The organism is Cellulosimicrobium sp. NPDC057127 (assembly GCF_042670945.1).
Classification (GTDB): Bacteria; Actinomycetota; Actinomycetes; order Actinomycetales; family Cellulomonadaceae; genus Cellulosimicrobium.
Map to the genome: position 1 here is coordinate 175,489 of NZ_JBHUUP010000003.1, position 56,690 is coordinate 232,178.

Sequence of the window (56,690 nt, forward strand, 5' to 3'; positions counted from 1 at the left end):
CCCTATTTACTATTCGTCAAAATAGCTCATAATACCTACTATTATAAATGTTCGAACATCAAAAAGTAATAGTATATACAAACAATTACTCCAATTGTACAGGCCATGTCTTGACCGTGCCGGCACGATGCCCGCGCGCCGCACGACGGCGACCGAACCGTAGGAGACCGCATGAAGACCATCGACGACCTGGGCGACCTGCGCGGCAAGCGCGTGCTGGTCCGCTCGGACTTCAACGTCCCGCTCGACGGGGCGACCATCACGGACGACGGCCGCATCCGGGCCGCCCTGCCCACGCTGAAGAAGCTCACCGACGCGGGCGCGAAGGTCGTCGTCACGGCGCACCTCGGCCGGCCGAAGGGCGAGCCCGACCCGAAGTACTCCCTCGCTCCCGTCGCCGCGCGACTCGGCGAGCTGCTCGGCGTGCCCGTGCACCTCGCGGAGGACGTCGTCGGGCCGTCCGCGCAGTCCACGGTCGAGGCCCTCGGGGAGGGCGAGGTCGCCCTGCTCGAGAACATCCGCTTCGACGCGCGCGAGACGTCGAAGGACGAGACGGAGCGCCAGGCGCTCGCCCGCGAGCTCGCCGGCTTCGCCGACGCGTTCGTCTCGGACGGGTTCGGCGTGGTCCACCGCAAGCAGGCGTCGGTCTACGACGTCGCGCAGGCGCTGCCCGCCGCGGTCGGTGAGCTCGTCCTCAAGGAGGTCGACTCGCTCAAGCGGGCGACCGAGGACCCCGAGCGTCCGTACGCGGTCGTGCTCGGCGGGTCGAAGGTCTCCGACAAGCTCGGGGTCATCGCGAACCTGCTCACCAAGGCCGACCGCCTCCTCATCGGCGGCGGCATGGTGTTCACGTTCCTCGCGGCGAAGGGTCACCAGGTCGGCAAGTCGCTGCTCGAGGCCGACCAGATCGACACCGTCAAGGGCTACCTCGCGGACGCCGAGAAGAACGGCGTGGAGATCGTCCTGCCGACGGACGTCGTCGTGGCGGAGGCCTTCGCGGCCGACTCGCCGCACGAGGTCGTCGCGGCGGACGCGATCCCCGAGGACAAGATCGGCCTCGACATCGGCCCCGCCTCGAGCGAGCTGTTCGCGAGCAAGATCGCGGACGCGCGGACCGTCGTCTGGAACGGCCCCATGGGCGTGTTCGAGTTCGACGCGTTCGCGGGCGGCACGCGCGCCGTCGCGCAGGCGCTCGTCGACGCGACCGCCGGGGGCGCGTTCACGATCGTCGGCGGCGGCGACTCCGCGGCCGCCGTGCGCATCCTCGGGTTCGACGAGGCCGGCTTCAGCCACATCTCCACCGGTGGCGGCGCCAGCCTCGAGTTCCTCGAGGGCAAGGACCTGCCGGGCATCTCGGTCCTCGAGGCCTGAGACCCGCACCGACCGAGCGCGCCGCCCCGTCACCGCGGGGCGGCGCGTCCCACGAAGAGAGAAGACGACACCGTGGCGAACCGCACCCCGCTCATGGCGGGCAACTGGAAGATGAACCTGGACCACCACCAGGCGACGCACACCGTGCAGAAGCTGGCGTGGACCCTCAAGGACGCCAAGCACGACTACTCGACCGTCGAGGTCGCCGTGCTCCCGCCGTTCACCGACCTGCGCTCCGTGCAGACCCTCGTGGACGCCGACAAGCTCGAGCTGCGCTTCGGCGCCCAGGACGTGTCCGCGCACGCCGAGGGCGCGTACACCGGGGAGATCTCCGCCTCGATGCTCGCCAAGCTCGGCGTCACGTACGTGGCGGTCGGGCACTCCGAGCGCCGTGAGTACCACGGGGAGTCCGACGCGCTGGTCAACGAGAAGATCGTGGCGGCCGTCGGCCAGGGTCTCGCGCCGATCCTCTGCGTGGGCGAAGGGCTGGACGTGCGCAAGGCGGGCGACCAGATCCGCCACACCCTCGCGCAGGTCGAGGGCGCGCTCGCGAACATCCCCGCCCCGCAGATCGCCGACCTCGTCATCGCGTACGAGCCCGTCTGGGCCATCGGCACCGGTGAGGTCGCCACGCCGGAGGACGCTCAGGAGGTGTGCGGAGCGATCCGTGGCGCGCTGGGCGACCTCTACGACGCCGACTTCGCCGCCTCCACCCGTGTGCTGTACGGCGGCTCGGTGAAGTCCTCGAACGTGGCCGCGATCATGGCGCAGCCCGACGTCGACGGCGCGCTCGTCGGCGGTGCGAGCCTCGACCCCGAGGAGTTCGCCAAGATCGTGCGCTACCAGGCGCACGCCGGCGCCTGACGCTCCGCAACCCTCCGCCCCTGCGGCCCGGTCGAGCGACCGGGCCGCAGGGGTTGGCCGCGGCGCCCCCGCGTCGCCTACTCTTGTCCCTTGTGCGGCAGGCCACGTCCCGTCGCACGACAACCGTGCGGTCGACCTCGATGCACCGTCGAGCCGGCCCTGAGCTTCAAGGACGTACTCGTGGACGCGCTGCGCATCATCCTCCAGGTCCTGCTGGTCCTCACCAGCGCCTTCCTCACCCTGCTCGTGCTCATGCACAAGGGCAAGGGCGGTGGGCTGTCCGACATGTTCGGCGGCGGGGTCTCGACCTCGGTGGGCAGCTCCGGCGTCGCCGAGCGCAACCTCAACCGCATCACGGTGACGTTCGCGGTCGTGTGGACCGTCGTCATCGTCCTGCTGGGACTGATCCAGAAGGTGAGCTGAGGCGCCGCCCCCTGCGGGGCGGTGTCCGACCGGCGCGAGGGGAAGCGCCGTCCGTAACGGACCGGGTGCCCGTCGGTGGCACGCAGGACGGGGGAGTGCACGTGGCAGGTGGAAACGCGATCCGTGGGTCGCGCGTGGGTGCAGGGCCTCTCGGGGAGACCGAGCGGGGCGAGGTGGCTCCGCGGTTCCGGGTGTCGTACTGGTGCGCGAACGGGCACGAGACGCGTCCGAGCTTCTCCTCCGAGGCGGACATCGAGGCGCCCGAGACGTGGGACTGCCCGCGGTGCGGGTTCCCCGCCGGTCGGGATCGTGAGCACCCGCCGTCGCCCGCACGGAACGAGCCCTACAAGACCCACCTGGCGTACGTGAAGGAGCGGCGCTCCGACGCGGACGGGGTGGCGATCCTCGACGAGGCCCTCGCAGCGCTGCGCGCGCGTCGCGGTCGCTGACCTCCGCCCACGACCGCGACGACGCTTCTCCGCTCTGGGAGACGCTTCTCAGCGCTGCGCGGCGGACCCGTCCGTCCCGGCGGCGGCCGCGTCGACGAGCCACAGCGTGCGCCCGGTCCCGGCGACCCCCGCGGCGGGCGTCGCGTGCACGTCCGCGCCGCCGAGAGCCGAAGCCACCGCGGGTGCCTTCTCCGCACCGGCCGCGACCACCCACACCTGACGGGCCTGGGCAAGAGCCTCGAACGTCAGTGTGACCCGCTCCGGCGGAGGCTTCGGCGAGCCGTGGACGCCGGCTGTCGGGACGCCGGTCACGTCCAGACCCGGGTGTCCCGGGAACAGGGACGCGACGTGCCCGTCGGGCCCCATCCCGAGGAGCAGCACGTCGAAGGGCGGCACGGTCGCGCCGGCGGGCGCGTACACGGCGAGCTCGCCGGCGTAGGTCGTCGCGGACTCCTCCGGAGTCGCCGCCGCGTCGGCCGCGGGCATCGGGTGCACGTTCGCGGCCGGGAGCGGGGACAGCGCGTCGAGCAGGGCCTCGCGGGCCTGCGTCTCGTTGCGCTCGCCGTCGCCCGCCGGCAGGAACCGCTCGTCGCCCCACCACAGGTGTACGCCGGTCCAGTCGATCGCGTCGCGCGCCGGGTGGCGCGAGAGCGCCGCGAGGCTCGCGACGCCGACCGTGCCACCGGTGAGGACCACGTGGACCGGGCGCCGCACCGACTGCGCGTCGAGGAGCTCCGTGACGAGCCGCGACGCCACGGCCTCGGCGAGCACCGTGGCGTCGGGGTGCACGACGACCTGCCGAGCGGCGGCGGTCACGCGTCCACCTTCGTGAGACCGCGCGTCAGCACGTTCCCGTAGACCTCGTCGGGGTCGAGGCGGCGCAGCTCCTCGATGAGGGACTCGCTGAGCGTCCGGATCGGCAGCGCGACGCGTCGGTCGGGCTTCCCGGGCTGGCTGATCGTGACGATCCGGCCGTCGGGGCGGTCGAGGACGATCGGGCCGCTGCGACGCTCGAGCGTGACGCGGGTGATCGCCTCGGCACCGTCCTTGCGGACGATCCTCGCCGGGCAGCGCAGCCGCTCGCCGAGCCAGGCCGCGAGGAGGTCGAGCGAGGTGTGCCGCGCCTGGCCCTCCACCACGACGTCGGTCACCGGGTCGAACGGCGGCTGGTCGAGCGCCGCGGCGATGAGACCACGCCACAGCGTGACCCGCGCCCACGCGAGGTCGGAGTCGCCCGGGCCGTACGTCGCGGCGAGGGACGCGAGCGTCGCCTCGGGGTCCTGTGCCGTGATGGAGTCGGTGATGCGGCGCTGCGCCATCCGGCCGACGGGGTGGTCGTCCGGCGCCGCCGGGGGCTGTCCCGGCCACCACACCACGATCGGGGCGTCGGGCAGGAGCAGCGGCATGACGAGCGTGTCGGTGTGCTCGAGCATCGGGCCGGAGGCGCGGAGCACGACCACCTCGGACGCGCCCGCGTCGCCACCGACGCGGATCTGGGCGTCCAGCCCCGTCGCGGACTCGCGCGACGCGGGGGCGACCACGACGACACGGCAGGGGTGCTCGCGGCTCGCGTCGTTCGCGGCCTCGATGGACGTCTCGACGTCCGCCTCCTCGGCCATGATCACGAGGGTCAGGACACGACCGAGGGCGATCGCGCCGCCCTCGTCACGGAGCCGGACGAGCCTCTTGTTGACGGCGTTCGTCGTGGTACCGGGCAGGTCGATGATCATCGCGGGGTCCTCCCCGGTCGGGTGCTGGAGGTGCGCAGGTCGGGTCGGGCGGGTCGGTCTCCGGCGTCGCGGGCAGCGGACCGACGGCGCGCCGTCACGGTCGCCGCCACGTGCGGCCGTCGCGCGCGAGCATCTCGTCGGCGGAGGCGGGCCCCCAGGTACCCGACCGGTACGGCTCGGGCGTGCCCTTGGCCGCCCAGTGCGCAGTGATCGGGTCGAGGATCTTCCAGGACAGCTCGACCTCCTCGCGCGTGGGGAACAGCGGCGGGTCGCCGAGCAGCACGTCGAGGATGAGACGCTCGTAGGCCTCGGGGGAGGACTCGGTGAACGAGTGCCCGTACCCGAAGTCCATCGTCACGTCGCGCACCTCCATGGCGGTGCCCGGCACCTTGGCGCCGAAGCGCATCGTCACGCCCTCGTCGGGCTGGACGCGGATGACGAGCGCGTTGTTGCCCAGCTCGGAGGCCTGCGAGCTCTCGAACGGCAGGTGCGGAGCCTTCTTGAACACGACCGCGACCTCGGTGACGCGGCGGCCCAGCCGCTTGCCGGTGCGCAGGTAGAACGGCACGCCCGCCCAGCGGCGGTTGTCGACGTCCACGCGCACCGCGGCGTACGTCTCGGTCGCCGAGTCCGCCGGGATCCCGTCCTCGTCGAGGAACCCGATGACCTCCTCGCCGCCCTGCCAGCCGGCGGTGTACTGGCCTCGCGCCGTGTGGCGCGACAGGTCGCGCGGCACGCGGACCGACGACAGCGCCTTGATCTTCTCGGCGCGCAGCGACGGCGCGTCGAAGGAGACCGGCTCCTCCATCGCCACGAGCGCGAGGAGCTGCAGCAGGTGGTTCTGGATGACGTCGCGCGCGGCGCCGATGCCGTCGTAGTAGCCGGCGCGCCCGCCGATGCCGATGTCCTCCGCCATCGTGATCTGGACGTGGTCGACGTAGTGCGCGTTCCAGATCGGCTCGAACATCTGGTTCGCGAAGCGCAGGGCGAGGAGGTTCTGGACCGTCTCCTTGCCGAGGTAGTGGTCGATGCGGAACACCGCGTCGGGCGGGAACACCTCGGACACGACGGCGTCGAGCTCGCGCGCGCTCTCGAGGTCGTGGCCGAACGGCTTCTCGATGACGACGCGTCGCCAGGCGTCGCCCTCGGACCTCGACAGGCCGGACTCGGCGAGCTGGCGGCACACGACCGGGAAGCCGCTCGGGGGCACGGACAGGTAGAAGGCGTGGTTGCCGCCGGTGCCGCGCTCGGCGTCGAGCGTCTCGACGGTCTCGCGCAGGCGCTCGAACGCGTCGTCGTCGTCGAACGTCCCCTGGACGAACCGGATCCCCTCGGCGAGCTGGCGCCAGGTGGCCTCGCGGAACGGGGTGCGCGCGTGCTCCTTGACGGCGTCGTGCACCACCTGGGCGAAGTCCTGGTCCTCCCAGTCGCGTCGCGCGAAGCCGGTGAGGGCGAAGCCGGGCGGGAGCAGGCCACGGTTCGCGAGGTCGTACACCGCGGGCATGAGCTTCTTGCGCGCGAGGTCCCCCGTCACGCCGAAGATGACGAGCCCGCACGGCCCGGCGATCCGGGGCAGCCGCAGGTCGGAGGGGTCGCGCAGGGGGTTGTGCTCTGCCGAGATCTTCGCCGGTCTCACCTGATGGCACCGTTCCGTTCGAGGGGGTGGGGAGTTCTGAGGCGTGCCGCGACGCGAGGAGCGCCGCGGCACGCCGGTGCGGGGCTGCCCGCGTGGCAGGACGGGCGTCAGCTGCGTCCGGCGACGTCGCGCAGACCGCCTGCGGTCGTCTCGAGGAGCTCGGTCCAGCTGTCCTCGAACTTGCGCACGCCCTCGCGCTCCAGCTCGTGGGTCACCTCGGTCATCGAGACGCCGAAGGACTCCACGGCCTCGATCGTGCGGCGAGCCGCGCCGATGCCGTCGACCACCGTGTCACCGGTGACGGTGCCGTGGTCGGCGAACGCCTGCAGCGTGCCCTCGGGCATCGTGTTCACGACGCCGTCCGTGACCAGCTCGGACACGTACATCGTGTCGGGGTACTCGGGGTTCTTCACCCCGGTGGACGCCCACAGCGGCCGCTGCGGGCGGGCGCCGGCGGCGGCGAGCGCGCGCCAGCGGTCGGTGCCCACGAACTCCTGGTACGCCTCGAAGGCGAGCCGGGCGTTGGCGATGGCCGCACGGCCGCGCAGGTCGAGCGCCTCGGGGGTGCCCACCTTCTCCAGCGCCGTGTCCACCGCGCTGTCGACGCGCGAGACGAAGAACGAGGCGACGGAGCCGATCGGGGCGAGCTCGTGGCCCGCGTCGCGGGCCTGCTCCAGCCCGGACGCGAACGCGTCCATCACCGCGCGGTAGCGCTCGAGGGAGAAGATGAGCGTCACGTTGACGCTGATGCCCTTCGCCAGCGTCTGCGTGATCGCCTCGAGCCCGGGGAGCGTGGCGGGGATCTTGATGTAGACGTTGGGCCGGTCGATCGTGCGCCACAGGCGCTCGGCGACCTCGACGGTGGCCGAGGCGTCCTGGTCCGCCAGGCGCGGGTCGACCTCGATGGACACGCGCCCGTCGACGCCGTCCGTCGCGTCGTAGACCGGACGCAGCAGGTCCGCGGCGGCGCGGACGTCGTCGGTCGTGATGGTCTCGACGGCGGCCTCGACGGCCTTCTCGTCCGTGCCGTGGCGTGCCAGGTCGGCCAGCTGCGCGTCGTACGCGTCGCCCTTCGCGAGGGCCGAGGCGAAGATCGTGGGGTTCGTCGTGACGCCGACGACGCCGCGCTCGGCGACGAGGTCGGCGAGGTTGCCGGTGCGCAGCCGTTCGCGCGACAGGTCGTCGAGCCAGATGGACACACCCGCCTGGCGGAGCTGCTCGATGGGGCCGGGGACGGTGGTCTGCGTCATCAGGGGTCCTCTCGTCGTGCCTCGAGATGGGCCGGGACGCGTCGGTCCCGGTGTGCGCGCTCGGGCGTCCCGTCGCGCCGCGGGCCGGGGTGGGGCACCGTACCGGGCCCCACCCCGGAATCTACGATCGGTCAGTCGACGTCGCCAGTGCCGCCCTCCGCGAGCTTCGCGGGGCCGCCGGGCGTGTCGCCGCCGCGGGCGGCGGCGATCGACTCGCGGGCCGCCGACGCGACGGCCTCGGCCGTGATGCCGAACTCCCGGTACAGCACCTTGTAGTCGGCGGACGCGCCGTAGTGCTCGATGCCGACGGTGCGGCCGGCGTCGCCGACGAGCTCGCGCCAGCCCTGCGCGACGCCCGCCTCGACGGACACGCGCGCCCGCACGGACGCCGGCAGGACCGACTCGCGGTACCCCTCGTCCTGGAGGTCGTACCACTCGCGGCTCGGCAGCGAGACGACGCGCGCCCGGACGCCGTCGGCGGCGAGGAGCTCGCGCGCCTCGACGGCGAGCTGGACCTCGGATCCGGTGCCGATGAGGATCACGTCGGGCGTGCCCTCGGTGTCGAGCAGCACGTAACCGCCCCGGGCGGTGCCCGACGCGTCGGCGTAGCCCTCGGTGCCGCGCGGGAACGTGGGCACGCCCTGGCGCGTGAGGATCAGGCCGGCGGGACGCTCGGTCGTCTCGAGGATGGTGCGCCACGCCCAGGCGACCTCGTTCGCGTCGGCCGGACGCACGACGTCGAGACCGGGGATGGCGCGCAGCGCCGCGAGGTGCTCGATCGGCTGGTGCGTCGGACCGTCCTCGCCCAGGCCGATCGAGTCGTGCGTCCACACGAACGTCGTCGGGATCTGCATGAGGGCCGCGAGACGCACGGCCGGGCGCATGTAGTCGGAGAACGTGAGGAACGTGCCGCCGTAGGCGCGCGTGCCGCCGTGGAGCACGATCCCGTTGAGGATCGAGCCCATCGCGTGCTCACGGATGCCGAAGTGCAGCGTGCGCCCGTACTCGTTGCCCGGGAACTTCTTCGTGGCGTGCTCCTGCGGCACGAACGACGGCTCGCCGTCCATGGTCGTGTTGTTCGACCCGGCGAGGTCGGCGGAACCGCCCCACAGCTCGGGGAGCACGTCCTTGAGCGCCGTGAGCACCTTGCCCGACGCCGCACGCGTCGCCACGGCCTTGCCCGCCTCGAACGTCGGCAGCGCGTCCTGCCACCCGGCCGCCAGCTCGCGGCGGGCGAGGCGGTCGAGGAGCTCCGCGCCCTGCGGGTTGGCGGTCTTCCACGCCTCGAAGGCGGTGTCCCACGCGCCGCGGCGGTCCGACTGGCGCTCGGCCACCGAGCGCGTGTGCGCGAGCACGTCGTCGTCGATCGCGAACGTCGCCTCGGGGTCCAGGCCGAGCTCGATCTTGAGGCCGCGCACCTCGTCGGCGCCCATGGCCGAGCCGTGGATGCCGCCGGTGTTCTGCTTGGTCGGGGAGGGCCAGCCGATGATCGTGCGCAGCGCGATGATCGACGGCTTGCCCGTCTCCGTGCGCGCGGACTCGAGCGCCGCCGCGAGGGCGTCGACGTCCTCGCCGTACCCGGTCCCGCCGTTCGTCCAGTCGACGCGCTGGGTGTGCCAGCCGTACGCCTCGTAGCGCGCGAGGACGTCCTCGGTGAACGCGATGTCGGTGTCGTCCTCGATGGAGATCTTGTTGTCGTCCCAGATCACCACGAGGTTGCCGAGCTGCTGGTGGCCGGCGAGCGACGACGCCTCGGAGGTCACGCCCTCCTGCAGGTCGCCGTCGGAGGCGATGACGTACACGTTGTGGTCGAACGGCGACTCGCCGGGCGCGGCGTTGGGGTCGAGGAGCCCGCGCTCGCGCCGGGCGGCGAACGCCATGCCGACGGCCGACGCCAGGCCCTGGCCGAGCGGGCCCGTGGTGATCTCCACGCCCCGGGTGTGCTTGTACTCCGGGTGGCCGGGGGTCTTCGAGCCCCACGTGCGCAGCGCCGCGAGGTCGTCCATCTCGAGGCCGTAGCCCGCGAGGAACAGCTGGAGGTACAGCGTGAGCGACGAGTGGCCGGCCGAGAGCACGAACCGGTCGCGGCCGACCCAGTGCTCGTCCGCCGGGTCGTGGCGCATGACCTTCTGGAAGAGCATGTACGCCGCGGGAGCCAACGAGATGGCGGTGCCGGGGTGGCCGTTGCCGACCTTCTCCACGGCGTCGGCGGCGAGCGCCTTGATCGACCTGACGGCCCGGTCGTCCAGGTCCGTCCAGTCCAGGGGCGTGTGAGCAGGGGACAACGCGTTCACCGAACCTCATTCCCGTCCGGAGCGCGCGGCCCCGGATCCTCGCGACATCTCGAAGCAGGCCGTCGGACGACCCCGGCGGGGCCGGCCGTCCGAGCGTGTCGCGCGTCCCCGTCGAGCGGGCGCAGCGGCACGGCCTGGCCTGCGCCGTCCAGCCTATACGCGTCGTGCCCGCGCGCCCGGCGGGTGCCCACGTGGTGGATCCCGGTCGGATCTCACACCGCCCGCGGGCGGGTGCGGACGGTGCGCGGGCAGGGGGCGACGTACGATGAGCAGCGGACGGACGGCGGTCCGCCCCAGCTCGCCCCCACCTCAGAACGGAACACCGAAGCGCGTGCACACCACGAGCCAGGCACCGATCGACGGCACCCGCGTCCCGTCGCGCTCCGCACCGACCTCCGGGTCGGCCGCCGCGGCGACGGCTCCTGCGTCGGCTCCCGGTGACCGCGCGGGCGCGGGGACGCGCGGGTGGAGGGCGCGGGTCGGCGCGTACGTCGCGCTGACGAAGCCGCGCATCATCGAGCTCCTGCTCGTCACGACGCTGCCGACGATGATCCTCGCCGAGGGCGGGATGCCCGGGCTGTGGCTCGTGCTCGCCACGCTCGTGGGCGGTGCGCTCGCGGCGGGGTCGGCGAACGCCTACAACTGCTACCTCGACCGTGACATCGACGAGGTCATGAACCGCACCAAGCGGCGCCCGCTCGTCACGGGAGAGGTCACACCGCGCGCGGCTCTCGTGTTCGCGACCGCCCTCGGCGTCGTGTCCCTCGTGTGGTTCGCGGTGCTGGTCAACGCGGTGGCGGCCTGGCTGACGTTCGCGGCCATCGCGATCTACGTCGTGGGTTACACGATGATCCTCAAGCGCCGCACACCGCAGAACATCGTCTGGGGCGGCATCGCGGGGTGCATGCCCGTCTTCATCGGCTGGTCCGCGGTCACCGGGTCGCTGAGCTGGGCGGCCGTGGCGCTGTTCCTCGTCATCTTCTTCTGGACTCCGCCGCACTACTGGCCGCTGTCGATGAAGTTCAAGCGCGACTACGCCACCGCGGGCGTGCCGATGCTCCCGGTCGTCGCGGACGACCGCCGGGTCGCGCGGGAGATGATCGTCTACGGGCTCGCGATGGTGGCGTCCTCGCTCGCGCTGTGGCCGCTGGCCGGCATGACCTGGTTCTACGGCGTGGTCGCGACCGCCCTGGGCGCCTGGTTCATGGTCTCGTGCGTGACGATGCTGCGCCGCGCCAAGGACCCCTCGCGCGGCAAGATCGGTGCGATGAAGGTGTTCCACGCGTCCATCACCTACCTCACCCTCCTGTTCGTCGCGGTCGCGGTCGACGTCTTCCTGCCCTGGTGAGCGCGGTGGCGGGACGGCGCCGGTGAGCGGTTCCACGGGGCCCACGACCAGCGTGCCCGGCGCCCTCGACCGCGCAGCGCGCGAGTACCTCGCGCACCTCGCCGTCGAGCGCGGGCTGTCCGCCAACACGGTCGCGGCCTACCGGCGCGACCTCACCCGCTACGTGGCGTTCCTCGCGGCGCGCGGCAACCACGCCGTGCGCGACGTCGCCCCCGACGACGTGTCCGCGTACGTCACCGCCCTGCGCACCGGGTCCGACGGCGGGGCGAGCCTCTCGCCGTCGTCCACGGCACGGTCCGTGGCCGCGGTGCGCGGGTGGCACCGGTTCTGCACGGCGGAGGGGCTCGCCGAGTCCGACGCGTCCGCGGACGCGCGCCCGCCGTCGCAGGGCAAGCGGCTGCCCAAGGCGATCTCCACCGACGAGGTCGAGCGCATCCTCGAGGCGGCGAGCGCGGGCGACGGTCCGGCGCCGCTGCGCGACCGAGCGCTGCTCGAGCTCGTGTACTCCACGGGTGCGCGCATCTCCGAGGCGGTGAGCCTCGACGTCGACGACCTCGACGTGACCGGCGGCGCGGTGCGCCTGCTCGGCAAGGGCGGCAAGGAGCGCGTCGTGCCGGTCGGGTCGTTCGCACGGCGCGCGCTCGACGCGTACCTGGTGCGCGGACGACCGGGCCTGGCCGCGAGCGGACGGGGCACCCCGGCCGTGTTCCTCAACACGCGCGGTGCGCGGCTGTCGCGGCAGAGCGCCTGGGCGGTGCTCCGCACGGCCGCCGAGCGGGCCGGCATCGACCGGCCGGAGCGCATCTCCCCGCACACCCTGCGCCACTCCTTCGCGACGCACCTCCTGGCGGGCGGCGCGGACGTGCGCGTCGTGCAGGAGCTGCTGGGTCACGCGTCGGTGACGACGACCCAGATCTACACCCTCGTGACGCCGGACACGCTGCGCGAGGTGTACACCGCCGCGCACCCTCGCGCGCTCGGCTGAGTCGCGCCACGCGGGGCCCGGAGGCGCGTGCCGCCGGGGGTCCTGCGATACCGTGGCGGACGTGAGCAGCCAGGCCGAGACACAGCACGAGACGGGCCCTGCGCCCGTCGACGTCCCGGTGACCTCGCCGGGCACCGCGGGGGAGGTCCGCACCGACGTCGTCGGTCGCCCCCTGCCCGAGTTCGCCGTGCCGGCCGCGCTCGCGACGCACGGGCCCGGCCGCATCATCGCGATGTGCAACCAGAAGGGCGGGGTCGGCAAGACGACGACCACGATCAACCTGGGTGCCGCGCTCGCGGAGTACGGGCGACGTGTGCTGCTGGTCGACTTCGACCCCCAGGGCGCCGCGTCGGTCGGCCTGGGGATCAACCCGCACGAGCTCGACCTGACCGTCTACAACCTGCTCATGGAGCGGGAGGTCGACATCCAGGACGTGCTCCAGCCCACCGAGGTCGACAACCTCGACGTGCTCCCGGCCAACATCGACCTCTCCGCGGCCGAGGTCCAGCTCGTCGGCGAGGTGGCCCGCGAGTCGGTGCTCTCGCGCGTCCTGCGGCCGGTCGTCGACGACTACGACGTGATCCTCGTCGACTGCCAGCCCTCGCTCGGGCTGCTGACCGTCAACGCGCTGACGGCCGCGCACGGCGTGCTCATCCCGCTCGAGTGCGAGTTCTTCGCGCTGCGCGGCGTCGCGCTGCTCGTCGAGACCATCGACAAGGTGCGCGACCGCCTCAACCCGCGCCTCGACGTGGACGGCATCCTCGCGACGATGTTCGACGCGCGGACCCTGCACTCGCGCGAGGTCGTGGCGCGCGTCCACGAGGCGTTCGGCGACAAGCTGCTGCAGACCGTCATCGGCCGCACGGTGAAGTTCCCCGACGCGTCCGTGGCCGCCGAGCCCATCACCGTGTACGCGCCGAACCACCCTGGCGCCCAGGCCTACCGGCAGCTCGCCCGGGAGCTGGTCGCCCGTGGCGACGCCGCCTGACGCGGCCGGGACGCCCGAGCACCGCGGCTTCGAGGTCCGGCTCGACAACTTCAACGGGCCGTTCGACCTCCTGCTGTCCCTCATCACCAAGCACCGGCTCGACATCACCGAGGTGGCGCTCGGCCGCGTGACGGACGACTTCATCGCCTACATCCGCGACGCCGAGCGCGCCGCCGAGGCGGCCCGCGCGGCCGGCGAGCCCCACCCCGGCTGGGACCTCGGCACGGCGAGCGAGTTCCTCGTCGTGGCGGCGACGCTGCTCGACCTCAAGGCGGCACGCCTCCTGCCGTCGGGCACCGTCGACGACGAGGACGACCTCGCGCTGCTCGAAGCGCGCGACCTGCTGTTCGTCCGGCTCCTGCAGTACCGCGCGTACAAGGACGTCGCGGGAGTGCTCGCGGAGCGGTTCGAGAACCAGGGACGCCGGTTCCCGCGCCTCGTGCAGCTCGAGCCGCACCTCGCGGCCCTGCTGCCCGAGCTCGTGTGGACGATGGGACCCGACCGGCTCGCGGCGCTCGCGGCCGGCGCCCTGGCGCCCAAGCCGCCGCCGCCCGGCGTCGACCTCGCGCACCTGCACGCGCCCGCGGTGAGCGTGCGCGAGCAGGCGGAGCTCGTGGCCGGGCACGTGCGGCGCCAGGGCGCGGCGACGTTCCGGGCGCTCGTCGCCGACGCGGGGGAGACGGTCGTGGTCGTCGCACGCTTCCTCGCGCTGCTCGAGCTGTTCCGCGAGGGCCTCGTGGGATTCGACCAGGTGACGCCGCTCGGAGAGCTCACCGTGCGCTGGGCGGGCGGCGACGACGAGGGCGTCCGCGGCGCCGGCAGCGGGTTCGACGAGCCCCGTCCGAGCGACGACGACGTCGAGAGCGCCGCGGCCCTGCCGTCCGGCGCGGAGGAGGAGGTCCCTGCGTGAACCAGCCCACGACGACGGCCGTCCCGGACGTGCACGACCTGCCCGGCGGCCTGCCCGCCGCGCTCGAGGCCGTGCTCATGGTCGTGGACGAGCCGGTGCCCGTGGTGGAGCTCGCCGCGGCGCTCGAGGTGCCGACCGACGAGGTGACCGCGGCCCTGCGGGCGCTCGCGGCCGAGTACCGGGGCGTCGACGGCGGGCGGCCGCGCGGGTTCGAGCTGCGCGAGGCGGGCGGCGGGTGGCGCGTGTACTCGGCGTCCGCGCACGCGGACGTCGTGAGCCGCTTCGTGCAGGCCGGGCAGACGGCCCGGCTCACGCAGGCGGCGTTGGAGACTCTCGCCGTCATCGCGTACCGTCAACCGGTCAGCCGCGGGCAGGTCTCCGCGGTGCGGGGCGTGAACGTCGACGGCGTGGTGCGCACGCTCGTCGCGCGCGGGCTCGTGGCCGAGGTCGGCCAGGACCCGCACACGGGCGCGGGCCTCTTCGGCACGACGGGGTACTTCCTCGAGCGGATGGGCTTCACGTCGCTCGACGAGCTACCGGCGCTCGCGCCGCACCTGCCGGGCATGGACGACCTCGAGGGCATCGACGGGCTCGCCGACCTGCGCGGAGGCCCGGGGCCCCGCCGGTCCCGTGACACGGACCGGCACACTCCCTCGGACGCCGCAGCGGCGCCCGAGGGCACGGACGAAGGACAGGGATGAGCACAGCAGACGGGCGGCGCGGCGGCAACGGTCCGCGACGGAGCGGGGACGGCCCGCGCCGGGGCGGCGACTCGCCGCGGGGACGTGGCGCGCAGCCGCGCGGTCGCGGCACGCAGCCGCGCGCCGGACGACCGCAGGGCGGGTCGCCGCGGCGCCGTCCCGCGCCCGCGCAGGAGCCGACGCACGACGTGCACGTCGAGGACGGCGTGCGCCTGCAGAAGGTGCTCGCGTCCGCCGGCCTCGGCTCGCGCCGCGCGTGCGAGGAGCTCATCGCGGCGGGGCGCGTGGAGGTCGACGGCGTCCGCGTGCGCGAGCTCGGCGTGCGGGTGGACCCGACCCGGGCCGTCGTGCACGTGGACGGCCTGCGTCTGCAGCTCGACACCTCGCGGGTGACGCTCGCGGTGAACAAGCCCCGCGGCGTGGTGTCGACGATGCACGACCCGGAGGGGCGCCCGTCGCTGGCGGACCTCGTCGCGGACCGGTCCGAGCGGCTGTTCCACGTGGGACGGCTCGACGCCGAGAGCGAGGGGCTGCTCCTGCTCACCAACGACGGCGAGCTCGCGAACCACCTCGCGCACCCGTCGCACGAGGTGGCGAAGACCTATCTCGTCACGGTGCGCGGCAAGGTGCCCGGGAACGTCGGGAACAAGTTCCTCCACGGCATCGAGCTCGAGGACGGCACCGTGCGCGCCGACGCCTACCGCGTCGTCGACCAGGTGCCCGATCAGACGATGGTCGAGGTCGTGCTGCACTCCGGACGCAACCGCGTCGTGCGCCGCATGTTCGAGGAGGTCGGGCACCCGGTGACGCGTCTCGTGCGGACCCGGATCGGGCCGATCGCGCTCGGGGACCTGCGCCCCGGCACCACGCGCGTGCTCGGCCGCACCGAGCTCGGCAGCCTCATGTCCGCCGTCGGGCTCTGACCCCTCCACCCCACCGACGGCCGGCCGCGTGGCCGGCGACGTCCCGCACGAAGGAGCACCACCCATGCCGGTCCGGGCGATCCGGGGCGCGACCCAGCTCGACGCCGACGAGCGCGACCACCTGTTCGCGCGCACGCGCGAGCTCGTGCAGGCCGTGCTCGACGCGAACGACGTCGACACCGCGGCCCTCATCTCGATCTTCTTCACGTGCACGCCCGACCTCGTGGCCGACTTCCCGGCGGCGGCGGCGCGCGAGATGGGGCTCGGCGACGTGCCGCTCATGTGCGCCACCGAGATCGCGGTGCCGGGCGCGCTGCCGCGCGTCGTGCGGCTCATGGCGCACGCGGACCTCGACGTCGCCCGTGCGGACGTGCAGCACGTCTACCTGCACGGCGCGACGGCGCTGCGCACGGACCTCGCGCAGTGAGCGCGGCCACGGGGGCGACGCCGCTGACGGTCGCGATCGACGGCCCGTCGGGGTCGGGCAAGTCCAGCGTCTCCAAGGGCGTGGCGCGCCGGCTCGGGCTGGCGTACCTCGACACGGGGGCGATGTACCGGGCGGCGACGTGGTGGTGCCTGCGCCGCGGCGAGGACCTGACGGACCAGACGGCGGTGGCGCACGCGGTCCGCGTCATGCCGCTCGTCATGGGGCTCGACCCGGCCGCGCCCTCCGTCCACGTGGACGGCGAGGACGTGGGGGAGGAGATCCGCACGACCGCGATCTCCACGGCCGTCAGTGCGGTCGCGACGAACCTCGACGTCCGCGCGGAGCTGCGCCGCCTCCAGCGCGCCGTCGTCGAGGCGGAGCGCGCACCCGGCGGGTTCTCCGCGGGACGCGGTGTCGTGGCCGAGGGGCGCGACATCACCACCGTGGTCGCCCCGGACGCGGACGTGCGCGTGCTCCTCACCGCGAGCGAGGAGGCGCGCCTCGCGCGCCGGTCGCTCGACGTGCACGGCACGGCCGACGCGGCGGCGGTCGAGGCGACGCGCGACCAGGTGCTGCGCCGCGACCGCGACGACTCGACCGTCTCGCAGTTCCAGGAGGCCGCCGACGGTGTCGTGACGGTCGACTCCTCCGAGCTCGACCTCGAGCAGACCGTCGAGGCCGTCCTCGCCGTCGTCGCGCACGTGACCGGGCGGGCGGTGACCCCGCGCCCTGCGCCGTGAGCGCGCCCGGCGCCGGTCCGTCGCCGACCGGCGCGCCGGACGTCCCGTCACCCGTCGGCCCGTCCTGGTCGCGGTGGGTCGGGCGGTTCCTCGCCCGTGTCGTCTGGGACACGCGTGTCCAGGGCGCCGACAACGTGCCGGTCGACGGACCGGTCGTCCTCGCGGCGAACCACACCGGCGTCGTCGACGGACCGGTGGTGCTCGGCGTCGCGCCGCGCCCGCTGCACGTGCTCGTCAAGGAGGAGATGTTCACCGGGCCGGTCGGGTGGGTGCTGCGCGCGGCGGGCCAGATCCCGGTCGACCGGCGCGGCGGCCGGCGCGCGCTCGCCGCGGGGCTCGGGGTGCTGCGGCGCGGCGGCGCCGTCGGTGTGTTCCCGGAGGGCAACCGAGGGCGGGGAGACGCCACGTCGGCGCGCGCCGGCGTGGCATGGCTCGCGCTCCAGGCGGGAGCGCCCGTCGTCCCGGTCGCGGTGCTCGGGACCCGGCGCACCGGCGAGAGCGTGAACCACGTGCCGGGACCGCGCCGACGCGTCGTCGTGCGGTTCGGCGAGCCCGTGGTGGTCGAGCGTGCGCCCGGCACGAGCGGCAAGCAGGCGCTCGAGCAGGCGAACGAGCGGGTGCGCACCGCGCTCGCCGGGCTCGTCGCCGACACGGTCGCGAGCACGGGACTCGCGCTGCCCCTGGACGGTCCCGCCGTCACGAGCCGGGCGGCGCCCCCTCGGCGCGACGGCGTGCCTGAGCAGGAGTAGGTTCCCGTAGCGCCGGGCCGTGGACGTCCCGGCGCCGTACCGCGCGACGACCCGGCACGGCCGCACGCGGACGCGGAGGGGACAGCCATGGCGGACAAGCCGAGGACGGTCGACGAGTACGTGGCCGCGCTCGCCCCGGACGCCCGGGAGGTGGTCGCGCACCTGCGCGAGGTCGCCCACGCGACGGTCGCGGGGCTCGAGGAGCGCATCAGCTACGGCATCCCGACGTTCACGCTCGACGGTCACTACCTCGTCTACCTCGCGGGCTGGGCGCACCACGTCTCGCTCTACCCCGTGCCCGACGTCGACGAGGACGACGCGCTCGCACGCCGTGTCGCGCGCTACCGCGACGGCAAGGGCACGCTGCGGTTCCCCCTCGCGGAACCGGTGCCGGACGACCTCGTGCGCGACGTCGTCGCGCGCCTCGCGGCCGAGCGCCGACGGGCCGTCGGCTGAGCGTTCGGCGCGTGGGCCTCGACCTGGGAGAATCGTCGCCATGACCACTCCCGACCAGGCCCAGCCCGGCACGCCCGACGACCTCGACGCCGCCGGGCCCGAGCACGACCCGCAGCTCGACCCCGCGGACTCCGCCGAGGACGAGGCCCGCGAGCGCGCGCTGCGCGCCGGCCTGGCGGACTACGAGCTCGAGGAGACCGACCTCGTCCTGCTCGATGCGGACGACGACGAGCTCGACGGTGTCGAGGTGGCCGAGATCCTGCCGGTTCTCGCGGTCGTCGGGCGTCCGAACGTCGGCAAGTCGACGCTCGTCAACCGCATCCTCGGGCGGCGCGAGGCCGTCGTGGAGGACAAGCCGGGTGTGACGCGCGACCGCGTGAGCTATCCCGCCGAGTGGTCGGGCCGTCGGTTCACCCTCGTGGACACGGGCGGCTGGGAGGTCGACGTCGCGGGCATCGAGTCGAAGGTCGCCGAGCAGGCCGAGGTGGCCGTCTCCCTCGCCGACGCGGTGCTGTTCGTCGTCGACGCGACGGTCGGCCCGACGGCGACGGACGAGCGCGTCGTGCGACTGCTGCGCTCCTCAGGCAAGCCCGTGGTGCTGTGCGCCAACAAGGTCGACGGCCCGTCTGGCGAGGCGGACGCCGCGGCGCTGTGGAGCCTCGGTCTCGGCGAGCCGATGCCCGTCTCCGCCCTGCACGGGCGCGGCACGGGCGACCTGCTCGACGCGGCCATGGCGGCGCTGCCGACCGTGTCCGCGCACGGCGAGGCGCGCCCCACCGGCCCGCGCCGCATCGCGCTCGTGGGGCGGCCGAACGTCGGCAAGTCGTCGCTGCTCAACAAGATCGCGGGCTCCGAGCGCGTGGTCGTCGACGAGACCGCTGGGACGACGCGCGACCCGGTCGACGAGCTCGTCGAGCTCAAGGGCGTGCCGTACGTGCTCGTCGACACGGCGGGCATCCGCCGTCGCGTGCACCAGACGAAGGGCGCCGACTTCTACGCGTCGCTGCGCACCCAGGCCGCGATCGAGAAGGCGGAGCTCGCGGTCGTGCTCGTCGACGCGTCCGTGCCGCTCACCGAGCAGGACACGCGCGTCATCTCCCAGGTGGTGGACGCCGGTCGCGCCCTCGTGATCGCGTACAACAAGTGGGACCTCATGGACGAGGACCGGCGCCCGTTCCTCGAGCGCGAGATCGAGAAGGACCTCGTGCAGGTGCAGTGGGCGCCCCGGGTGAACGTCTCGGCGCGCACCGGCTGGCACACCGACCGTCTGGTCCCGGCGATGGAGCGCGCGCTCGACGCGTGGGACACGCGCATCCCGACGGGGCGGCTCAACGCCTTCCTCGGCGAGCTCGTCGCGGCGCACCCGCACCCGCTGCGCGGCGGCAAGCAGCCCCGCATCCTCTTCGCGACGCAGGCGTCCACGCGCCCGCCGCGGTTCGTGATCTTCGCGACGGGGTTCCTCGAGGCGGGCTACCGCCGGTTCGTCGAGCGCCGCCTGCGCGAGACGTTCGGCTTCGAGGGCACGCCCATCGAGATCAGCGTGCGCGTCCGGGAGAAGCGCAAGCGGTGACGGGTGGCCCGACGGCGTCCCGCGAGCCCCGGCGCGGCATGTCTGCCCGGGGCCGCGTCGTGCGGCTCGGTGTCGTGCGGGACACCGCCGCCACGCGGCACCTCGTGACCTTCCTCGTCGTGACGGTGGCCACCGTGCTCCTCACGCGCTTCTTCCTCGCGGCGTCCGGCTACCCGCAGGTCGGCGGGGGAGACCTGCACGTCGCGCACGTGCTGTGGGGCGGGCTGGGCATGGCCCTCGGCGTCGTGGTGCTGCTGTCGTTCGTCGGGCCGGCGCTGCGCTCGCTCGGCGCCGTGCTCAGCGGCGTCGGCTTCGGGCTGTTCGTCGACGAGATCGGCAAGTTCGTCACGGCGGACAACGACTACTTCTACGAGCCGACGGCGGCGCTCATCTACGCGACCGTCGTCGTCCTCGTGCTCCTCGTCGAGGCGCTGCACGGCCGCCGTCGGCACCACGCGGGCGAGTACCTCGCCGTCGCGACGGACCGAGCCGTCGCCGGCGTCGCGGGCGGGTTCACCGATGCCGCGCGCGAGGAGGCCCGCACGCTCGCCGCGCTCGGGCGCGGCGAGCCGGCCGCCGAGCAGGTGGCGGCGCTGGTCGAGGCGGTGCCGCGCGACGACGTCGACGTGCCCGACCCGGTCCGCGCGCTCGTGCGCCGCGCGTCGGCGTGGTTCACCGCGGCGCTCGAGCAGCGGTGGGCGGCGGTCGTGGTCGTCGTCGCGGTGCTCGGCGTCGCCGCGGGGTCCGTGGCCGTCGCGGTGCGTGTCGTGACCCGGGACGTCGACGTGCCGACGTGGGTTGGGGTCGGGATGCTCCCCGGGGTCGCCGCGACCGTCGCGTGCGTCGTCGTCGGACTCGTCGCGGGTCGGGCGGACCGCCGAGCGAGCGCGGTGTGGGTGCGGCGGGGCGTCCTCGTCTCGCTCCTGCTCACGCAGCTGCTCGTGTTCCGCGCGGTCCAGTGGGTCGGCGTCGCCGGCCTCGCGGTCGACCTCCTCGTCCTGGCCGCGCTCGGGTCCGCGCTCGGGGGCGACGACGAGCGCCGCCAGGCACGGACCGCGCGCCCGGCGGGTCGACGGGGACCGGGATAGCCTGGCGAGCGAGGCGCCCCGCCTCTCGCGTGCAGCAGCCCGCGCGTGCCGCCGCACCGGCCGACGGCCGGTCCACCCCCGGGAGCCGCCATGAGAGCCGCCACGAAAGTCCTCGCCCTGTCTGCCGCGGCCGCCGGCGCCGCGACGTGGTGGACGCGCCGCCAGGGCGCCGACCACCCCGGCGGCGCGCCGGTGCTCGCCGTGACCGTGCACCGGCCCCCCGACGAGCTGGCGACGCAGCTCGCACAGCAGCGTCCCGCCCCGCTCGCCGAGCTCGGGGACGCCGTCCGCCTCACCACCACCCCGGCGCCCAAGGACTTCGGCACCGAGCTCCGACTGCGGGTCGAGCGGCCCGCCGACGTGGACGTCGACGACGCCCGGCAGGCGCTGCGGCTCACCAAGCAGCTCCTCGAGACGGGCACCGTCATGCCGCCCGACGCACCGCTGACCCGGCGGCGCACGCTCGCGTCGCTGCCGCTCGAGGCCGCGATCCGCGCGGCAGGCACGGAGGGACGGCTGTGAAGGCGCTGCAGTGGATGGGGGTGAACGACCTCGCCGTGAACGACGTGCCCGACCCCGGGCTGCTCGACGACCGTGACGTCGTCGTCAAGGTGCGCCGTACGGTCACGTGCGGCTCCGACCTGCACCTTCTCGGCGGGTACATCCCGTTCATGCGCTCCGGGGACGTGCTGGGCCACGAGTTCCTCGGGGAGGTCGTCGAGGCCGGGTCCGCGGTGACGAAGCACCGCGTCGGCGACCGCGTCGTCGTGTCCTCGTTCGTCGCGTGCGGGCAGTGCTGGTACTGCCGCCAGGAGCTGTACTCGCTGTGCGACAACGGCAACCGCAACCCCGCGATCACCGAGCACCTGTGGGGCTTCGCGCCGGGTGGGTGCTACGGCTACTCCCACGCCATGGGCGGGTACGAGGGGTCGCACGCCGAGTACGTGCGCGTGCCCTTCGCCGACGTCGGCGCGTTCACCGTGCCCGACGACGTGTCCGACGAGCGGGCCGTGTTCGCGTCCGACGCCGCGGCGACCGGCTGGATGGGTGCCGACCTCGGCGGCGTGCAGCCCGGCGACGTCGTCGCCGTGTGGGGCGCGGGCGGCGTCGGGCAGATGGCCGCGCGCGCCGCGATGCTGCTGGGTGCCGAGCGGGTCCTCGTCATCGACCCGCTCGAAGAGCGGCTGCGCATGACGCGCGAGTTCGTCGGCTGCGACACGCTCCAGGAGGGCACGGACGACGTCGGCGCAGCCCTGCTCGAGGCGACGGCCGGCCGCGGACCCGACGTGTGCATCGAGGCGGTCGGCATGGAGTCCGGGGGCGGGTCCGCCGTCGAGCAGGCGTACGACCGCGCGAAGCAGTACCTGCGCCTGCAGACCGACCGACCCACCGCGCTGCGGCACGCGATCTACCACTGCCGCAAGGGCGGCACCGTGTTCGTCCTCGGGGTGTTCGCGGCGCTCGCGGACAAGTTCCCGCTCGGCGCGGTGATGAACAAGGGCCTGACGCTGCGCGGGGCGCAGATGCACGGCCAGCGGTACATCCCGATGCTGCTGGAGCGCATGGCGCGCGGCGAGCTCGTCACCGAGCACCTCGCGACGCACGTCATGCCGCTCGACGACGCACCGCGCGGATACGACCTGTTCAAGTCGAAGGCCGACGGCTGTGTGCGGTCGGTGTTCCTGCCGCACGGCTGAGCGGTCCCGGAGACGGCCGAACCCCGGGTCACCGGCCGATCCAGCTCTGGAACGGCCCGCAACCCGGGGCTCGGCGGCTCCACGTCGGCTGACGCGGTGGCGCGTGGTCAGCGCATCGACGTGACGGGGAAGCCGTCCATGTCGTCGAAGGACTGGTTCTCGCCCGCCATCGCCCAGACGAACGAGTAGGCCGCGGTGCCGACGCCGGAGTGCACGGACCAGCTCGGGGAGATGACGGCCTCGCGGTCGGCCACGACGAGGTGGCGCGTCTCCGTCGGCTGACCGCACAGGTGCACGACTCGCGCCTCGGCGGGCACGTCGAAGTACAGGTAGCACTCCGTGCGACGGTCGTGCGTGTGCGCCGGCATGGTGTTCCACATGCTGCCCTCGTGCAGCGAGGTGACGCCCATGACGATCTGGCAGGACTTCACGCCGTTCTCGTGGATGTACTGGTTGAGCGAGCGGCGGTTCGACGTCACCTGGTCGCCGAGCTCGCGGACCGTGCCCTGGCCCGGGAGCGTGAGCACGGTCGGGTACGCGGTGTGCGCCGGCGCCGAGAACAGGTAGAACGCCGCCGGGCCGTCGTCGCCGGAACCGGCGTTCGCGAACACGACGTCACGCACACCACGGCCGACGTACAGGCACGCGCCCTTGGGCATCTCGTGCACCTCGCCGTCGGTCGTCACGGTGCCCGTGCCGCCGACGTTGACGATGCCGACCTCGCGGTGCTCGAGGAAGTACTCGCTGCGGATCTCGTCGTAGGTCGGCAGCGGCAGCGGACCGTCGCCGGGGACGGCCCCGCCGAGCACGACGCGGTCGTGGTGGGTGTAGGTGACGTTGACCTCGCCCGGGACGAACAGGTCCTGGACGAGGAAGCGGTCGCGCAGCTCCTGCGTCGTCGCTCCGGTGATCTGCTCGGGGCTGGTGGCGTAACGCTGTTCCACGGGTCTGCTCTCCTGGGTGGTGCGGGTGGTGCTCGGTCAGGCTTCGGTCGGGCTCTCGGCCGGAGCTGCGTCCGGCGCGCGGGACGGCTCAGCGCACGAGCCAGCCCCCGTCCACGGGCAGGATCACGCCGTGGACGTAGGCGGCCGCGTCGGACGCGAGGAAGACGAGCGCGCCGGCGAGGTCGTCCGGCGTACCCCACCGTGCCGCGGGGATGCGGTCGGCGATGGAGCGCTCGCGCGCCTCGTCGGCGCGGATGGGGGCCGTGTTGTCGGTGGCCATGTACCCGGGGGCGATCGCGTTGACGTTCACCCCGCGTGCGGCCCACTCGTTGGCCAGGGCCTTGGTCAGCCCGGCGACGGCGTGCTTCGAGGCCGCGTAGCCGGGCACGAGGATGCCGCCCTGGAACGACAGCATCGACGCGATGTTGACGATCTTGCCGGCGCCGCGCTCGAGCATGCCGCGACCGGCGGCCTGCGAGAGGTGGAAGACGGCGTCCAGGTTGACCGCGAGCACCGTGTCCCAGTCCTCGGCCGGGTGCTCGGCGGCGGGCGCGCGGCGGATCGTGCCCGCGTTGTTGACGAGCACGTCGACGGCGCCGAGCGCCTCCTCGGCCTCCGCGACCGCGGCGTGCAGCTCGTCCGGCTTCGCGGTCGACAGGTCGCGCTGCACGGCGTGCACGCGACGGCCGAGGGCCTCGACCTTCGCGATCGTCTCCGTCGGCACGCTCCGGTCGAGCAGTGCGACGTCCGCGCCGGCCTCGGCGAGGGCGACGGCCGCCCCCTGCCCGAGCCCGCGGCTCGAACCGGTGACGAGCGCGACCTTCCCGTCGAGACGGAACTGGTCGAGGATCATGCGTGCACTCCTTCGGTCGAGGTGTCGTGGGCGCCCGTCGTCGTGGCGTGCGGCGCGGTGAAGCGCGTCGTCAGCTCTCCGAGCCCGGCCACCCGGATCGTCACGGCGTCGCCCGGCGCGAGCGGTCGATGGGTGGCGAGCGCGTCGGGCAGCTTCTGGGGCGTGCCGGTCGAGACGACGTCGCCGGGCTCCAGCGTGACGACGTGGCTGAGGTAGCTCAAGAGCCGGGGCAGGCGGAAGACCATCGTCGCGGTGCTCTGCGAGACGGTGACGACGCCGTCGCGCACGACCTCGACGGTCAGGTCGTGGAAGTCGGGCACCTCGTCGACCGTGACGACAGCGGGGCCGAGCTGGCCGAACCCGTCGAAGCACTTGCCCATCGCCCACTGGCTCTGGCGGCGCTGCCACGCGCGGTCCGAGACGTCGTCGAACAGCGTGTACCCCGCGACGTGCTCCATCGCGTCCTCGGGGCTCACCGCGTGCGCGCGCCGGCCGATGACGACGGCGATCTCTCCCTCGTAGTCGACGTCGTCCGCGACCGCGGGCACGACGACGGCGTCGGACGGGCCGCTCAGCGTGTTCGGCGTCTTGACGAACACGTCGGGGAACTCCGGGTCGTCGGCGGCCGGGTCCTGCCCGTCCGGGACGTGGCCGCGGTAGTTGTACCCCAGGCACAGGATCGTGCGCGGCCGCACCGGGGGTGCGAGGTGCACGTCGGCGGCGCGGGGGAGCGTGGCCAGCGCGGCGGCGTCCGCCGCGACCCGTCCGACCGCGTCGCGCACCCAGGTGGTGAGCTCCGGGTCGGCGAGGACGTCGGACACGGTGACGCCCTCGCCGAGCACCGGGGACAGGTCGAGCAGGCGGTCGGTCGCGCCGTCGGGCACGAGCACGCCCGGGCGTTCGGCGCCGGAGGGGACCGCGGGAGCTCCGGGGACGTGCGAGACGAGCCTCACCAGTACTTCACCCAGCCCGGGAGCGTGTGGCGCACGAGCGCCTCGAGGTAGAAGTAGTCGCCCCAGAGGCTGCCCTCGTCGACGCCGATGCTCTTCGGCGCGTCGTAGACGGAGTGCAGCAGCAGCGCGTCGGACTCGACGCCTTCCGCGGCCGGGGTGTAGCCCGTGACGAGAGCGCGCAGCATGTCGAGCGAGGCGGCCGCGTAGCGCTCGCGGCGCTCCGGGTCGGTCTCGACGGAGGCGAGCTCGTGCAGCCCGGAGGCCGCGATGGCGGCGGACGAGCTGTCGCGCGGGGCGTCGCTGCCGTCGGTGTAGACGAGGTCCCAGTAGGGGACGCCGTCGGACGGCAGGTGGGCGAGGAAGTAGTCGGCGCAGCGGCGCGACGCGTCGAGCAGCGCCGGGTCGCCGGTCACCCGGTGGTTCATCGCAAAGCCGTAGATGCCCCATGCCTGGCCGCGCGCCCAGCACGAGTCGTCGCCCGCGCCCTGCTCGGTGCCGCCACGCAGCGGCTCTCCCGTGACGGGGTCCCAGTAGAACGTGTGGAACGTGGTGTCGTCGTCGCGCACGATGTGCGTCGCGAGCTGCTTCGTGTGGCGTCGCACGGCGTCGGGGAAGCGCTCCTCGCCGGTCTGCTCGCCCGCCCACGTGAGCAGCGGCATGTTCATGAGGCTGTCGACGATCGTGCGTCCGCGCTGCGCCGGGTCGGACAGGTCGCCCCACGCCTGGAGGATGCCCGCGGGCTCGAGGAACCGCACCATGAGGTGGTCGGCCGCCGACAGCGCCGCGCGCCGGGCGGTCTCGTCGCCGAGCAGGCGCCACGGCGCGACGCACGAGAGCGTGTAGAGGAAGCCGAGGTCGTGGGTCTGCAGGTCCTCGCCCTGGTCGACGCGGCGCGCGAAGTCGGCGACGTGTCGCTCGCCCGCCGTGCGGAACGCGACGTCGCCCGTCAGCTCGAACGCGAGCCACTGCATGCCCGGCCAGAAGCTCGTCGTCCACCCGCGGTTGCCGCCCTCGGGGAACTCGGGGGTCGCGGGGCGCGGCGGGTACAGACCATTGCGCGTGGTGTCGTCGGGGTAGCGGTCGCCGAAGGCGACGATGTTGCGTCGGACCGTCGCCAGTGCGGCGTCGACGGCGGGTGCGAGCTCGGTGGCGAGCCCGGTGGCGAGCGTCATCGGGGAACTTCCTTCTGCCCCGGCACCCGTGGGCGCCGGACGGTCGGTGGACGGGCTGTGCATGGACGGCCCGCCGGTGGACGAGAGGTGAGGACGGTCAGCGGGGCGGTCCGGTCGGCGCGGGGACCGTGCCGAGCGCGGAGTGCAGGGCGAAGCGAGCGCCGCCCCACGCGGCGAACAGCAGCGGCGCGATCGCGAGGCCCAGCCCGACGGCGGGGCGCGCGGCCACGAGCGACAGGAGCAGCGCGAGCACGAGCAGGGCCGGCACGGTGAGGTACCAGCGCCGCACGGCGGCGAACAGGGACGCCTTGAGCAGGTCGCGCAGCCGCGCGGTGGGGTGGTCGGGCAGAGCCGCCGCCGCCACGAGCGCGGTGAGGGCCGTGAGCACGGCGAGCGTGGCGAGCACGGGGATCGCCACGGCGCCCACGGGGTGGCCCCACACGACCCGGACGTCGACCGCGAGGACGACGACGAGCGCCGTGGCGAGCGCGCCCAGCGCCGTGGCGCGGCGCCACTGCGTGCGGTAGGTGCGCCACCAGGTGCGCACGACGGGCGCCGACGAGTCGGCGCTGACGGCGCCGAACACCCCGAACGCCGCGACGACCGCCGGTGCGCACAGCGGCGCGACGAGCGCGAGGGCCGGCCAGGACGCCGCCGGGTCGGTCGTCACCGCCAGCACCACGAGCGGCAGGCAGCCGAGCACGAGCAGCATGTTGGTGGCCATCCCGGCGTACACCGTGGCGAACACGAGCGCGTACGTCTCGTGCGACACGAGACGCCGGCGCGTACCCGGGCGGCTCGTCGCGGCGGGGGCGTGGATCGACGTCGCCACGACGGTCACCCCTTCAGACCGGTCGACGCGACGCCCTCGACGAAGTACCGCTGGCCGAGGAGGAAGATGATCGCGATCGGCAGGACGGACAGCACCGACCCGGTCATGATCAGCGCGTGCTCGGCGTTGTACTGGCCGATGAACGACTTGAGACCGAGCTGGACGGTCCACAGGTCGGGGCTGCGCAGGTAGATGAGCGGCCCGAGGTAGTCGTTCCACGTGTTGACGAACATGAGCAGCGTCAGGCTCGCGATGGCCGGCACGGACAGCGGCATCATGATGCGCCGCCAGATCCCGTACTCGCTGAGGCCGTCGAGGCGTGCGGCCTCGCTGAGCTCCTCGGGGATGGTCTCGAAGAACTGCTTCATGAGGAACACACCGAACGCGCTGAAGGTCTGGAGCGCGATGATCGCCCACAGGGTGTTCGACAGGCCTGCCTCGGACAGCATGATGAACTGCGGGATCATGTACGACTGCCACGGGACGGCGATGGTGCCGATGTAGAGCAGGAACAGCGCGTCGCGGCCGCGGAAGCGCATCTTGGAGAACCCGTACGCCGCGAAGCTGCCGGTGACGACCTGGAGCACGGTGACCGTGACCGACAGGATGAGCGTGTTCTTCAGCCACGTCGTCATGTCGGAGCGTTCCCAGATGTCCACGTAGTTCTGCCACACGACCGGGTCCGGGAACCACTGGATCGGGACGGTGAAGACCTGGTTGTTCGTCTTCAGGGAGGAGACGACCATCCAGAAGAACGGCAGGAGGATCGCGGCCGCCGCGACGATCATGAGGGTGTAGCCGAGCGCCCTGCCGACCACCGGGGTGGCGCGGCGGGGGCGGCGCGGGCGGGGGTCGTCGGCGACGGTCGCCGGCACCGGGGCCGGGCCGGGCGTGGGGGTGTCGAGCGTGGCCATCAGCTCTCCCTCCTCTTGTTCACCACGAACTGGAAGACCGTCACGAGGATGCAGATCAGGAAGAGCGCGACCGAGACCGCCGACGCGTAGCCGAACTGGTTCTCGACGAAGCCCTTCTGCCAGATGTACTGGCTGAGCACGAGCGTCGACTGCCCGGGGCCGCCGTTGGTCATGACGAGGATCAGGTCGAAGATCTTGAAGCTCTGGATCGTGAGCATGACGGTGACGAAGAACATCGTCGGGCGCAGACCGGGCAGCGTGACGTTCCAGAACCGCTGCCACGCGTTCGCACCGTCCATGCGCGCCGCCTCGTAGAGCTGGGCGGGCACGGTCTGCAGGCCGGCGAGCAGCAGGAGCATGTAGTAGCCCATCTCGCGCCACACGCTGACGAGGATGACCGCGGGCATGGCCCAGGCGCTCGAGGTGGTCCACCCGGGCGGGTTGTCGACGCCGATCGCGCGCAGCATCTGGTTGATCGGGCCGAACTCGGGGCTGAAGAGCATGTTCCACACCACGGCGATCGCGACGACCGACGTGATGTAGGGGAAGAACGCCACCGTGCGGAAGAACGCGACGCCGCGCAGCTTGCGGTTGAGCAGGAGCGCGAGGCCGAGGGACGCGGCGAGCGTCAGCGGGATGTGGATCACCGCGTAGTAGAGCGTGTTGAGCAGCGCCCGGTGGAAGCTGGTGTCGGCGACGAGCCGCGTGAAGTTGTCGAGCCCGATCCACTGCGCGACACCGAAGACGTTCCAGTTGGTGAACGAGATGTAGAACAGCGTGACGACCGGGATCAGGGTGAGCAGCCCGAAGCCGAGGAAGTTCGGCAGGATGAAGCTGTACCCGATCAGGGTGTTGCGCAGCCGGAGGCGGCTCCCGGCGCGGCGGCGGTCCGTCGGGGGACGCGTCGGCGCGCCCGCGCCGTCCGTCCGGGACCGCGACTGCTCGTCGGCGGCGATCGTGGACATCGTGGTGACTCCTGTGTCTGGAAGCTCGGTGCGGTGCCGCGCGGCCCGGGGCGCCGCTGCTCAGCGGTCGCGGCGCCCCGGGGGCGTGCGGCGGGAGGACCCGCGAGGAGGGTCAGCCGATGCCGGCCTCGGAGGCGGCGCGGCTCTCCGCCTCGTCGATCGCGGCGTCGATCGGCGTCGACTCGGACATCACGGCCGTGTGCAGGTCGTTGAGGATGTTCTGCACCGCCGCGGTGCTCGCGGCGACCGGGTTCTCCGGCTTCGTCTCGTGCGTGCCGAACGCGAAGCGCGACAGGTCGTCGGTCGGCACGCCGTCGATCGAGAAGAAGGTCTCGACGACCGAGTCGGTGAACAGCGCCGGCGTGATGCCGATCTCGGCGAGCGCCTCGGCGCCGCCCTCACCCGCGGCGAACGCGAGGAAGTCCTTCGCGGCCGCGACCTTCTCCTCGTCGATGGCCGGGTTGATGCCCATGCCGGTCGGGTCGCCGAACGTCACCGGGACGTTGTCGGTGCCCGTGGTGGACTCGTCGGCCTGCGGTGCCGGGGCCATGCCCCAGGCGAACTCGTTCGCCTCCCCGCTGTCCTGCTGCGCGATGAGCGTCGCGGCGTACCACGTGCCCATCGGCATCATCGCGGACTGCTGGGTGCCGAACTGCGACTGGTAGGTGAGCGAGTTCGTGGTCACCGTGCCGTAGCTCGGCTGGGCGCCGGCGGCCTGGAGGTCGAGCACGCGCTCGTAGTAGGGCGCCAGGAAGGAGTAGTCCGCGCTGTCGAGCGAGGCGTCCTCGCTCTGGGCGAGGGCGAAGCCCTGCACGGTGGACTGCCACGAGTGCTGGTAGGTCCCGGTGGCCTGGGAGCCCGCACCCTCGAACGCCGTGGTGAGGTCCTTCGCCGTCTGGGCGTAGTCGTCCCACGTCCACGAGCCGTCGGGCTGCGCGACGCCGGCCTGGTCGAACAGGTCCTTGTTGTAGTACAGGACCCACGAGTCCTGGCGGTAGGGCACCGCGTAGTGCGCGCCGTCCGCCTCGTAGGCGTCGAGGCCGCCGGTGTCCGGGTCGAGCTCGGCGGCGACGTCCGACACGTCGAGCAGCTGCTGACCCGACTGGTACGTGTAGAAGTTCTTGAGGTTCTTCAGGATGTAGATGTCCGGCGCGGTGCCGGCCGCGAGGTCCGCGGTCATCTGCGTGTCGTAGTCGTTGCCGGCCGCGTACTCCTGGACCTCGACCGTGACGTCGGGGTTCTCCGCGTTGTACGCGTCGGCGAGCGTCTGGAACTCGGGGGTCTGCGACAGGCTCCAGCCCGCGAGGGTCAGTGTGACGGGGCCGTCGGCGGTGGCGGTCTCGCCACCGGACTCGCCCCCACCGCCGCAGGCCGTGAGGGTGAGGGCGACGACGGCGGCGGTGCCGATCGCGATCGGGGTCGTGCGCTTCATTCCTTGCTCTCCTTCGAGTGAGGCGGCCCGACGTCGGGCCTGTCCGCTCGCCCGGGGCGGGTCCGGGCTCGTGGGTAGGGGGTCAGGGCAGGTCGGTGAGCGTGCGCTCCCCGTCCGGCCACTGCACGGCGGCAGATCGTCCTGCCTCCGCGAGCTGGATGTGCGGCGTCGCGCGGTGCGCTGCCGTGGTCGACGTGCCGGCCGGCGCCCCGGAGACGGTGTCGTGCGGGGGCCGGGCCAGCGTGAGCAGCACGGCGTGCCAGGCACCGACGTCGACCGGCAGGTCGACGACGTCGACGCGGGACGTGGGGCCGAGCGGCGTGGCGTCCGCGCGGTGCTCGGTCGTGACGACGCCGGCCCCGACGAGGGGGAGGACGCTCGCGTCGAGGTCGTCGCCGTCCACGACCGGCCAGCCGCCCACGCGCAGGCGGAGGCTGCTCGCGTCGACGCCGTCGGCGAGCTCGTCGACGCGCACGAGACGGACCTCCCACGGGCCGCGCACGAGCGAGACGACGGTGAGCGTGCCGGCGTCGGTCAGCGTCCCGGGCAGGCCGGAACCGTGGTCGCGGCCGCCGAGCTCGGGCTCGAGCCAGCGCGAACGCACCACCGAGGCGGCGACACCCACCGGGGTCTCCCCGGACGCCTGCGCGACGTGCGCGCCGAGAGCGCGCCAGCCGGCCCGGTGCGTGGCGCGGCCCGCCGCGTCGACGAGCGCCACCGTCTGCTCGACGGGGGAGACGCGGCTCGCGGTGTCGGACCACGGGGCGGTGACGGTCGAGTAGCCCAGCCGGGCGTACAGGGGCGCGTCGCCGACCCGGGCACCCTCACGGGCGTGGTCGGTGCCGTGGTTGACGACGCGCACGACGCCGTCCGCCCGGGTGCCGCTGACGACCCAGCCGGGCGCGCGGACGGCGCGCAGGACGTCGCCGCGCTCGACGGGCAGCGGCTCCTCCGTCGCGGTCCACGCCGGGTGGTCGGCGGGGAGCGCGAGACCGATGAGGCCCTTGCTGGCCCAGTAGGGCGAGCCGGGGCCGGTGTACGCCTGGGCGATCGGCAGCCACTCGTGGTGCCACCCCTGGGTCAGCAGGCCGCGCTCGTCGGGTGCGCCGTGGTCGGCGAAGTGCTTCACGATCCCGGACGCGGCGCGTCGCAGGGCGCCGGGGGAGTGCGACGGCACACCGGCCATGGCCCCGACCCAGAACGGCGCGGAGGCCGCGAAGCGGTAGGTGAGCGAGCGGCCCTGCAGGAGCGGGGAGCCGTCGCCGCCGACGAGCGCGAGCGCGTCGTCGAGGTACCGGTCGAGGAGCTGCACGTCGCGCTCGCGGCGCGGTGCGGCGAGGTCCTCGGCGCCGCGCATGCGCGCCCACAGCGTGGGGTACAGGTGCAGGGCCCAGCCGGCGTAGTGGTCGAACGAGCGCTCGTCGCCGTCGGCCAGCCAGCCGTCCGCGCGCTTGAACGAGTCGTGCGTGGCCAGGTCCTCGGCCATCTCGTCGAGCGAGTGGGGACCGCCCACCGAGCGCAGGAAGGTCTGGACGACGAGGCGGAACCACACCCAGTTGATGCGCGGGTAGGTGTCGTCGCCGACGGCCTCCGCGAGGTAGTCGACGAGCTGCTCCTGGACGAGGGGGGACAGCCCGTCCCAGATCCACTCGCGCGTGAGGTCGAGCACGAGCGCGAGCGAGGCGGCCTCGACCTTCGCCTGCGCGTGCTCGGACATCCGCAGCCAGCGGTCGGGCGCGTGCGGGTCGGAGCCGGCGGCGAGGCCGTCGGCGTACCACTGCGCGTAGCCGTGCGGGTCCGCGCCGCGCTCGCCCGCGAGCCGGAAGCCGGCGAGGAGGAACGTGCGGGCGAAGCCCTCGAGGCCGTCGACCGCGCGGCCGTAGCCGCCCTCGGGGCCCGGCAGGGTGATGCGGGCGTGACCGGCGGAGGCGTAGGGGCGGACCGCGGCGAGCAGCGTGTCGCCGAAGGCGGCCCACCGCGCACGGTCCCACCCGGTCAGGGGGCTCGTGGCGGGCGCCGCGGCCGGCTGCGGCCTGGTGCCCTCGAGCGTCATCGCGTCCTCCGTCGACTCACGGCGCCTCTGCGCGCCGCCCGTGCTGCTGCGTTGCTGCTGTGTCGTGTGCGGCGTGATCACCGTCACCGGCGACCAGCCCTCTCCGAACAGTTCCGCAGTCAACCGTTCAGAAACAGACGCTGTCAAGCGCGTCACACTTCTGTTATGATCGGTTCTGATCGGTTGATCGATCGATCACGTTCCCGGTGACGACGCCGGGTCCTATGCCTCGACGGAGAGAGATGCCCACGATTCTCGCCGGTTTCGCCGGCCCCCTCGCCGCCGCCTTCTGGACGCCGGAGGATGCGCGCGAGCGCCGCACCGCGATCGCGGCGGCCCTCCTCGACGCCTCGCACGCGCTGCCCGTCGCGCCGGCCACCGACCGGGCCGTGTGGTCCACGACGGCGGGCTCGGCCGACCGGGTCACCGTGGCGGACGTGGTGGCGCGCGCCGACGCCGAGCGCGGGTCCGCGTGGCCCCTGCCGCTCGCCGGCACGGCCGCCCGCCTGCACCGCGACGGCGACCGGACCGCCCACGAGGCGCTCGTGCACGCGCGCCAGCAGCGGCTCACCCGGGCGGTGGTCGCGGCGGCGGCGACGCTCGACGACGCGTGGGTGGACGAGGTCGCGGACGGCGTGTGGGCCCTGTGCGAGCAGAGCTCGTGGTGCTGGCCCGCGCACGACGACGCGCGCGTGACGCGCGGCTGGGTGCTGCCCGACGTGGACCGCCCGTTCCTCGACCTCGGCGCGGGCGAGGTGGTCGGCCAGCTCGCGTGGGTGGACCACCTGCTCGGCGAGGTGCTCGACGAGCGCTACCCCGGCCTGCGCGAGCGGGTGCGCGCGGAGGCGCGCCGGCGGGTCCTCGACCCGTTCGTCGCGCGACGCGACTGGCACTGGCTCGGCCTGGACGGCGACGTGCACAACTGGAACCCGTGGATCCACGGGAACGTGCTGGTCGCGGCGCTGCGCCTGCTCGACGGCCCGGGCGACGCCGCGCTGCGCGCGCAGGTGGTGGACCTGGTGGTCGAGGGGCTCGACCGGTACGTCGCCGTGCTGCCCGAGGACGGCGCGATCGACGAGGGCTACGAGTACTGGTGGAACGGCGCGTGCCGGGCGATCGAGGCGCTGGACCTGCTCGCGCACGCGACGGGCGGCGCGCTCGACGCGCTCGACCCGGCGTCGCCGGTGGCCGCGCTGCGCGCCACCGTGGGCTTCCCGCACCGCACGCACCTGGGCGGCGACTGGTACCTCGACCTCGCGGACGGGCGCGCCCGTCCTCCGGCGACACAGCCCTGGCACGCGCTGCACCGCGCGGCGCGTCGTGTCGGCGACGACGACGCGGCGCGCCACGCGGCGTCGTACCGCGTGGCGGGCGCACCGGTCGCGGACGAGGGCCAAGGGCTCGGCCGGCTGCTGCGCGCGGTCACCGACGACGCGTGGGTGGGCACGGCCCGGACGGCACCGCCGCTGCCCCGCGAGGCGTGGTTCGGCTCGACGCAGGTGCTCCTCGCGCGCGAGGAGGCGGGCACGCCACGCGGCCTCGCCCTCGCGGTCAAGGGCGGGCACAACGGCGAGCACCACAACCACAACGACGTCGGGTCGTTCGTCGTCGCGTCCGACGGCGTACCCGTCGTCGTGGACGCCGGCCGCCCGACGTACACGGCGCAGACGTTCGGCCCGGACCGGTACGCGATCTGGACGATGCAGAGCTCGTGGCACAACGTGCCCGAGGTCGCGGAGACGCCGCAGGGCGTGGGGGCGCGGTTCGCCGCGCGGGACGTGGTGCCGGGCGACGGTTCGCTGTCGCTCGACCTCGCGGGCGCGTACCCGCTGCCCGGTCTGCGGTCGTGGCGCCGCGACGCCCGCCTCGTGCGCGGCGAGGGTCCGGCGCGCGCCGTCGTGCACGACGCGTGGGACGTCGACGCCGGCGCCCCCGCCGTCGTGCACCTGATGGTCGCGGGCGACGTCCGGCTCGCGCCGGGCGGCGCGCACGTGGTCCCGCTCGACGGCGCCACGCCCGTCACCCTGAGCTGGCCGCACGACGTCGCGGTCGAGGTCACCGAGCAGCGGCTCGACGACCCCATGCTCGCGGACGTGTGGGGCGCGCGTCTGACGCGGCTCGCGCTCGACGTGACCGACCGCGCCGAGCTGACCGTCGCCGTCGTGCAGGCCGCCGACGGCACCACCGGAACCGACGGCGGCAGGGACGCCGCCAGGACCACCCAGGAGGGGGCACCGTGACCACGGAGGAGATGCAGCGGGCACCGCTCGCCGCCGAACGACGCGCGCACCTGCTCGCGACGCTCGAGCGCGACGGCGTCGTGCGCGTGGCCGACCTGACCGAGGAGCTCGGTGTGACCGCGGTGACGGTCCGCCGGGACATCGTCCAGCTCGAGCGCGAGGGGCTGCTGGCCCGCGTGCACGGCGGCGCGGTCGCGGTGGGCACCAAGGAGGGCACCCCGGAGCGCACCCCGACGGCGGCGATCGGCGTGCTCGTCCCGTCGCTCGACTACTACTGGCCGGGCGTGGTGCGCGGCATGGAGATCGAGGCGCGCAAGCACGGCCTGCGCGTGGTCCTGCGCGGGTCGTCGTACGAGGCGTCCGACGAGCGGCCCACGCTCGAGCGGCTCGTCGAGTCGGAGGACCTGCGCGGGCTCGTGCTCGCGCCGCGCACGGACACCCCGCACGCGCAGGAGCTCGTGCAGTGGCTCGCACGCACGGGCGTGCCGCACGTGCTGGTCGAGCGTGAGGCCGCGCTCGCCCCGCACCGCGAGGCGCTCGAGTCGGTCGTCTCCGACCACGCGCTCGGTGCGCTCATGGCGGTGCACCACCTCGCGGACCTCGGGCACCGCCGGGTCGGTCTCGTCCTGTCCCGGCAGTCGCCGACGTCGCGCAAGATCGCCGCGGGCTGGCGTGCGGCGTGCAACGACCTCGGCCTGTCCTCGGAGGAGCACTTCGAGCGCCTCGCGCCGGACCGGCACCGGCCCGAGTTCGCGAAGGCGATCAGCGAGGTCGTCGACACGGCGCTCACGTCCGGCACGACGGCGCTGCTCGCCCACTCCGACCCGGAGGCGTTCGCGATCGTGCAGAACGCGCAGGACCGCGGGCTGTCCGTCCCGGGCGACCTGTCGGTCGTCGCGTACGACGACGAGGTGGCCGGCCTGTTCAGCCCCGCGCTGACGGCCGTGCGGCCACCGCGCTCCGCCGTCGGGCACGCCGCCGTCGACCTGCTCGCGAAGCGGATCGAGGACCCGTCCCGGCCCGTGCACCGGGTCGCGATCAGCCCGCGCCTGGTCGTGCGCGAGTCGACGGGCAGCCCGCGCAGCTGAGGCTTCGTGTCAGCCGCCGGTGAACATGGTGATCGCCAAGGGCGCACCGACGTCGTCGCACGCGGTACCGAGGGCCAGCTGGGCCTCGCCCCACGCGGGGGAGTCCACGACGGTCGACTCCTGCAGGTCCCCGATCGCCGTCTGCACGGCGCTGGTCCCGCTGGAGGGCAGGCGGTCGAGCACGCGCGTCGCCAGGCGGTACCAGCCGCCGTGCTCCTGCGCCTCCATGCGGCCCTCGGCGAGGCCGACGTCGGCGTTCTCCAGGATCGTCATCACATCGCTGACGGCGGTGCAGACGGCGGCGTCGTCCGGGGCGCCGGCCTCGGCCGGGGCGGTCGGGGAAGGCTGCTGAGCCGCCGTGCTCGCCGGCGGCGCGTCGGGCTGCCCTGCGGGTCCGTCACCGCCGGCGCTGCACGCACCGACGACTGCGGTGCTCAGCACGACCGCCGACAGCACCGCCCACTGCTTCGATCGCATCCGTGCGCGCTCCTGACGTATCGGACGTGGAGGACTGACCCCGAGAGTCTGCCGCTCGGCGCGCCTCGACGGTAGGGGACACGCCCTCGGCCCGACCGACGCGCGCGTGCCGACGGTTCGGGAAACGGCTCAGCCCCCGTACCGGATGGTACGGGGGCTGAGCCGCATCGGACTGGATGCAGTGCGGGGCCGGGCGGTCGCCCGGCCCCGCACGAGGTCAGCAGGTGGGCGCCGGGAAGGCGACCTCCTCGACGCTCTCGCGGTCGTCGCCGCCCGACGTGCGGGCGGTGACGGTCACGGCGCCGTCGGCCGCGGCCGTGCGGACGGCGAACGCGTGGTAGGCGTCCTTGCCCGGCGCGACGGCCGTGACGGTCTTCGTCCCGTACGGCGTGTCGAGCTCGACGTCGAGCGCGACGTCGTCGTCGTTCGTCACGCGCACCGCGAGGTACGGCTTGCCCGCGAGGCAGCGCGTCTGCACGACGGCGGTCGTCTCGACGCCCTGCTCCGCCTCCTCGCCCGCGACGGCGACCCAGCTGATCACCGGTGCCTCCGTGCCGCCGTCGTTGGCCACCGTGTAGGTGACGACCGTCGGCTCGTCCAGCGTGAACTCGCCGGAGACGACGGCGCTGCGACCGGAGCTGCCGTTCGGGAAGGCGACCGTGCCGACCGGGACGCTGACGGCCTGGCCGTCGGCGCCCGTCCACGAGACCGAGGTCTGCATGTTGCGGGCCTTGCCGCCGCCCGGGTTCCACCACTCGGTGTGCCCCGACGTGACGGTGTAGGTGCCGGCGGGCAGGCTGAACCGGTACGACAGCGGCGTCGAGGCGCCGGCGGTGTACCAGCCGGTCTCGCGCATCTTGTCGTACGGGGTCTGGTTCAGCAGGCCCTTCGCCGTGTAGTTCGCGACGCGGCCCCAGCCCGCCGTCTCGGACCACACGGCGTCGGCCTGGGCGTTGCGCAGCGCACCGCCCTGGGCCTCGACGAAGGACCGCACGGTGGGGTAGGCGGTCGCCGCCGGGACGGCCGGCGCGTTCGCGTCGACGAAGTACTGCAGGCCGTCGGGCACGACCTCGACCTGCGCGCTCACGGCGAGCGACTCGTTGTCCGCGAACGTCCCGGTGACGGTGACCATCGCGTACGGCGTGTCGAACGCGCCGGCGGGCACGAACCAGTCGACGGGTGCGTCGATCGTCGTGCCGGCCTGCGAGGTCGCGCGGACGGTGGCGGGCAGCTCGGGCGTCTGCCCCACGGAGGTGGCCAGGCGCGCGACGGGCTCCGCCACGGTGACCGGGGTGGTCTCCGGGTCGGTGACGACCGGCGGCGCGCCGCCGACGAGCACGTCGACGCCGTCGAGCGTGAACGTGCCGCTGCGCACGGTCACGGTGACCGTGTGCGGCGTCGACCCGTCGAGACCGCGCTGCCAGTACGACGTCTGGCGGTCGCCGGTCGAGCCGACGTTCACCGTCCGCACGGGCTGGTCGTCGACCGCGACGTCGATGGTCGCCGCGCCGGTGGCGCCGAACAGGTTGAACCCGGTCCCGTCCACCTCGAACGTCGCCGAGCGACCGGTCGACAGGGCGTGGAGGGTGCGGTTGAGGTGCGCGTAGCCCGACTGCTGGAAGGTGGAGCCACCGGGGTAGGAGATGCGCGCGTCGGCGTCGTCGATCTTCACCGACTCCCACGCCTCGCCCTCGATCGGGGTGATCGCGAGCTCGTCGTACCGGGTGTTGTAGTAGCCGCTGACGATCGAGATGCGGCCCGTGAGCATCGGGTTCGTGCTCGCGTCGACGTAGCGGGCGAGCGGTGCGTCGTCGAGCGCGACGGTGATGACGGTGTCGCGCGCCTCGACGGAGAGCGTGTGCCACGCGTCGGCGTCGAAGCCGGCGACCGTGCCGGACTGCACGACCGTGCCGAGCTTGCGCAGCTGCCACGTCCCGTCGGCGTGCACGCGCGCGGTGTACGTCGCGAGGTCCTCGCCGGCGGGCACGTGCTGACGCACGCCGAGGCCGGCGAAGTTCGCCAGGCTCGCGTCGCGCACCTGGGTGTCGAGCCGGAAGTCGACCGACGCCGTGTAGTTGGCCCACGACTGGTCGCCCAGCACGGTGGCCGGGGGAGCGGTGGACGGACGGTCCTGCGCGTGGCTGCCCCACACGTCCCACGTGTAGCCGCGGTTGTCCGCGTGGATCTTCTGCACCATCACGTTGCCGCGCTCACCGTCGCCCTCGACGACCTCGAACGCGCCGTTCTGGTCGGCGGTGTACCGCGGCGAGCCGCCGCGGCGCTCGACGTACCCCATCTCGACGCCGTTGACGTCGGCCGTCGGGTAGTCGTCGTACTCGAAGTCGTCCGTGTAGGGCAGCTCGAGCACGGTGTCCTCGGCGGGCGAGGCGTAGTCCGCGCGGTCGTACGCCTCGGTCGTGCCGTGGACGCCCTGCGGCAGGGTCGACAGCGTCTGGATCGAGTACGGCGCGATCTCGACCTGGTAGACGGAGTGCTCGACGCCGTCGACGGTCTCGGTGCGCACGGGCTCGACGTAGCCGGTGGGGCGCAGCCAGTTGGCGTCGTACTCCTCGCCCGCGTCCGGGCCGCGCGTCTCCCACACCGTGAGCGGCCGGGGCTCGCCGAGGTTGGCGACCTTCACCTCGAAGTGGCGCGCGGTGCGCGTGTTGTTCGCGTGCACCTGCGTGAGCTCGGGCTCACCCTCGGCCGACGCGGGCGTGCGCAGCGTCATGTACGTGCGCGTCGAGGAGTCGACGTTCGTGCCGCCGTCGCCCTTCGTGCCGTCGCCGTAGGTCGCGCCCTCGACGTACTCCCAGCCCGCCTCGGCGAACTGGTGGAAGTGGCGCACGGTCGCGACCCCGATGCCGCCCTCGTAGTACCCCGACCACGGGTCGGAGGCACGGATGAGGTGCTTCGGCGAGTACTGCGTGCCCTCGTACATCGCGCTCACCGCGGGCTGGAACAGGAACGACGTCATGTGCGCCGGGTTGTCCCCCGCGCCGGACCAGCGGTACGCGTTGATGAAGCGGTCCGCGATGTCGACGGCGCCCACGGTGCCGCCGATACCGCCGCGCGCCGGCTCGGCGTTGATGCGATACTGCGGGTCGATCATCGGCGCGACGCCCTCGGAGTACAGCACCTCCTTGCCGAACTCCTTGTTCAGGCGCGTGAGGTTCGGCCCGCCCGCGATGTCGTAGTGGTACCCGATCGCGTCGACCTGCTCGAGCGCGGCCGGGCTCGCGAGGATCGCCGCGGCGACCGGCTCGACGTTGCGGTACGTGTCGAGCGCGACGATCTTGATGTCGCCGTAGTCGTAGCGCGCGTCCGGCGCCTCCGCGTCCTCCTCGAGCCGCTCGGCGAACTCGACCGTCCACGCCAGCTCCGGCGCGATCGACGGCTGGTGGAAGCTGCCGCCGATCTCGTTCTGCGACGGGCTCATGTAGGTGAACTCGACCCCGTACGTGTCGTACGCGGCGTCGATCGTCTCCTTGTACCACTGGTAGCGCAGGTCGTGGTCCGTCTTCGTCCACGACGGCTCGCCCCAGCGCAGCGCCTCGGTCTCGATGTCCGGGTTGATGGACAGCGCGTCCGCGATGAAGTGGAAGCCCGCACCGCGCAGCACGTTCGCGGGTTCGTCGGCGCTGCGCTTCGTCGCGGGCTCGGTGCCCGACGACGTGTTTGTGTCCGAGCCCATCTCGACCTTGATGTGCCGCAGGCCTGCGCCCGTCTCCGGGTCGAAGATCAGGCGCATGATGCGCCAGTACGCCTCGGGGTTCTCCTCCTTGTAGTCCAGGAGGAGGTTGCCCGTGTTGTTGCACGACACGGAGCCGAACCCGCCGAACACGTTGAACGGAGTGCCGTCCGCGCGGCGCTCGACGTCCTCGCCGTCGACGAGGATCTCCTTCCAGTCGATGGAGGGGTCGTCGAAGCGCAGCTCCGGCAGGTCGGCCGGGATCTCTGCGGTCGCGCTCGGCGTCGCCGGCACGGGGGACGACGCCGCGGGCGTCGCCGCCACGAGTCCGGTGACGGACAGCGCGAGCGCCGTCGTCACCGCCGTCGCGGCCCGCGCGGGCGCACGCCCCGCGGATGGTCGGTGCAGTCTCATCGTCTGCCTTCCTGTCGCCGCCGTCGGCGACATGGTGCGTGATGGGTGGAGGCTCAGCCGCAGGTGGCGGCGGAGGTCGTGAGGTCGTGCTCCGCCGTGACCGTGCGGTCGTCGACGACGGCGCTCGCCGTCACCGTGACGGCCGTCTCGTCGACGTCGACTGCCCGGGTCGCGAACGCCTGGTACGCGTTCTTTCCGGGAGCGACGTCGGCCGCGGTGCGCTCGCCGTACGGCGTCGTCAGCGTGACGTCGAGCGGGACGTCGTCGTCGTTCGTCGCGCGGACCGCGACGTACGCCCGGCCGGCGAGGCAGCGCACCTCGGCCTGCGCCGCGACCGCGAGCTCGGGCTCGGCGACGGGCACCGTGCCCGCGACCGTGAGCTCGCTGATCTTCAGGTACGAGCCCGGCGTGTCGAACGTCAGGCGCAGCGCGTCGGACGTGACGGCGTCGAAGGGCACGGTCGTCAACGTCCCGTTCGCCGCGGGGGCCACGGCGCTCGCGGTGGTCGGCTGCCACGCGCCGTCGGCGTCGCGGTGCTCGACCGTGATGCCCGTGATAGTGCCCTCGGTGTTGGTGAGGCGCACGGCGTCGAGCTGCCACTGCTCGGCCGCCTCGACGGTGAACGTCACGCGGTCCTTCTTGCCCGTGCCGCCGGCCCAGGTCGACCAGGCGGTCGACGGGTTGCCGTCGCACGCGTTCGCGGCGGGCATGGTGCCCCACTCGGTCTGGTGGAACGACGCGCTGACGCGCGTGCCGGGCTCGCGGCAGACGTCGACGGGGCCGTCGACGTGGACGGTGGCGCTCACGTACCGGCCGGCGAGGGGGCCGTCCCCGGCGACGTGTCCGACGAGCGTGTGCGTGCCACGCGTGGCGAACGCGGCGTCGAGGCTCCTGGCGCTCCAGTCTGCGGTGAGGCCGTCGTAGCGCTGCCCGTCCACGGTGACGTCGAACGTCGGGGCGAACGCGTCGCGGTCGTCGACGTGGGTGGTGAACTCGAGCGGCTCCACCGGCTCGAGCGGGTGGAACAACGTGGTGTTCTCCGGGTCCCACGCGCCGACGTTCTCGACCGTGGCGTGCCCGTCGCGCACCTGGATGGGCGCCCACACGTAGCGCGAGCGCTCGCCCGCGGAGCCGTTGGACTCTGTGATCCACCGGTCGCCCATGTAGGCGAACCGGCCCGCCTCCTGGTCGAGCGCGATGACGAACGTCGGCTGGGAGTCGAAGCACTCGACGGGGTCGGCGTTGCCGACGCCGGAGCGAGCGGGATCGCCGACGCACGGGTTGCCGAGTCGCTCCCACTGGCCGTTCGCGGGGTGCCGGTTGTTGTCGCCCACCACGGCCTCGGTGGGCGTGATCATCGACCGCGACCGGTACGCGACGACGGGCGTCGAGGCCCAGCCGTCGGTGCCGGACGTGAACATGTAGTACCAGCCGTCGTGCTTGAAGACGCTCGACGCCTCGCGCGAGTAGTCGGGCAGCACGCGGTTCGAGAAGTCCTCGCCCAGCACGGCGTCGTCGCCCTCGGCGAGCGGGCCGGTGTACTCGGCGTTGAGCCGCGAGACGTACATCCACGTGTTCATCTCGGACGAGTAGACGGCGTAGGCGTCGTCGGCGACCGGGTCGACGGTGTGCACGTCGGTGTCCTGGAAGACCGTCATGTCGCGCGAGTCGCCCTCGCGGCCGGCGTTCGGCACGCCCGGCGCCCAGTTCATCTTCGTCGTGTTGACGAGCTTGAACGGGCCCCACGGGGTGTCCGACGTCGCGAACCCGATCTCGGCGCGCGAGTACCGCGAGCCGACGTTCTGGTCCGCCGGGTCCCCGCTGTCGCGGACCCAGCGCACGAGGTCGGCGTTGTCCGCGAGCGGCCCGTCGGCGTGGTAGATGATGACGAACTTCTTCGTCCTCGCGTTCCAGAGCATCTTGGGACGCTCCATGATGTTGATGTTGCCGTTGAGGCGGTACGACGCGTTCGCGAGCGCGGCCTCGTCGTACGTGGCGGCGACGCCCGCCGCCTCGTCCGCCCACGTCTCGACGTAGGGGGAGACGAACGCCTTCGCGGCGTCGATGTCCTCCTGCGTGGACTGCGCGTCGGGCGCGGTCTTGTTCGCGACCGCCTTGAGCGCGTCGAGCTTCGCCGGGTCGACCTCGACGGCGTTGCCCGCGCCGTCGACCCGCAGCGTGAAGTGCTGGTGGCTGGGGAGCACCCGGCCCATGTCGTGCCACGTCGTGAGGTCGGTGGACCAGTAGCCGCGCACGCCGTCCACGGGACGCGTCGCGTGCGTCTTGTCCTCGCCGTACCAGAGCCAGACGTCGTCGTCCGTGTCGCCGTCGCCGGTGATGTCGAGGCCGACCTCGGCCTCGTGGACGCTGACGACCGATCCGCCGTGGGCCTTGATCGGGTTGCCGTCGGCGTCGTTCCAGACGGTGCCGTCCGGTGCGGGCACGGTGCCTGAGACCGCGGGTTCGGTCGCCGACGGCGCGAGACCTGTCGCGGTGGGGGCGATTGTCTCGGCGGTCCCGGCTGTGGCGGGGGCGCCGGCGGCGAGCGAGCCGCCGAGCACGAGGGCCGTCGCGGCCGCGAGGGTGGGGGCGAGGCGCTTGCGAGGGCGGGCGGGACGGGCAGTCGGGTGCGGTCGGGGTCCGGCGACGTCGTCGGGCACGAGGATCTCCTTCGATCATGCGGCGCGGCACCCACCGATCAACGGTGATCGTTTATGTTCGTTCGGGTGCTCCGCCGTTCGTTCGTGCACGAAAGTATGCGGCGGGGTGAGGCGCGTCAACCGGCCTCGGGCACGTGAAGCGAAACGATCAGGCGGCACGACGACGGCCGGCCCCGGGCGGGGACCGGCCGTCGTCGGGCAGGTGGCTCGCTCAGCCGAGCGGGCCGTAGAGCGCCGGGGTGGTGCGCGCGTGCGTCGCCTGCTCGAGGGCGTACGCGAGGCCGAGCAGCGGGCCCTCGTCGAAGTCGCGCCCGAGGAGCTCGAGGTTGACGCCGGCGCCTGGGATGGTGCCGTCCGCCTCCGTGGCCTGGCCCATCGGCACCGTGACGGCCGGCAGCCCCGTGTTTGGGCTCAGGCGCAGGTTCGTGCCGATCGTGCCGTACGGGTTGCCGCTCGGGTAGACGAGCGCGTCGAGGTCGGCGTCGTCCAGCATGGCCTCCACGAGGGTCTTGCCCTCGGCGAGGACGGCGGTGTGCGTGCCGGTCGGCCCCGCCCACGCCTCGTACGTCTCCTCCGTGACGGCGGCCCGCGACTCGTACGTGCTCTGCCGGGAGGTCACGAACCGGCCGGCGGCGATGATCTCCGGGATCGTCCGCGCGGTGACGGCCGGGGAGAGGTGGTTCGCGACGTACTCCTCGAGGTCGTGGCGGAACTCGTTCGTCGAGCCCGACCCCTCCGACAGCACGCTGGCGAACCCGTTCGGCAGGACCGGCGAGTACGACGTCGGCGGGGTGACCTCGACGACGGTCGCGCCGAGCGACTCGAGCGTCGCCCGCGTCTCGGCCCACAGGCGCAGCGTCGTCGCGTTGTTCCCGAGCATCGACGGCACGTACCCGATGCGGGCGCCGTCGAGCGCGTCGGCGTCGAGGTACTGCGTGTAAGACGCCGGGACCTGGCCCTCCTGGCGGAACGTGACCGGGTCGGCGGGGTCGGTGCCGACCACGGCGTCGAGCGCGACGGCCGCGTCGGTGACCGTGCGGGTCATGGGGCCGCCCGTGTCCTGGCTGAGGGCGAGCGGGACGATGCCGTCGCGGGACGCGAGGCCGACCGTGGGCCGCACGCCCACGAGCTGGTTGTACGACGACGGCACGCGGATCGACCCGCCCGTGTCGGTGCCGAAGCCGATGCCGGCGAGGTTCGCGGCGATCGCCGCGCCGGTGCCGCCGCTCGACCCGCCGGCGGTGCGGCTCGTCGAGTACGGGCTGGCGACGAGCGTCGAGGAGCCCGCGGCCTGGTGGGAGGAGAACTCCGACGCGAACCCGAACGCGAACTCGTCGAGGCTCGCCTTGGCGAGGATCACGGCACCGTCGGCGCGCAGGCCCTCGACCATCGTCGCGTCGGTCGCGGTCTGGTTGTCGTCCCAGCAGCCGCAGCCGGCCGTCGTCACCATGTCGACGGTGTCGTAGTTGTCCTTGACCGCGACGGGCACCCCGAGCAGCATGCTCGTCATGCCGTCCTCGGCGCGGACGGCGTCGGCCTGCTTCGCGGCGTCGAGCGCGACGTCGCTCGTGGAGATGATCGACGCGAGCGGTCGGCCGCCCGCGGCCGTGTCGACGAGGGTGCGGTCGTACGCCGCGATGCGGTCGAGGTACTCCTGCGTGATCTCGACGGAGGTGGTGACGCCGGCGTTCATCGCGGCCTGCATGTCGACGGTGGTGGCCTCGACGAGCTCGAACGGGCCGTCGTCGTAGACCATGCGCTGGGAGACGGCGGCGAGGTCGGCGACCGTGAGGGTGCCGTCGCCGTCGGTGTCGGCGAGCGCGATGTCCTTCCACGCCTCGTCGTCGGACGTGAGGCCCAGGGAGCCCGCGAGGACGGCCAGATCGTCGGCGGTGACCTGCGCGTCGCCGGTGAGGTCGAGCTCGGTGTAGTACGGCGCGAGGAAGCCGCTGGGCGCGGGCGCCTCGGTCGCGCCGGTCGCGGCGGGCGCCGCGGCCAGGGCGCCGACGACGCCGGTGAGGGTGAGCGCGGCGATCCCCGCGCGGCGGTGCGTGCGGGTCACGGCGCCGTCCTTCCGGGAGCTGGGGGCCGGGGCGGGCGACGTGGCGCCGCCTGCGGGCTCGGGTGCGGGGTGCGTGGTCCGGCTCATCGGGACGCCACCGCCCGCCGGCGCGCGACCAGGACACCGACGCCCGCGGCGACGGCGAGCAGCGCGGCCGCGACGATCGCGGCGACGCTCGCGCCGGTCGAGGCGAGCGGTCCCCCCGAGCCGCCCGACCCGCTCGTACCGCTGCCGGAGCCCACCGTGGAGGTCGGCGTCGGGTCGGGCGAGCCGTCGTCGTCGGGGACGCTCGTGCCCGGGTCGGTGGGCGTGTCGGTCGGCTCGTCCGTCGGCACGGACGCGGCGGTGATCGTCGTCGTAGCGGTGCCCGCATCGGTGAGGTCCGCCGTGGCCGTGTCGGTGCCGACGAGCGTCACGGCCGGGACCGCGAACGCCGCGTCGCCCGCGGCGACGGCGGTGAAGGTCAGCGTCGCGAGGGCCACGTCACCCGCGAGGCCGGGCGACGAGCCGAGGCGCGTGTGCGCGACGGCGACCGTGCCCGCGCCGTCGTCCGTGACGTGGGAGAACCCGCCGTCGGGTGTGACGGCGCTGTCGGCCGCGTAGGACACGAGGTCGGGGTCGTAGGCGACCGCGAGGTCGTACGCGTACAGGTCGGCGGCGCCGGTGACGGCGACGGTGACCTCGACCGGGTCACCGGCCTCGACCGTTGCCGGCGCGGTCACGTCCAGCGAGACGACGGTGGGCGCGGCGTGGGCCACCGGGGCGGCCAGCAGGCTCGCGGCGAGCGCGAGACCGCCGGCGAGCGCGGCGCGTCGTCGTGCGCGACGGCGCGTGGGTGCGTGGGTCATGGGGGAGCGGTTCCTTCCTCGGGCGGCGGAGACGTGCGGGGGCCCGGGTCGCGGGCGACGCCCCCTGCCGAGACGGATGCTCACAGCAACCTGTTTCACCCGCGTTTCACCCGTGTAAGCACGACGGGCTCGTCGCGCACGCCCTCGTCACAGCCGAGCGGAGCCGCTAGCGTCCTCGCATGATCCGCAGAGACGACGTCCTCGGCCGGTACGTCGCGGCAGGGAAGTCCATCCCCCTCCTGACGCTCAGCGAGTTCTTCGACGACAACGCCGACGAGGAGTCGCTCGCCCCCAACCAGTGGGGCGAGGGACGGCCACCGCTCGCCGAGATCGCCCGACGGCTCGGCACCCTCGACGACGACCCCGCCGTCTCGTGGGTGCGCGTCCAGCTCCACGAGGAGACGTTCGAGGACGGCGTGGACTGGGTGGCGGCCGAGGCCGTCGCGATCTGCACGTCGCTCGATCCTGACGACGTCGCCGCGCGGCTCGACGTCGACGAGCTGCAGGCCGACGGGGTGATCGACGGCTACGTCTACGACGAGGACGCGTTCGCCGACGCGCCACCCGCCCCGCCCGGGCACCGCGTGCTCTCCCTCGTCTGGGACTGACGCGGGGCCACCCGCGCCGGTAGCGTGCGGCCATGCGGGTGACGTGGCCCCAGGCCCTCACGTGGCGACGACGACGACAGCTCCTCGACCCGGTCGGCGACGAGCCGGTCGACGGCGTCGTGCGACGGCTCGGCGCCGTGCCCGCCGCGGCCGAGCCCGAGCTCGCGATCCGGCTGCGGCAGTCAGCGTCGCAGCCCGGCGAGGTCGCCCGGGCGCTCGCGGACGGCGAGCTGCTCGCCGTCTACGCGTTCCGGGGCGCGACCCATCTCGTGACGCCCGAGGACGGCGGTGCGTACCTCGCCCTGCGAGCTGCGGGGAGGATGTGGGAGCGCTCGACCTGGCGCGACTACTACCGCGTCGACCCGGCCGACTGGCCGCGTCTGCGCGTGGCGGTTCGTGACGCCTTGGCTGACGGCCCGCTGTCCCGCGCCGAGCTCGGCGACGCCCTCGCGCAGGACCCTGCGTACGCCCACCTGCGCGACGCGTTCGCCGACCCGTCCCACACGTTCCTCAAGCCGTTCGTGTGGCAGGGAGACATGAGCTTCGGCCCGCCCCGCGGCCAGGAGCCGACGTTCCAACGCCTTGACTCGAACCCGCGCTGGCGACCGTGGCACGACCTCGACGCCGCCGGGCACCATGCGCTGCTGCACTACGTCGGCACGTACGGGCCGGTCACGTCGGCCCAGGCGCACTACTGGCTCGGCGAGGGCCTCGGCGCCGGCCGCGCGCGCGTCCGGCGCTGGTGGGACGAGCTCGCCGACCGTCTCGCCGAGGTGGACGTCGACGGCGAGCCCGCGACCGTGCTGCGCGAGCACGTCGACGACCTCGCCGTGACCGAGCCGACGACGTCCGTGCGGCTCCTGCCCGGCCACGACCAGTGGGTGCTCGGCACCGGGACGGCGGACCTGCACGTCGTGCCGCCCGCGCACCGGCGCGTCGTCAGCGGCGGGTCGAACCTCGCCGTGGTCGGGGGAGTCGTCGCAGGGACGTGGACCGTGTCGGAAGGCGAGGTCGCGGTGTCGTGGTTCGACGGCGCTCCGGCCGCGCGAGCGGGGACCGAGGCGCTCGCGGCGGAGGTCGAGCGGCTCGGCGCGATCCTCGAGCGGCCGCTGCGGCTCGCCGACGGGACGTGACGACCGTTCTCGCCGGACGCGCCCTGGCGCTGCCCGCCCGAGCGCGCCCGCACGCCGGGTGGACAATGCCCGTATGGCGACGGCTGGGTCCGCCTCGCCCGGAGGCGACGACGTCCCGCGTCTGACGGACGCGCAGCGTGCGCTGCGCACGCAGATCCTCGCGACCGAGCACTGGAGCCTGCTGGCCTCGCGCTCGACGACGCAGAGCGAGGTGCTCACCCGCATCGCGATCTTCCTCACGCTCGTCTCCGCCGGGGTCTTCAGCCTCGGCGTGCTCGGTAACGCCACCGGGTTCCGCGGCTGGTTCGCCGGTGTGGCGATCGGCGTCCTGCTCGTCCTCTCCGTCCTCGGCGCCATGACGCAGCTGCGCGTGCTCAACACCGCCCACGAGGACCTTGCGTACGTGCTGGCGATGAACCGGCTGCGCGGCGCGTACGTGGACCTCGACCCAGGCGTCGAGCGGTACCTCGTCATGTCTCCGGCCGACGACGAGGCCGGCGCGGCGCGCACCTACTACCCGTTCGCGTCACGCGACCGGACGCAGGCGCTCGCGAGCTCGATGCTGCTCATCCTCGTCGTGGAGTCGGTGCTCGTCGGGACGCTGTGCGGCAGCGTCGTCCGGGCGGCGACCGGTTCGGTCGGTTGGGCGGTCGGCATCGGGGTGGTCGTCGCGGTCGCGCACTGCGGGTTCTGGGTGCTGCGTGGATATCGCGGCTACCGCGCCGTGTGGCGGGTGCACGTGCCGCTGCGTCACAGCGTCCCGCCGGCCGGTACCGGGCCGGCGGGGACGCCGTGAGTCGTCAGCAGGTGAGCGCCGGGTGGTCGACGGCCTCCGAGCCCTCGCGGTCGTCGTCGTGCGCCGTGACCGTCACCGTGCCGGCGGTGAGACCGTCGCGCGCGGGGAACGACTGGTAGGCGTTCGACCCCGGCGCGACGCCCGCGATGGTCTTGGTCCCGTAGGCCGTGGCGACCTCGAGGTCGAGCGGGACGTCCTCGTCGTTCGTCACGCGGACCGCGAGGTAGGGGCGGCCGGCGAGGCACCGCGGCTCGACCTGTGTGGTGGTCGCAGGGGTGTCCCAGGCCGGGCTGACGTAGATCGTGTATGCCGCCGAGGCGTCTGTGCCCACGCCGTTGCTCGCCGTCACCGTGAAGCGGTAGGCGAGGGCCGTCGTCGCGGTGCCGCTGATCTCTCCCGTCGTCGTGTTCAGCGTCAGGCCGGGCGGCAGGGTTCCGCGTGTGACGGCGAACGTCGGCGCCGGGTACCCGGACGCCGTGAGGGTGAAGGAGTACGGCTCGCCGACGACGGTCCCGCTCGGTGCGCCGGACGTGATCACGGGCGCGCCCGCGGCGGCGAGCATCTCGAGCGGAATCGAGTCGGCGATCGCCTTCTGGCCGGCGACGTTCGCGTGGACGCCGTCGCCCGTGTCGTACGCCGGGAGGATCGAGTTCGGGTTCGCCGGATCGCGCAGGACCGCGTCGAAGTCCAGCACGCCGTCGCACGTCCCGCTGCAGTCGCCGCCCTCGCGGACGAACGCGTTGACGGACGCCCGGTACTCGTTCTGGAGGGCCGTGTACCCAGGGCGGGCCGTGATGGGCGTGACGAAGACCTTGATGCCCGCGTCGCGGAGACGTTCGAAGATCAGCCGGTAGCTCGCGAGGATCGCGGCGTCCGAGCACCCGTTCGCCAGGTCGTTGGTGCCGTAGTAGAAGATCACGCCCGTCACACCGCTCAGTGCGAGGACGTCGCGGTCGAGCCGCGAGACGCCGTCGAGGCCGCCGCTGCCGCACGCCGGTGCGCTCGTGGTGCCGCTGATGCCCTCGTTGACGACGGCGACCTGCTGCGACGCGGGGAGCTCGGCGACGACGCGGCGCGCGAGCTCGTCCGTCCAGCGCCGGTCCTGGCCGAACGCGTCGCAGCCCGGGCCGCAGTTCTCGCTGCCGACGCCGTCGACGACCGAGCTCCCGTACGCGACGATCGTCCCGGCGAGGTCAGTGTTGTAGACGTCGACCGCGCTGACGAAGTACGTCCACGGCAGGTTCTCGGTGAACGACGCCCCCGAGACCTCGCCGTTGCGGTTGCCTGAGCCGACGGCGGCGCCGTAGTTGTTGCGGCCCGCGCGGTCGTGCAGGCTCGCGACCGTCGGCCGTGCGAGGAAGAACGTCACGGCGAGCTCCTGCTGCGCCGTGGTCTCGATGCTCGTCGGGTCGCTCCACACCTCGCCGCCGACGGGGATCGTCACGGTCTCCGCGCCGTCGAACGTCAGCACGCGGCTCGTGCCGTCCACGATCGCCGGGCCACCCGCGCTCACCGCGAGCGACGTCTGGTCGATGATCAGGGGCCGCGTCCCGTACTGGTTCTGCAGGCGGATCCGCACCGCGTCACCGCCCTGCGTGAGCCGCGTCACCATGCGCATCGACTGGTTGTCGAAGTTCTTGCCCGACACGCGCTGCTGCGACTGCGCCCAGCTCGTGAACCAGCCGTCGTCGTCGGCTGAGGCCTCGATCGTGGTGGGCGCGGTGGCGGCGGTGGCACCACCGCCGACCAGCACGGCGACCGCCGTGACGAGGGCGGTCAGCGTTCTGCGGAAGCGATGCGGCGTCATCGAGGCACCTGGTTTCCTGGTGGCGCTACGCGTGGGCGGTCGGACGTCGTCGTCCGCGCGTACCTCACCGTCGAGGTTGATAGCGTTGTCAGCCGCGACAGTAGCAGCATGTGGGCGACCGATCGACCCTCTGGAGGGTGCGTGACCAGCCAGGACGTGTCGATCGACCTCACCCTGGACGAGATCCGCGCCGTCACCGTGTTCGCCGCACGGTGTGCAGCACGGGCGCTGCCGCTGTACGAGCGCGACACACCCGGCGACGCCCGAGCACGCGAGGCGATCGCCGCCGCGACGGCGTTCGCCGACGGTGGCCCGCGCACGAAGAACCTCCGTACCGTCGCGTTCGCCGCGCTCAAGGCGGCGAGCGAGGCACCGACGACTGCGGCCGAGCATGCGGCGCGGGCCGCGAGCCACGCGGCCGGTGCGGCGTTCCTCCACCCACTCGCCAAGGCGACTCAGGTCAAGCACATCCTCGGCTCGGCAGCACACGCGGCGCTCGCGGCCGAGCTCGACGCCGGCGGCGACCGTGGCGCGGGGGAGGCGGCGGTCGACCGGGCCAGGTCGGACGCCACGGCGACCGTGGTCGACGTGCTGCGCCGCTACCCGGCACCTTCCGCCGGGGGAGGCCGGCTCGGTGAGCTGGTCAGGCGGCTCGACGGCGCGCTGAGGGCGTCCAGCAGCGGACCCGAGGCCTGACGGAGCCACACCGCCCACGGCGCCGGCCTCGGTAGCCCGCCGTCGGACAGCGAGAAGCCCGCCCGGCCCGGAGGGGCCGAGCGGGCCGGTGTGGCAGACGGGCCTCGGCCGAGGTTCGTCGAGCCGTCAGACCTTGATGGCGAGCCGTCTGACGAGCCCGTCCCGGAGCTCGAACTGGTAGCGCAGGGTCACGGTGCCGCCGGGGAAGTCCCCGTCCAGGCGGACGAGCACGACGGCGCGGGAGTCGTCCGCGGCGTCCTGCCCGATGCGGGTGCTCGTGTAGGTGTACTCGGTGGAGGTCCGGGCGACCCAGGCGCGGATCTCGTCCGTGCCCGAGTACGTCCCGCCGTCGTCGAGGACCGTGGCGTCCGGCGCGAAGACCGCTGTCGCGTCGTCATGGCGGTTCTCGTCGCGGGCGTCCAGGTAGGCGACGACCGCTCTGGGCAGGGAAGTGGGGTCGTACGCGGTGCAGGTGTCGTGCATGACTTTCTCCGTTCCGCGGGACGCACCCGCTCGATGATCGCGTCGTGGGCGAGGTCGGGTCAGCGTGCCGTGGTCCGGGCGGCGTCCAGGACGATCTCCGCGACGGCGTCCGGCCGGGAGACGGTGACGGCGTGCGAGGCGTCGACCTCGACGGTCGTGGCCCCGGCGCGCTCGGCCATGAACCGCTCGGACTCGAGGGGGATCGCCAGGTCTTGCCGCGCGACGAGGCTCCACGACGGGATCGACCTCCAGGCCGCCGCCGTCAGCGGGTCGGCGAGCGCCTGCTGGAGGATGGGACGCTGCGTGGCCGCCATGAGGGCTGCGGTCTCGGCGGGGACGTCCGCGGCGAACACGGCGCGGAACTCCTCCGGGCGGATGTACAGGTCGTCACCCGTGCCCCCGCCGGGGGCCGGCGCCGAAATCGGGGTGAGCGCCGCACCGAGCTGGGCGCCCGGAAACTTCGCCGCCAGCTCGCCGGTGCTCTCGCCGATCTCGGGCAGGAAGCTCGCGACGTAGACGAGGGCGGTGACGTCGGGGTTGCCGTCGGCCGCGACCGACATGACGGAACCGCCGTAGGAGTGACCGGCGATCACGACAGGTCCGTCGATGCCGGCGAGGACGCTGCGCAGGTACGCGGCGTCGTGCTCGATGCCGCGGAGCGGGTTGGCGACCGCGAGGATGCGGTGGCCGGCCGCCTGGAGATCGGCGATCGACCCGTTCCAGCTCGACGAGTCCGCGAACGCGCCGTGAACGAGGACGATGGTCTGCTTCGTCGTGGAGGTGCTCATGTCCGTGCTTCCCTTCGTGCGTTGGCCGGGACCATCCCGGCACGCTCACGTCAACCACGTCTGCATGCAATATATTGCATGTCGGTCCGATGAATCACGGCAGTGCTGTCACACAATGGGGGCGTGCCCATCCCCACCCATGCACCCGCCACCGGTCGCACGCTCCTGCGGGACGGCGTCTACGGACGCCTGCGCGACGCGATCATCGACGGCACGTTGGAGCCCGGTGAGCAGCTGCGCGACGGCGAGCTCGCGGCATGGCTCGGCGTCAGCCGAACACCGGTGCGCGAGGCGCTGCTGCGCCTCGCAGGCAGCGGGCTCGTCATCGCGCGACCCGGCCGGTCGACCGTGGTGAGCGAACTCGACCCTCGCGCGCTCCGTGAGGCGCGCGACGTCGTCGCCGCGATGCACCGGTTGGCCGTCGGCAAGGCCGTGCCGCTCCTGTCCGACGCCGACCTCGACGCGATGCGCGACGCCGCCCGCCGATTCGCCGCCGCGGTCGAGGCCGGTGACGTCGACGCCGCCGTCGCCGCGGACGACGACCTGCACGGCGTCCCGGTCAAGGTGGCCGGGAACCGGGCCGTCGCCGACGTGCTCGAGCAGTACACGCCCCTGCTCCGCCGCGCCGAGCGACTGCGCTTCGCCGCGCCCGACGCTCAGGAGTCGATCGCACGGCACGACGAGCTCATCCGGCTGTGCGACGCCCGGGACGCCGAGGGCGCCGCGGCCGTGGCCGCCGGCACGTGGTCGGCCCTGCTTCCCGGCACGGGGTGAGGCGCTCAGCCCAAGACCCGGGCTGGAGGTCCCCCGTGCACGCGCGAGTCAGCCGTCGGTCGTGCTCCGGAGGACGAAGAAGATGAAGCTCAAGAAGGCCGTGCGCTCACCGCTGGCGATGCGCGGCGTGAGCAGCTCGGGCGGAGTCTGCGGTGAGGGCGGCGGCTCGCTCAGGGCTTCGATGGCGAAGCCGGTGGCCGTGAAGGCGTCGACCATCGCGTGCAGCGGCCGGTGCCACATCGTCAGGACGCCTGGCGATCCGTCGAACACGAACTCGTCGGAGTACTGCCGCGTGGCGAAGTAGTCCTCGTCCAGGTGGATGATGACGCTCACGGTGGGGTGGTTGACCGACATGATGAGCCGACCGCCTGGCGCCAGAACGCGGCGAAGCTCGCGCAGCGGTGCCGTCCAGTCCTCGAGGTAGTGCAGGACGAGCGAGGCGACGACGTCGTCGAACGCACCGTCCGCGAACGGCAGCGGCTGTGCGAGGTCGGCGACGTGCAACGGCACGTCCTCACCGAGCCTGCGGCGCGCGAGCTCGACCATCGCGGGGCTGCCGTCGAACCCGGTCATGACGGCACCCCGGTCGCGCAGCGCCGCCGTGAGCGGGCCCGAGCCGCAGCCGGCGTCGAGGATGCGCCGGCCCCGGACGTCGCCGGCGAGCTCGATCATGGCCGGCCGCTCGTAGTGGGCGTTGAACAGGCTCGACGCGTTCTCGGCGTCGTAGCGGGCCGCGAAGTTGTCGTAGTGGTCGGCCTTCATGGGGGCTCCTTCGCTCGGTCGGTCCGACGTCGGGACGCTATCGGGCTCACACGGGCGCGCGGCCGTGACGCCAGGACGTTCACGGCCTCGGCTCGACCCCTCCCGAATTCCGCCGCGAGAGCTCGAGCACGCGGCGTCGCTTCGAGGAGCGACCGGGTATCTGCCTGACTAAGACCGCCGGGCCGGGTAGGTTCGGGCACGAGCCCGCTCAAGGCGCGTCTACCCGGGTAAGGGCGCGTCCAGCCCGCAGTCGGTGAGGGTGGCTGCCCGTTCAAGCCGGGCCGGGTGTCCCGAGGGACCCTCGCGCTGCGGGCGCGATGGGCCCCCGCTCCGCTCCTAGTGCTCGCCCTCGAAGCGCAGGAGCGGGCGGCCGTCGTCCGTCCGCCACACGTGGCCGATCCACTGGGTGTCGCGAACGGGCGGGCGGCGGCCTGTCACGAGCTGCGGCTCGATCCCGTTCCACGCGTGTGACGCTGCCTCGCCGACGAGGTAGCTGAACCCGTCGGGATAGAGGTTCGTCACCACGGCCGCACCGTCGTCGATGAGCTCGCGCCCGATGCGGCGCGTGACGCGCTGGGGAGTGCGGCGGTACACGGTGCCGTCGGGCGTGCGCAGCGAACCGTCCGGAAGCTCTTCCAGCCCGTCCTGTGATCGACGCTCCATCGTCGAAGCGTGGAGCGGCCGGGTCATGTCCGGGTGACGTCGAGTGCGATGGGGGGCCAGGCGCTCCAGCACTGTGGCGCGCGTCATGCGATCTCGGATACGGGTGAGGTCGATCTCGCGCACAGCTAAGATGCATGATGTATCTATGCCTCGCACCACCAGCGGATCTGCCACGGAGCAGGCCTACCGCCACGTGAAGCGGCTTCTTCTCGACGGGAGCCTGCCCGGCGGGTCGATGACGAGCGAGGGCGAGATCGCCGAGCAGCTCGGCGTGAGCCGCACGCCCGTGCGCGAGGCGTTCTTGCGCCTCGAGACCGAGGGGCTGCTGCGCCTGTACCCGAAGCGCGGGGCGCTCGTGGTGCCGGTCGCGCCGGGGGAGGCGGACGACGTCCTCGACGCCCGGCTCCTCGTCGAGGCGCATGCCGCGCAGGCGGTCGTGCGCCTGTCCGACACCGAGCTCGCCACCCTCGTCGCGCTGCTGCGCGACCTCGTCACCGCGCAGGAGGCCGCCGTCGCCGACGGGAACGTCGCCGAGTACGCGACCCTCGACGCGCGCTTTCACGCCGAGATCGTCGCCGCGGGCGGCAACGGCCTGCTCACCGGGTTCCACGCGACCCTGCGGGAGCGCCAGCAGCGCATGATCGCGCACAGCGTCCGGTGGGACCCGGGGCGCGCCACGACGTTCGTCGACGGCCACCGGGGACTCGTCGACGCCCTCGAGCTGCGCGACACCCGCACCTACCTGCGCCGCCTCCACCGCCACCTCGACGACGCGCGGGTCGGCCTGTGAGCCGCCCGACCGCCGTCGTGACCGAGGTGAGCCAGCAGACCCAGGACGCTCCGCGCGTCGGGCACCGGGCGTGGTTGCCCGTCGCCCTGACGATGTTCGCCGTCGCGTGGGGAGGCAACGAGTTCACGCCGCTGCTCGTCATGTACCGGGAGGTGGGCGACTTCTCGGCCGTGACCGTCGACGCGCTCCTCGCCGCGTACGTGCTCGGCATCGTGCCCGCACTGCTGCTCGGCGGCCCGCTGTCCGACCGGTACGGGCGCCGTCCGCTCCTCCTGCCCGCGGCACCCGTCTCGCTCCTCGGCTCGCTCGTGCTCGCCGCGGGGGAGTCGTCCGCCGCGCTGCTCGCTACCGGGCGCGTGCTGTGCGGGGTGGCGCTCGGCCTCGTCATGGTCGTCGGCACCACGTGGGTCAAGGAGCTCAGCGACGCCGCAGCGCGCGCGTCCGGCGTGCCCGACGGCGGGACCGGCGCCCGACGCGCGGGCCTCGCCCTCACGCTCGGGTTCCTCGTCGGCGCCGGCGTCGCGGCCGTGCTCGCCCAGTGGGCGCCCTGGCCCACGCACATGGCGTACCTGCTGCACGGGGCGCTCGCGGCCGTGGCCGGCGCGTGGGTGCTCGGCGTCCCCGAGACGCGCCGACCAGCTGCGGCAAGGGTCGACGGCGCGGGGCGCGGGCGGCTGCTCGACGACCTCCGTGTCCCGGCGGTCGCGCACCGGCGGTTCCTGCGCGTCGTCGTGCCTGTGGCGCCGTGGGTGTTCGGTTGCGCGGGCAGCGCGTACGCGTTGCTGCCCGGGCTCGTGTCCGACCGTGCGGGCGGCACACCCATCGCGCTCTCCGGGCTCATGACGGTGCTGGGGCTCGGATGCGGGGTCGGGATCCAGGTGCTCGGCCGGCTCATCGACACGCGGCGCAGCGCGCGGGCCTCGGTCGTGGCGATGTCGATCGTCGTCGTCGGCATGGGCGTCGGCGCGCTCGCCAGCGCGCGGCTCGACCTCCCGACGGCGCTCGTCGCCGCGATGGTGCTGGGCGCCGGGTACGGGCTCGCGTTGGTTGCCGGTCTCAGCGAGGTGCAGCGCATCGCGACGCCCGTCGACCTCGCGGGCCTGACCGCCGTGTACTACTCGCTGACGTACGTGGGGTTCTGCGTGCCCGTGGCGCTCGCCGCGCTGTCGGTGCGGTGGACGTACGCGCAGATG

Annotated in this window: 51 protein-coding genes (1 of these 51 running past the window's edge); 27 read left to right on the plus strand and 24 right to left on the minus strand. The window is 73.5% G+C overall.

Going from position 1 to position 56,690, the window contains the following annotated elements; all coding sequences use genetic code 11:
* Positions 1-171 precede the first annotated feature (171 nt).
* From ACFTZA_RS04270 to ACFTZA_RS04285, 4 genes are all read left to right on the plus strand, one after another.
* Positions 172-1,371, plus strand: coding sequence for a phosphoglycerate kinase (locus ACFTZA_RS04270; RefSeq protein WP_378191121.1), 1,200 nt, complete (start codon positions 172-174; stop codon positions 1,369-1,371).
* A 72-nt stretch (positions 1,372-1,443) separates the two neighbouring features.
* A complete protein-coding gene (tpiA, locus tag ACFTZA_RS04275) occupies positions 1,444-2,235 on the plus strand; it encodes a triose-phosphate isomerase (RefSeq protein WP_378191123.1) in 792 nt (263 codons plus the stop codon).
* 180 nt (positions 2,236-2,415) lie between these two features.
* Positions 2,416-2,658, plus strand: coding sequence for a preprotein translocase subunit SecG (secG, locus tag ACFTZA_RS04280; RefSeq protein WP_378191125.1), 243 nt, complete (start codon positions 2,416-2,418; stop codon positions 2,656-2,658).
* 101 nt (positions 2,659-2,759) lie between these two features.
* Positions 2,760-3,107, plus strand: a complete 348-nt coding sequence (locus ACFTZA_RS04285) for an RNA polymerase-binding protein RbpA (protein WP_378191128.1) — start codon at positions 2,760-2,762, stop codon at positions 3,105-3,107.
* 48 nt (positions 3,108-3,155) lie between these two features.
* On the opposite strand, the gene pgl is transcribed toward ACFTZA_RS04285, so the two are convergent.
* The 5 genes from pgl to tkt form a co-directional block, all read right to left on the minus strand.
* Positions 3,156-3,923 (minus strand): 6-phosphogluconolactonase, encoded by a 768-nt coding sequence (pgl, locus tag ACFTZA_RS04290; RefSeq protein ID WP_378191130.1) that lies wholly within the window; start codon positions 3,921-3,923, stop codon positions 3,156-3,158.
* On the minus strand, positions 3,920-4,837 hold the full coding sequence (opcA, locus tag ACFTZA_RS04295; RefSeq protein ID WP_378191132.1) for a glucose-6-phosphate dehydrogenase assembly protein OpcA: 918 nt from the start codon (positions 4,835-4,837) through the stop codon (positions 3,920-3,922). Before opcA ends, pgl begins: the two co-directional genes overlap by 4 nt.
* Before the next feature lie 94 nt (positions 4,838-4,931).
* On the minus strand, positions 4,932-6,473 hold the full coding sequence (zwf, locus tag ACFTZA_RS04300; protein ID WP_378191134.1) for a glucose-6-phosphate dehydrogenase: 1,542 nt from the start codon (positions 6,471-6,473) through the stop codon (positions 4,932-4,934).
* A 107-nt stretch (positions 6,474-6,580) separates the two neighbouring features.
* Positions 6,581-7,723 (minus strand): transaldolase, encoded by a 1,143-nt coding sequence (gene tal / locus ACFTZA_RS04305; RefSeq protein WP_378191136.1) that lies wholly within the window; start codon positions 7,721-7,723, stop codon positions 6,581-6,583.
* Positions 7,724-7,854: 131 nt separating this feature from the next.
* Positions 7,855-10,017, minus strand: a complete 2,163-nt coding sequence (gene tkt / locus ACFTZA_RS04310; RefSeq protein ID WP_378191139.1) for a transketolase — start codon at positions 10,015-10,017, stop codon at positions 7,855-7,857.
* Between the two features lie 331 nt (positions 10,018-10,348).
* Here tkt and ACFTZA_RS04315 point away from each other — a divergent pair, with 331 nt between their 5' ends.
* From ACFTZA_RS04315 to ACFTZA_RS04380, 14 genes are all read left to right on the plus strand, one after another.
* The gene (locus ACFTZA_RS04315; protein WP_378191141.1) at positions 10,349-11,365 is read left to right on the plus strand and encodes a heme o synthase; all 1,017 of its coding nucleotides are present in this window, start codon (positions 10,349-10,351) and stop codon (positions 11,363-11,365) included.
* Positions 11,366-11,387: 22 nt separating this feature from the next.
* Complete coding sequence (gene xerD / locus ACFTZA_RS04320; RefSeq protein ID WP_378191143.1) at positions 11,388-12,350, plus strand: site-specific tyrosine recombinase XerD; 963 nt, start codon at positions 11,388-11,390, stop codon at positions 12,348-12,350.
* A 118-nt stretch (positions 12,351-12,468) separates the two neighbouring features.
* On the plus strand, positions 12,469-13,338 hold the full coding sequence (locus ACFTZA_RS04325; protein ID WP_378191433.1) for a ParA family protein: 870 nt from the start codon (positions 12,469-12,471) through the stop codon (positions 13,336-13,338).
* Positions 13,322-14,248, plus strand: a complete 927-nt coding sequence (locus ACFTZA_RS04330) for a segregation and condensation protein A (RefSeq protein WP_378191146.1) — start codon at positions 13,322-13,324, stop codon at positions 14,246-14,248. The genes ACFTZA_RS04325 and ACFTZA_RS04330 overlap by 17 nt, the downstream gene beginning before the upstream one ends.
* Positions 14,245-14,949, plus strand: coding sequence for an SMC-Scp complex subunit ScpB (locus ACFTZA_RS04335; RefSeq protein ID WP_378191149.1), 705 nt, complete (start codon positions 14,245-14,247; stop codon positions 14,947-14,949). Before ACFTZA_RS04330 ends, ACFTZA_RS04335 begins: the two co-directional genes overlap by 4 nt.
* A complete protein-coding gene (locus tag ACFTZA_RS04340; protein ID WP_378191150.1) occupies positions 14,946-15,872 on the plus strand; it encodes a pseudouridine synthase in 927 nt (308 codons plus the stop codon). The genes ACFTZA_RS04335 and ACFTZA_RS04340 overlap by 4 nt, the downstream gene beginning before the upstream one ends.
* Positions 15,873-15,936: 64 nt before the next feature.
* Positions 15,937-16,299: a chorismate mutase gene (gene aroH, locus ACFTZA_RS04345; RefSeq protein WP_378191152.1), complete on the plus strand. Its 363-nt coding sequence runs from the start codon at positions 15,937-15,939 to the stop codon at positions 16,297-16,299.
* A complete protein-coding gene (gene cmk / locus ACFTZA_RS04350) occupies positions 16,296-17,039 on the plus strand; it encodes a (d)CMP kinase (protein WP_378191154.1) in 744 nt (247 codons plus the stop codon). Before aroH ends, cmk begins: the two co-directional genes overlap by 4 nt.
* Positions 17,036-17,788, plus strand: a complete 753-nt coding sequence (locus tag ACFTZA_RS04355; RefSeq protein ID WP_378191156.1) for a lysophospholipid acyltransferase family protein — start codon at positions 17,036-17,038, stop codon at positions 17,786-17,788. Before cmk ends, ACFTZA_RS04355 begins: the two co-directional genes overlap by 4 nt.
* An 87-nt stretch (positions 17,789-17,875) precedes the next feature.
* Positions 17,876-18,244: an iron chaperone gene (locus ACFTZA_RS04360; protein ID WP_378191158.1), complete on the plus strand. Its 369-nt coding sequence runs from the start codon at positions 17,876-17,878 to the stop codon at positions 18,242-18,244.
* 40 nt (positions 18,245-18,284) lie between these two features.
* Positions 18,285-19,814, plus strand: a complete 1,530-nt coding sequence (gene der / locus ACFTZA_RS04365; RefSeq protein WP_378191160.1) for a ribosome biogenesis GTPase Der — start codon at positions 18,285-18,287, stop codon at positions 19,812-19,814.
* A complete protein-coding gene (locus ACFTZA_RS04370; RefSeq protein ID WP_378191162.1) occupies positions 19,811-20,902 on the plus strand; it encodes a hypothetical protein in 1,092 nt (363 codons plus the stop codon). Before der ends, ACFTZA_RS04370 begins: the two co-directional genes overlap by 4 nt.
* A gap of 90 nt (positions 20,903-20,992) precedes the next feature.
* On the plus strand, positions 20,993-21,424 hold the full coding sequence (locus ACFTZA_RS04375) for a hypothetical protein (protein WP_378191164.1): 432 nt from the start codon (positions 20,993-20,995) through the stop codon (positions 21,422-21,424).
* Positions 21,421-22,599, plus strand: coding sequence for a zinc-dependent alcohol dehydrogenase (locus tag ACFTZA_RS04380; RefSeq protein ID WP_378191166.1), 1,179 nt, complete (start codon positions 21,421-21,423; stop codon positions 22,597-22,599). Before ACFTZA_RS04375 ends, ACFTZA_RS04380 begins: the two co-directional genes overlap by 4 nt.
* A gap of 107 nt (positions 22,600-22,706) precedes the next feature.
* Here ACFTZA_RS04380 and kduI read toward each other — a convergent pair whose 3' ends face one another.
* The 9 genes from kduI to ACFTZA_RS04425 form a co-directional block, all read right to left on the minus strand.
* Positions 22,707-23,543 carry a 5-dehydro-4-deoxy-D-glucuronate isomerase gene (gene kduI / locus ACFTZA_RS04385; protein ID WP_378191168.1) on the minus strand — a complete coding sequence of 279 codons (837 nt, stop codon included), beginning with the start codon at positions 23,541-23,543 and terminating at the stop codon, positions 22,707-22,709.
* A gap of 88 nt (positions 23,544-23,631) precedes the next feature.
* Positions 23,632-24,396: a 2-dehydro-3-deoxy-D-gluconate 5-dehydrogenase KduD gene (gene kduD / locus ACFTZA_RS04390; protein WP_378191170.1), complete on the minus strand. Its 765-nt coding sequence runs from the start codon at positions 24,394-24,396 to the stop codon at positions 23,632-23,634.
* Positions 24,393-25,349 carry a fumarylacetoacetate hydrolase family protein gene (locus tag ACFTZA_RS04395; protein ID WP_378191173.1) on the minus strand — a complete coding sequence of 319 codons (957 nt, stop codon included), beginning with the start codon at positions 25,347-25,349 and terminating at the stop codon, positions 24,393-24,395. The genes kduD and ACFTZA_RS04395 overlap by 4 nt, the downstream gene beginning before the upstream one ends.
* Positions 25,346-26,521 (minus strand): glycoside hydrolase family 88 protein, encoded by a 1,176-nt coding sequence (locus tag ACFTZA_RS04400; RefSeq protein WP_378191175.1) that lies wholly within the window; start codon positions 26,519-26,521, stop codon positions 25,346-25,348. Before ACFTZA_RS04400 ends, ACFTZA_RS04395 begins: the two co-directional genes overlap by 4 nt.
* A 97-nt stretch (positions 26,522-26,618) precedes the next feature.
* Positions 26,619-27,353 carry a DUF624 domain-containing protein gene (locus ACFTZA_RS04405; RefSeq protein WP_378191178.1) on the minus strand — a complete coding sequence of 245 codons (735 nt, stop codon included), beginning with the start codon at positions 27,351-27,353 and terminating at the stop codon, positions 26,619-26,621.
* Between the two features lie 5 nt (positions 27,354-27,358).
* Positions 27,359-28,267 (minus strand): carbohydrate ABC transporter permease, encoded by a 909-nt coding sequence (locus tag ACFTZA_RS04410; RefSeq protein ID WP_378191181.1) that lies wholly within the window; start codon positions 28,265-28,267, stop codon positions 27,359-27,361.
* Positions 28,267-29,232 carry a carbohydrate ABC transporter permease gene (locus ACFTZA_RS04415; protein ID WP_378191183.1) on the minus strand — a complete coding sequence of 322 codons (966 nt, stop codon included), beginning with the start codon at positions 29,230-29,232 and terminating at the stop codon, positions 28,267-28,269. Before ACFTZA_RS04415 ends, ACFTZA_RS04410 begins: the two co-directional genes overlap by 1 nt.
* Positions 29,233-29,344: 112 nt before the next feature.
* Positions 29,345-30,664, minus strand: coding sequence for an ABC transporter substrate-binding protein (locus ACFTZA_RS04420; RefSeq protein WP_378191185.1), 1,320 nt, complete (start codon positions 30,662-30,664; stop codon positions 29,345-29,347).
* A gap of 82 nt (positions 30,665-30,746) precedes the next feature.
* Positions 30,747-32,717, minus strand: coding sequence for a DUF2264 domain-containing protein (locus ACFTZA_RS04425; protein WP_378191187.1), 1,971 nt, complete (start codon positions 32,715-32,717; stop codon positions 30,747-30,749).
* 242 nt (positions 32,718-32,959) lie between these two features.
* Here ACFTZA_RS04425 and ACFTZA_RS04430 point away from each other — a divergent pair, with 242 nt between their 5' ends.
* Positions 32,960-34,957 (plus strand): heparinase II/III family protein, encoded by a 1,998-nt coding sequence (locus tag ACFTZA_RS04430; protein ID WP_378191189.1) that lies wholly within the window; start codon positions 32,960-32,962, stop codon positions 34,955-34,957.
* Positions 34,954-36,045: a substrate-binding domain-containing protein gene (locus tag ACFTZA_RS04435; protein WP_378191191.1), complete on the plus strand. Its 1,092-nt coding sequence runs from the start codon at positions 34,954-34,956 to the stop codon at positions 36,043-36,045. The genes ACFTZA_RS04430 and ACFTZA_RS04435 overlap by 4 nt, the downstream gene beginning before the upstream one ends.
* A 9-nt stretch (positions 36,046-36,054) precedes the next feature.
* On the opposite strand, the gene ACFTZA_RS04440 is transcribed toward ACFTZA_RS04435, so the two are convergent.
* From ACFTZA_RS04440 to ACFTZA_RS04460, 5 genes are all read right to left on the minus strand, one after another.
* The gene (locus ACFTZA_RS04440) at positions 36,055-36,522 is read right to left on the minus strand and encodes a hypothetical protein (protein WP_378191193.1); all 468 of its coding nucleotides are present in this window, start codon (positions 36,520-36,522) and stop codon (positions 36,055-36,057) included.
* 217 nt (positions 36,523-36,739) lie between these two features.
* Positions 36,740-40,627 (minus strand): hypothetical protein, encoded by a 3,888-nt coding sequence (locus ACFTZA_RS04445; RefSeq protein WP_378191196.1) that lies wholly within the window; start codon positions 40,625-40,627, stop codon positions 36,740-36,742.
* Between the two features lie 53 nt (positions 40,628-40,680).
* Positions 40,681-43,287 carry a discoidin domain-containing protein gene (locus tag ACFTZA_RS04450; protein WP_378191198.1) on the minus strand — a complete coding sequence of 869 codons (2,607 nt, stop codon included), beginning with the start codon at positions 43,285-43,287 and terminating at the stop codon, positions 40,681-40,683.
* Positions 43,288-43,498: 211 nt separating this feature from the next.
* Positions 43,499-45,349, minus strand: coding sequence for an amidase family protein (locus ACFTZA_RS04455; RefSeq protein ID WP_378191200.1), 1,851 nt, complete (start codon positions 45,347-45,349; stop codon positions 43,499-43,501).
* Between the two features lie 83 nt (positions 45,350-45,432).
* Entirely contained in the window at positions 45,433-46,197 is a 765-nt protein-coding gene (locus ACFTZA_RS04460) for a cohesin domain-containing protein (RefSeq protein WP_378191202.1), read from the minus strand.
* A 179-nt stretch (positions 46,198-46,376) separates the two neighbouring features.
* Here ACFTZA_RS04460 and ACFTZA_RS04465 point away from each other — a divergent pair, with 179 nt between their 5' ends.
* The 3 genes from ACFTZA_RS04465 (at position 46,377) to ACFTZA_RS04475 (ending at position 48,734) form a co-directional block, all read left to right on the plus strand.
* On the plus strand, positions 46,377-46,805 hold the full coding sequence (locus ACFTZA_RS04465) for a hypothetical protein (protein ID WP_378191205.1): 429 nt from the start codon (positions 46,377-46,379) through the stop codon (positions 46,803-46,805).
* Positions 46,806-46,837: 32 nt separating this feature from the next.
* On the plus strand, positions 46,838-47,938 hold the full coding sequence (locus ACFTZA_RS04470; protein ID WP_378191207.1) for a DNA glycosylase AlkZ-like family protein: 1,101 nt from the start codon (positions 46,838-46,840) through the stop codon (positions 47,936-47,938).
* 73 nt (positions 47,939-48,011) lie between these two features.
* Entirely contained in the window at positions 48,012-48,734 is a 723-nt protein-coding gene (locus tag ACFTZA_RS04475) for a hypothetical protein (protein WP_378191210.1), read from the plus strand.
* A 4-nt stretch (positions 48,735-48,738) separates the two neighbouring features.
* Here the strand turns inward: ACFTZA_RS04475 and ACFTZA_RS04480 are convergent, their stop codons facing one another.
* Positions 48,739-50,541: a GDSL-type esterase/lipase family protein gene (locus ACFTZA_RS04480; protein ID WP_378191212.1), complete on the minus strand. Its 1,803-nt coding sequence runs from the start codon at positions 50,539-50,541 to the stop codon at positions 48,739-48,741.
* Between the two features lie 141 nt (positions 50,542-50,682).
* On the opposite strand from ACFTZA_RS04480, the gene ACFTZA_RS04485 reads away from it, so the two are divergent.
* Entirely contained in the window at positions 50,683-51,237 is a 555-nt protein-coding gene (locus tag ACFTZA_RS04485) for a putative immunity protein (RefSeq protein WP_378191214.1), read from the plus strand.
* Between the two features lie 126 nt (positions 51,238-51,363).
* Here the strand turns inward: ACFTZA_RS04485 and ACFTZA_RS04490 are convergent, their stop codons facing one another.
* Complete coding sequence (locus ACFTZA_RS04490) at positions 51,364-51,720, minus strand: nuclear transport factor 2 family protein (protein WP_378191216.1); 357 nt, start codon at positions 51,718-51,720, stop codon at positions 51,364-51,366.
* Between the two features lie 59 nt (positions 51,721-51,779).
* Positions 51,780-52,508, minus strand: coding sequence for an alpha/beta fold hydrolase (locus tag ACFTZA_RS04495; RefSeq protein WP_378191217.1), 729 nt, complete (start codon positions 52,506-52,508; stop codon positions 51,780-51,782).
* A 123-nt stretch (positions 52,509-52,631) separates the two neighbouring features.
* Here ACFTZA_RS04495 and ACFTZA_RS04500 point away from each other — a divergent pair, with 123 nt between their 5' ends.
* The gene (locus tag ACFTZA_RS04500) at positions 52,632-53,282 is read left to right on the plus strand and encodes a GntR family transcriptional regulator (protein ID WP_378191219.1); all 651 of its coding nucleotides are present in this window, start codon (positions 52,632-52,634) and stop codon (positions 53,280-53,282) included.
* Between the two features lie 48 nt (positions 53,283-53,330).
* Here ACFTZA_RS04500 and ACFTZA_RS04505 read toward each other — a convergent pair whose 3' ends face one another.
* Together ACFTZA_RS04505 and ACFTZA_RS04510 are read right to left on the minus strand one after the other, a co-directional pair.
* A complete protein-coding gene (locus ACFTZA_RS04505) occupies positions 53,331-54,044 on the minus strand; it encodes a class I SAM-dependent methyltransferase (RefSeq protein WP_378191222.1) in 714 nt (237 codons plus the stop codon).
* Between the two features lie 336 nt (positions 54,045-54,380).
* A complete protein-coding gene (locus ACFTZA_RS04510) occupies positions 54,381-54,707 on the minus strand; it encodes a hypothetical protein (protein ID WP_378191224.1) in 327 nt (108 codons plus the stop codon).
* Between the two features lie 145 nt (positions 54,708-54,852).
* Between ACFTZA_RS04510 and ACFTZA_RS04515 the strand changes: the two genes are divergently transcribed.
* Together ACFTZA_RS04515 and ACFTZA_RS04520 are read left to right on the plus strand one after the other, a co-directional pair.
* Positions 54,853-55,497 carry a GntR family transcriptional regulator gene (locus ACFTZA_RS04515; RefSeq protein ID WP_378191226.1) on the plus strand — a complete coding sequence of 215 codons (645 nt, stop codon included), beginning with the start codon at positions 54,853-54,855 and terminating at the stop codon, positions 55,495-55,497.
* A protein-coding gene (locus ACFTZA_RS04520) for an MFS transporter (RefSeq protein ID WP_378191229.1) crosses the window boundary here: on the plus strand, positions 55,494-56,690 show its 5' portion. The gene runs 171 nt beyond the window's last position; 1,197 of the gene's 1,368 nt are visible here — the first part of the coding sequence; its start codon is at positions 55,494-55,496; the stop codon falls past the right edge of the window. The genes ACFTZA_RS04515 and ACFTZA_RS04520 overlap by 4 nt, the downstream gene beginning before the upstream one ends.

Bases quoted from the DNA above. Each gene is read 5' to 3' on its own strand.
- ACFTZA_RS04420 (WP_378191185.1), bottom strand. From the start codon at position 30,664: ATGAAGCGCACGACCCCGATCGCGATCGGCACCGCCGCCGTCGTCGCC.
- ACFTZA_RS04440 (WP_378191193.1), bottom strand. From the start codon at position 36,522: ATGCGATCGAAGCAGTGGGCGGTGCTGTCGGCGGTCGTGCTGAGCACC.
- ACFTZA_RS04375 (WP_378191164.1), top strand. From the start codon at position 20,993: ATGAGAGCCGCCACGAAAGTCCTCGCCCTGTCTGCCGCGGCCGCCGGC.
- kduD (WP_378191170.1), bottom strand. From the start codon at position 24,396: ATGATCCTCGACCAGTTCCGTCTCGACGGGAAGGTCGCGCTCGTCACC.
- ACFTZA_RS04430 (WP_378191189.1), top strand. From the start codon at position 32,960: ATGCCCACGATTCTCGCCGGTTTCGCCGGCCCCCTCGCCGCCGCCTTC.
- ACFTZA_RS04415 (WP_378191183.1), bottom strand. From the start codon at position 29,232: ATGTCCACGATCGCCGCCGACGAGCAGTCGCGGTCCCGGACGGACGGC.
- ACFTZA_RS04475 (WP_378191210.1), top strand. From the start codon at position 48,012: ATGGCGACGGCTGGGTCCGCCTCGCCCGGAGGCGACGACGTCCCGCGT.
- ACFTZA_RS04510 (WP_378191224.1), bottom strand. From the start codon at position 54,707: ATGGAGCGTCGATCACAGGACGGGCTGGAAGAGCTTCCGGACGGTTCG.
- ACFTZA_RS04400 (WP_378191175.1), bottom strand. From the start codon at position 26,521: ATGACGCTCGCCACCGGGCTCGCCACCGAGCTCGCACCCGCCGTCGAC.
- ACFTZA_RS04505 (WP_378191222.1), bottom strand. From the start codon at position 54,044: ATGAAGGCCGACCACTACGACAACTTCGCGGCCCGCTACGACGCCGAG.
- ACFTZA_RS04515 (WP_378191226.1), top strand. From the start codon at position 54,853: ATGCCTCGCACCACCAGCGGATCTGCCACGGAGCAGGCCTACCGCCAC.
- ACFTZA_RS04480 (WP_378191212.1), bottom strand. From the start codon at position 50,541: ATGACGCCGCATCGCTTCCGCAGAACGCTGACCGCCCTCGTCACGGCG.
- der (WP_378191160.1), top strand. From the start codon at position 18,285: ATGACCACTCCCGACCAGGCCCAGCCCGGCACGCCCGACGACCTCGAC.
- ACFTZA_RS04270 (WP_378191121.1), top strand. From the start codon at position 172: ATGAAGACCATCGACGACCTGGGCGACCTGCGCGGCAAGCGCGTGCTG.
- ACFTZA_RS04470 (WP_378191207.1), top strand. From the start codon at position 46,838: ATGCGGGTGACGTGGCCCCAGGCCCTCACGTGGCGACGACGACGACAG.
- opcA (WP_378191132.1), bottom strand. From the start codon at position 4,837: ATGATCATCGACCTGCCCGGTACCACGACGAACGCCGTCAACAAGAGG.
- ACFTZA_RS04360 (WP_378191158.1), top strand. From the start codon at position 17,876: ATGGCGGACAAGCCGAGGACGGTCGACGAGTACGTGGCCGCGCTCGCC.
- aroH (WP_378191152.1), top strand. From the start codon at position 15,937: ATGCCGGTCCGGGCGATCCGGGGCGCGACCCAGCTCGACGCCGACGAG.
- ACFTZA_RS04460 (WP_378191202.1), bottom strand. From the start codon at position 46,197: ATGACCCACGCACCCACGCGCCGTCGCGCACGACGACGCGCCGCGCTC.
- ACFTZA_RS04465 (WP_378191205.1), top strand. From the start codon at position 46,377: ATGATCCGCAGAGACGACGTCCTCGGCCGGTACGTCGCGGCAGGGAAG.
- ACFTZA_RS04490 (WP_378191216.1), bottom strand. From the start codon at position 51,720: ATGCACGACACCTGCACCGCGTACGACCCCACTTCCCTGCCCAGAGCG.
- ACFTZA_RS04495 (WP_378191217.1), bottom strand. From the start codon at position 52,508: ATGAGCACCTCCACGACGAAGCAGACCATCGTCCTCGTTCACGGCGCG.
- ACFTZA_RS04425 (WP_378191187.1), bottom strand. From the start codon at position 32,717: ATGACGCTCGAGGGCACCAGGCCGCAGCCGGCCGCGGCGCCCGCCACG.
- tal (WP_378191136.1), bottom strand. From the start codon at position 7,723: ATGACGCAGACCACCGTCCCCGGCCCCATCGAGCAGCTCCGCCAGGCG.
- ACFTZA_RS04340 (WP_378191150.1), top strand. From the start codon at position 14,946: ATGAGCACAGCAGACGGGCGGCGCGGCGGCAACGGTCCGCGACGGAGC.
- ACFTZA_RS04445 (WP_378191196.1), bottom strand. From the start codon at position 40,627: ATGAGACTGCACCGACCATCCGCGGGGCGTGCGCCCGCGCGGGCCGCG.
- ACFTZA_RS04410 (WP_378191181.1), bottom strand. From the start codon at position 28,267: ATGGCCACGCTCGACACCCCCACGCCCGGCCCGGCCCCGGTGCCGGCG.